58 protein-coding genes are annotated in these 51,444 nt (G+C 74.2%); 42 read left to right on the forward strand and 16 right to left on the reverse strand.

Features of this window, described 5'->3' with window-relative positions:
- Positions 1 to 100: 100 nt before the first annotated feature.
- The gene (gene mshD / locus VGP36_24940) at positions 101 to 976 is read right to left on the reverse strand and encodes a mycothiol synthase (GenBank protein HEV7657960.1); all 876 of its coding nucleotides are present in this window, start codon (positions 974 to 976) and stop codon (positions 101 to 103) included.
- Between the two features lie 13 nt (positions 977 to 989).
- Positions 990 to 1,700: a response regulator transcription factor gene (locus VGP36_24945; GenBank protein HEV7657961.1), complete on the reverse strand. Its 711-nt coding sequence runs from the start codon at positions 1,698 to 1,700 to the stop codon at positions 990 to 992.
- 70 nt (positions 1,701 to 1,770) lie between these two features.
- On the opposite strand from VGP36_24945, the gene VGP36_24950 reads away from it, so the two are divergent.
- From VGP36_24950 to VGP36_24975, 6 genes are all read left to right on the forward strand, one after another.
- The gene (locus tag VGP36_24950; GenBank protein HEV7657962.1) at positions 1,771 to 2,574 is read left to right on the forward strand and encodes an alpha/beta fold hydrolase; all 804 of its coding nucleotides are present in this window, start codon (positions 1,771 to 1,773) and stop codon (positions 2,572 to 2,574) included.
- A gap of 197 nt (positions 2,575 to 2,771) precedes the next feature.
- Complete coding sequence (locus VGP36_24955; GenBank protein ID HEV7657963.1) at positions 2,772 to 3,599, forward strand: hypothetical protein; 828 nt, start codon at positions 2,772 to 2,774, stop codon at positions 3,597 to 3,599.
- A gap of 6 nt (positions 3,600 to 3,605) precedes the next feature.
- A complete protein-coding gene (locus tag VGP36_24960) occupies positions 3,606 to 4,316 on the forward strand; it encodes a DUF2993 domain-containing protein (GenBank protein HEV7657964.1) in 711 nt (236 codons plus the stop codon).
- A 219-nt stretch (positions 4,317 to 4,535) separates the two neighbouring features.
- Positions 4,536 to 5,369: a sulfurtransferase gene (locus tag VGP36_24965; protein ID HEV7657965.1), complete on the forward strand. Its 834-nt coding sequence runs from the start codon at positions 4,536 to 4,538 to the stop codon at positions 5,367 to 5,369.
- Between the two features lies 1 nt (position 5,370).
- Entirely contained in the window at positions 5,371 to 5,679 is a 309-nt protein-coding gene (locus VGP36_24970; GenBank protein ID HEV7657966.1) for a DUF1416 domain-containing protein, read from the forward strand.
- Between the two features lie 104 nt (positions 5,680 to 5,783).
- The gene (locus VGP36_24975; GenBank protein ID HEV7657967.1) at positions 5,784 to 6,797 is read left to right on the forward strand and encodes a hypothetical protein; all 1,014 of its coding nucleotides are present in this window, start codon (positions 5,784 to 5,786) and stop codon (positions 6,795 to 6,797) included.
- On the opposite strand, the gene VGP36_24980 is transcribed toward VGP36_24975, so the two are convergent.
- Complete coding sequence (locus tag VGP36_24980) at positions 6,798 to 7,160, reverse strand: DsrE family protein (GenBank protein ID HEV7657968.1); 363 nt, start codon at positions 7,158 to 7,160, stop codon at positions 6,798 to 6,800.
- Positions 7,161 to 7,183: 23 nt separating this feature from the next.
- On the opposite strand from VGP36_24980, the gene VGP36_24985 reads away from it, so the two are divergent.
- Positions 7,184 to 7,735 (forward strand): FABP family protein, encoded by a 552-nt coding sequence (locus VGP36_24985; protein HEV7657969.1) that lies wholly within the window; start codon positions 7,184 to 7,186, stop codon positions 7,733 to 7,735.
- A gap of 92 nt (positions 7,736 to 7,827) precedes the next feature.
- Positions 7,828 to 8,457, forward strand: coding sequence for a hypothetical protein (locus VGP36_24990; protein ID HEV7657970.1), 630 nt, complete (start codon positions 7,828 to 7,830; stop codon positions 8,455 to 8,457).
- A 400-nt stretch (positions 8,458 to 8,857) separates the two neighbouring features.
- Here VGP36_24990 and VGP36_24995 read toward each other — a convergent pair whose 3' ends face one another.
- Entirely contained in the window at positions 8,858 to 9,718 is an 861-nt protein-coding gene (locus VGP36_24995) for an aminotransferase class IV (GenBank protein HEV7657971.1), read from the reverse strand.
- Positions 9,719 to 9,785: 67 nt separating this feature from the next.
- On the opposite strand from VGP36_24995, the gene VGP36_25000 reads away from it, so the two are divergent.
- From VGP36_25000 to VGP36_25025, 6 genes are all read left to right on the forward strand, one after another.
- Positions 9,786 to 10,823 carry a folate-binding protein gene (locus tag VGP36_25000; protein ID HEV7657972.1) on the forward strand — a complete coding sequence of 346 codons (1,038 nt, stop codon included), beginning with the start codon at positions 9,786 to 9,788 and terminating at the stop codon, positions 10,821 to 10,823.
- A gap of 45 nt (positions 10,824 to 10,868) precedes the next feature.
- Positions 10,869 to 12,038, forward strand: a complete 1,170-nt coding sequence (locus VGP36_25005; protein HEV7657973.1) for a Fic family protein — start codon at positions 10,869 to 10,871, stop codon at positions 12,036 to 12,038.
- A 14-nt stretch (positions 12,039 to 12,052) separates the two neighbouring features.
- Entirely contained in the window at positions 12,053 to 13,006 is a 954-nt protein-coding gene (locus VGP36_25010; protein ID HEV7657974.1) for a Gfo/Idh/MocA family oxidoreductase, read from the forward strand.
- A gap of 64 nt (positions 13,007 to 13,070) precedes the next feature.
- Positions 13,071 to 13,823, forward strand: a complete 753-nt coding sequence (locus VGP36_25015; protein HEV7657975.1) for a 3-keto-5-aminohexanoate cleavage protein — start codon at positions 13,071 to 13,073, stop codon at positions 13,821 to 13,823.
- Positions 13,820 to 14,770 carry an asparaginase gene (locus VGP36_25020; GenBank protein ID HEV7657976.1) on the forward strand — a complete coding sequence of 317 codons (951 nt, stop codon included), beginning with the start codon at positions 13,820 to 13,822 and terminating at the stop codon, positions 14,768 to 14,770. The genes VGP36_25015 and VGP36_25020 overlap by 4 nt, the downstream gene beginning before the upstream one ends.
- 108 nt (positions 14,771 to 14,878) lie before the next feature.
- Positions 14,879 to 15,985 carry a hypothetical protein gene (locus tag VGP36_25025; protein ID HEV7657977.1) on the forward strand — a complete coding sequence of 369 codons (1,107 nt, stop codon included), beginning with the start codon at positions 14,879 to 14,881 and terminating at the stop codon, positions 15,983 to 15,985.
- Between the two features lie 3 nt (positions 15,986 to 15,988).
- Here the strand turns inward: VGP36_25025 and VGP36_25030 are convergent, their stop codons facing one another.
- Together VGP36_25030 and VGP36_25035 are read right to left on the reverse strand one after the other, a co-directional pair.
- Entirely contained in the window at positions 15,989 to 16,936 is a 948-nt protein-coding gene (locus VGP36_25030) for a pirin family protein (GenBank protein HEV7657978.1), read from the reverse strand.
- A gap of 17 nt (positions 16,937 to 16,953) precedes the next feature.
- Positions 16,954 to 17,550 carry a nitroreductase family protein gene (locus VGP36_25035; GenBank protein ID HEV7657979.1) on the reverse strand — a complete coding sequence of 199 codons (597 nt, stop codon included), beginning with the start codon at positions 17,548 to 17,550 and terminating at the stop codon, positions 16,954 to 16,956.
- A 139-nt stretch (positions 17,551 to 17,689) separates the two neighbouring features.
- Here VGP36_25035 and VGP36_25040 point away from each other — a divergent pair, with 139 nt between their 5' ends.
- Positions 17,690 to 18,085 (forward strand): helix-turn-helix transcriptional regulator, encoded by a 396-nt coding sequence (locus VGP36_25040; protein ID HEV7657980.1) that lies wholly within the window; start codon positions 17,690 to 17,692, stop codon positions 18,083 to 18,085.
- Positions 18,072 to 18,614 carry a hypothetical protein gene (locus VGP36_25045; GenBank protein HEV7657981.1) on the forward strand — a complete coding sequence of 181 codons (543 nt, stop codon included), beginning with the start codon at positions 18,072 to 18,074 and terminating at the stop codon, positions 18,612 to 18,614. The genes VGP36_25040 and VGP36_25045 overlap by 14 nt, the downstream gene beginning before the upstream one ends.
- 133 nt (positions 18,615 to 18,747) lie before the next feature.
- On the opposite strand, the gene VGP36_25050 is transcribed toward VGP36_25045, so the two are convergent.
- Positions 18,748 to 19,593: an aldo/keto reductase gene (locus tag VGP36_25050; protein ID HEV7657982.1), complete on the reverse strand. Its 846-nt coding sequence runs from the start codon at positions 19,591 to 19,593 to the stop codon at positions 18,748 to 18,750.
- A 106-nt stretch (positions 19,594 to 19,699) separates the two neighbouring features.
- Between VGP36_25050 and VGP36_25055 the strand changes: the two genes are divergently transcribed.
- Positions 19,700 to 19,990 carry a DUF2516 family protein gene (locus VGP36_25055; protein ID HEV7657983.1) on the forward strand — a complete coding sequence of 97 codons (291 nt, stop codon included), beginning with the start codon at positions 19,700 to 19,702 and terminating at the stop codon, positions 19,988 to 19,990.
- A gap of 13 nt (positions 19,991 to 20,003) precedes the next feature.
- On the opposite strand, the gene VGP36_25060 is transcribed toward VGP36_25055, so the two are convergent.
- The 3 genes from VGP36_25060 to VGP36_25070 all read right to left on the reverse strand — a co-directional run bounded on the left by VGP36_25060 (position 20,004) and on the right by VGP36_25070 (position 22,330).
- A complete protein-coding gene (locus VGP36_25060) occupies positions 20,004 to 20,558 on the reverse strand; it encodes a GNAT family N-acetyltransferase (protein ID HEV7657984.1) in 555 nt (184 codons plus the stop codon).
- A 92-nt stretch (positions 20,559 to 20,650) separates the two neighbouring features.
- Complete coding sequence (locus VGP36_25065; GenBank protein HEV7657985.1) at positions 20,651 to 21,424, reverse strand: maleylpyruvate isomerase family mycothiol-dependent enzyme; 774 nt, start codon at positions 21,422 to 21,424, stop codon at positions 20,651 to 20,653.
- A gap of 96 nt (positions 21,425 to 21,520) precedes the next feature.
- Positions 21,521 to 22,330: a class I SAM-dependent methyltransferase gene (locus tag VGP36_25070; protein ID HEV7657986.1), complete on the reverse strand. Its 810-nt coding sequence runs from the start codon at positions 22,328 to 22,330 to the stop codon at positions 21,521 to 21,523.
- Positions 22,331 to 22,373: 43 nt separating this feature from the next.
- On the opposite strand from VGP36_25070, the gene VGP36_25075 reads away from it, so the two are divergent.
- Entirely contained in the window at positions 22,374 to 23,405 is a 1,032-nt protein-coding gene (locus tag VGP36_25075; protein HEV7657987.1) for a UDP-N-acetylmuramate dehydrogenase, read from the forward strand.
- Positions 23,406 to 23,438: 33 nt separating this feature from the next.
- Here VGP36_25075 and VGP36_25080 read toward each other — a convergent pair whose 3' ends face one another.
- Positions 23,439 to 24,323: an oxidoreductase gene (locus VGP36_25080; protein HEV7657988.1), complete on the reverse strand. Its 885-nt coding sequence runs from the start codon at positions 24,321 to 24,323 to the stop codon at positions 23,439 to 23,441.
- A 262-nt stretch (positions 24,324 to 24,585) separates the two neighbouring features.
- Between VGP36_25080 and mshA the strand changes: the two genes are divergently transcribed.
- Genes mshA through VGP36_25115 form a run of 7 tightly spaced genes read left to right on the forward strand, consistent with a single transcriptional unit; the run spans position 24,586 to position 31,106 of the window.
- Positions 24,586 to 25,884 (forward strand): D-inositol-3-phosphate glycosyltransferase, encoded by a 1,299-nt coding sequence (mshA, locus tag VGP36_25085; GenBank protein HEV7657989.1) that lies wholly within the window; start codon positions 24,586 to 24,588, stop codon positions 25,882 to 25,884.
- Positions 25,881 to 26,381 carry a YbjN domain-containing protein gene (locus tag VGP36_25090; protein ID HEV7657990.1) on the forward strand — a complete coding sequence of 167 codons (501 nt, stop codon included), beginning with the start codon at positions 25,881 to 25,883 and terminating at the stop codon, positions 26,379 to 26,381. The genes mshA and VGP36_25090 overlap by 4 nt, the downstream gene beginning before the upstream one ends.
- A 56-nt stretch (positions 26,382 to 26,437) precedes the next feature.
- On the forward strand, positions 26,438 to 28,054 hold the full coding sequence (locus VGP36_25095) for a DHA2 family efflux MFS transporter permease subunit (GenBank protein ID HEV7657991.1): 1,617 nt from the start codon (positions 26,438 to 26,440) through the stop codon (positions 28,052 to 28,054).
- Positions 28,051 to 28,629 carry a TetR/AcrR family transcriptional regulator gene (locus VGP36_25100; GenBank protein ID HEV7657992.1) on the forward strand — a complete coding sequence of 193 codons (579 nt, stop codon included), beginning with the start codon at positions 28,051 to 28,053 and terminating at the stop codon, positions 28,627 to 28,629. The genes VGP36_25095 and VGP36_25100 overlap by 4 nt, the downstream gene beginning before the upstream one ends.
- A 10-nt stretch (positions 28,630 to 28,639) precedes the next feature.
- Positions 28,640 to 29,176, forward strand: coding sequence for a DUF1697 domain-containing protein (locus VGP36_25105; GenBank protein ID HEV7657993.1), 537 nt, complete (start codon positions 28,640 to 28,642; stop codon positions 29,174 to 29,176).
- Between the two features lie 9 nt (positions 29,177 to 29,185).
- A complete protein-coding gene (locus tag VGP36_25110; GenBank protein HEV7657994.1) occupies positions 29,186 to 29,929 on the forward strand; it encodes a phosphoglyceromutase in 744 nt (247 codons plus the stop codon).
- A 7-nt stretch (positions 29,930 to 29,936) separates the two neighbouring features.
- A complete protein-coding gene (locus VGP36_25115) occupies positions 29,937 to 31,106 on the forward strand; it encodes an alpha-hydroxy-acid oxidizing protein (protein HEV7657995.1) in 1,170 nt (389 codons plus the stop codon).
- Here VGP36_25115 and phoU read toward each other — a convergent pair.
- Positions 31,103 to 31,795, reverse strand: coding sequence for a phosphate signaling complex protein PhoU (phoU, locus tag VGP36_25120; GenBank protein HEV7657996.1), 693 nt, complete (start codon positions 31,793 to 31,795; stop codon positions 31,103 to 31,105). The genes VGP36_25115 and phoU overlap by 4 nt on opposite strands.
- A gap of 178 nt (positions 31,796 to 31,973) precedes the next feature.
- Here phoU and VGP36_25125 point away from each other — a divergent pair, with 178 nt between their 5' ends.
- Positions 31,974 to 33,182 (forward strand): ATP-binding protein, encoded by a 1,209-nt coding sequence (locus VGP36_25125; protein ID HEV7657997.1) that lies wholly within the window; start codon positions 31,974 to 31,976, stop codon positions 33,180 to 33,182.
- Positions 33,179 to 33,865: a response regulator transcription factor gene (locus tag VGP36_25130; protein HEV7657998.1), complete on the forward strand. Its 687-nt coding sequence runs from the start codon at positions 33,179 to 33,181 to the stop codon at positions 33,863 to 33,865. The genes VGP36_25125 and VGP36_25130 overlap by 4 nt, the downstream gene beginning before the upstream one ends.
- A gap of 2 nt (positions 33,866 to 33,867) precedes the next feature.
- Here VGP36_25130 and VGP36_25135 read toward each other — a convergent pair whose 3' ends face one another.
- Complete coding sequence (locus VGP36_25135; GenBank protein HEV7657999.1) at positions 33,868 to 34,611, reverse strand: DUF899 domain-containing protein; 744 nt, start codon at positions 34,609 to 34,611, stop codon at positions 33,868 to 33,870.
- A gap of 86 nt (positions 34,612 to 34,697) precedes the next feature.
- On the opposite strand from VGP36_25135, the gene VGP36_25140 reads away from it, so the two are divergent.
- Positions 34,698 to 35,120, forward strand: a complete 423-nt coding sequence (locus VGP36_25140; protein HEV7658000.1) for a thioredoxin family protein — start codon at positions 34,698 to 34,700, stop codon at positions 35,118 to 35,120.
- Positions 35,117 to 35,524 carry a DUF4395 domain-containing protein gene (locus tag VGP36_25145; GenBank protein ID HEV7658001.1) on the forward strand — a complete coding sequence of 136 codons (408 nt, stop codon included), beginning with the start codon at positions 35,117 to 35,119 and terminating at the stop codon, positions 35,522 to 35,524. Before VGP36_25140 ends, VGP36_25145 begins: the two co-directional genes overlap by 4 nt.
- On the opposite strand, the gene VGP36_25150 is transcribed toward VGP36_25145, so the two are convergent.
- Positions 35,521 to 36,285, reverse strand: coding sequence for a hypothetical protein (locus VGP36_25150; protein ID HEV7658002.1), 765 nt, complete (start codon positions 36,283 to 36,285; stop codon positions 35,521 to 35,523). The genes VGP36_25145 and VGP36_25150 overlap by 4 nt on opposite strands.
- A 96-nt stretch (positions 36,286 to 36,381) precedes the next feature.
- Here VGP36_25150 and VGP36_25155 point away from each other — a divergent pair, with 96 nt between their 5' ends.
- The 12 genes from VGP36_25155 (at position 36,382) to VGP36_25210 (ending at position 47,689) form a co-directional block, all read left to right on the forward strand.
- On the forward strand, positions 36,382 to 38,109 hold the full coding sequence (locus VGP36_25155; GenBank protein ID HEV7658003.1) for a hypothetical protein: 1,728 nt from the start codon (positions 36,382 to 36,384) through the stop codon (positions 38,107 to 38,109).
- 45 nt (positions 38,110 to 38,154) lie between these two features.
- Complete coding sequence (locus tag VGP36_25160) at positions 38,155 to 38,955, forward strand: sugar phosphate isomerase/epimerase (protein ID HEV7658004.1); 801 nt, start codon at positions 38,155 to 38,157, stop codon at positions 38,953 to 38,955.
- Positions 38,956 to 38,960: 5 nt separating this feature from the next.
- The gene (locus tag VGP36_25165) at positions 38,961 to 39,887 is read left to right on the forward strand and encodes a proline dehydrogenase family protein (GenBank protein HEV7658005.1); all 927 of its coding nucleotides are present in this window, start codon (positions 38,961 to 38,963) and stop codon (positions 39,885 to 39,887) included.
- The gene (proC, locus tag VGP36_25170; GenBank protein ID HEV7658006.1) at positions 39,884 to 40,687 is read left to right on the forward strand and encodes a pyrroline-5-carboxylate reductase; all 804 of its coding nucleotides are present in this window, start codon (positions 39,884 to 39,886) and stop codon (positions 40,685 to 40,687) included. Before VGP36_25165 ends, proC begins: the two co-directional genes overlap by 4 nt.
- A 285-nt stretch (positions 40,688 to 40,972) precedes the next feature.
- A complete protein-coding gene (locus VGP36_25175; GenBank protein ID HEV7658007.1) occupies positions 40,973 to 42,331 on the forward strand; it encodes an efflux RND transporter periplasmic adaptor subunit in 1,359 nt (452 codons plus the stop codon).
- Between the two features lie 71 nt (positions 42,332 to 42,402).
- Entirely contained in the window at positions 42,403 to 43,044 is a 642-nt protein-coding gene (locus VGP36_25180) for an ABC transporter ATP-binding protein (GenBank protein ID HEV7658008.1), read from the forward strand.
- The gene (locus tag VGP36_25185) at positions 43,041 to 44,231 is read left to right on the forward strand and encodes an ABC transporter permease (protein HEV7658009.1); all 1,191 of its coding nucleotides are present in this window, start codon (positions 43,041 to 43,043) and stop codon (positions 44,229 to 44,231) included. The genes VGP36_25180 and VGP36_25185 overlap by 4 nt, the downstream gene beginning before the upstream one ends.
- Before the next feature lie 115 nt (positions 44,232 to 44,346).
- Positions 44,347 to 44,559 carry a helix-turn-helix domain-containing protein gene (locus VGP36_25190; GenBank protein HEV7658010.1) on the forward strand — a complete coding sequence of 71 codons (213 nt, stop codon included), beginning with the start codon at positions 44,347 to 44,349 and terminating at the stop codon, positions 44,557 to 44,559.
- A 33-nt stretch (positions 44,560 to 44,592) separates the two neighbouring features.
- Positions 44,593 to 44,691: an AURKAIP1/COX24 domain-containing protein gene (locus tag VGP36_25195; protein ID HEV7658011.1), complete on the forward strand. Its 99-nt coding sequence runs from the start codon at positions 44,593 to 44,595 to the stop codon at positions 44,689 to 44,691.
- A gap of 12 nt (positions 44,692 to 44,703) precedes the next feature.
- Entirely contained in the window at positions 44,704 to 45,609 is a 906-nt protein-coding gene (locus VGP36_25200; protein ID HEV7658012.1) for an SAM-dependent chlorinase/fluorinase, read from the forward strand.
- Between the two features lie 54 nt (positions 45,610 to 45,663).
- A complete protein-coding gene (locus VGP36_25205; GenBank protein ID HEV7658013.1) occupies positions 45,664 to 46,746 on the forward strand; it encodes an NAD-dependent epimerase/dehydratase family protein in 1,083 nt (360 codons plus the stop codon).
- Positions 46,739 to 47,689, forward strand: coding sequence for a lysophospholipid acyltransferase family protein (locus tag VGP36_25210; protein ID HEV7658014.1), 951 nt, complete (start codon positions 46,739 to 46,741; stop codon positions 47,687 to 47,689). Before VGP36_25205 ends, VGP36_25210 begins: the two co-directional genes overlap by 8 nt.
- Here VGP36_25210 and VGP36_25215 read toward each other — a convergent pair.
- Entirely contained in the window at positions 47,686 to 48,435 is a 750-nt protein-coding gene (locus VGP36_25215; GenBank protein HEV7658015.1) for a TetR/AcrR family transcriptional regulator, read from the reverse strand. The two genes, VGP36_25210 and VGP36_25215, sit on opposite strands and share 4 nt — an antisense overlap.
- 126 nt (positions 48,436 to 48,561) lie before the next feature.
- Here VGP36_25215 and VGP36_25220 point away from each other — a divergent pair, with 126 nt between their 5' ends.
- Positions 48,562 to 50,718 (forward strand): MMPL family transporter, encoded by a 2,157-nt coding sequence (locus VGP36_25220; GenBank protein HEV7658016.1) that lies wholly within the window; start codon positions 48,562 to 48,564, stop codon positions 50,716 to 50,718.
- Positions 50,719 to 50,757: 39 nt separating this feature from the next.
- Here the strand turns inward: VGP36_25220 and VGP36_25225 are convergent.
- The coding region (locus tag VGP36_25225) for an HAD-IB family hydrolase (GenBank protein ID HEV7658017.1) at positions 50,758 to 51,444 on the reverse strand (687 nt) is incomplete at its 5' end.

Genomic DNA, 51,444 nt, shown 5'->3' on the forward strand with positions numbered 1-51,444 from the left:
GAGGTTGCCGAGCGGACCAACCCGGATGAACGAGGCTTGAACAGGCTGGCAGCGGAGGCCGAACTGCGGGTGACGCCTGGGCGACCGGAAGGTGAACGCGCTACCCGGCGGTGGCGGGGCGCCGGAACTGCACGTCGGCGTCCCACTCGGTGAAGCCGAGCCGCTGGTAGAGCCGGACCGCGCCGGGGTTGTCGTCGTCCACGTAGAGCAGGACGTCGGCCGGCCCGCGGTCGCGAAGATAGCGCAGACCCGCGACAGTCAGGGCCGGGCCCAGGTGCAGGCCCCGGGCGTCCGGGTCGACGCCCAGCACGTACACCTCCCCGATGGGGGGCGGGCCGGGGTGGACCTTGGTCCAGTGGAAGCCGGCCAGGCTGCCGTCCGGCCGGACGGCGAGCAGGAAGCCGGCCGGGTCGAACCAGGGCTCGGCCTCGCGCAGCCGGACGTCCTGGGCGGTCCAGGCGCCCTGCTCCGGGTGGTGCAGGAAGGCGCGGGCGTTGACCGTGACCCAGGCGTCCTCGTCCTGGCCCGGGACGAACGGCCGCAGCGTGATCCCCTCGGGCAGCGGCCGGTCCGGGATCTCCTCGGCCAGCGACCGGCGCAGCTGCCAGAGGGTGCGCTCGGCGGTCCAGCCCCGGGCGGCGGCGAAGGCGAGCGCGGCCGGCCGACGCCCGTGCGCCCAGACCAGCTCGGTCCCGGCCTGCTCCAGCGCGTCCAGCAGCCGGCCGCCGATGCCCTGCCGGCGGGCGTCCGGGTGCACCACGAGCTCGCCACCCTCGTCGTCCAGGTGGGCGTAGCCGACCAGGGCGCCGTCGCGGCGGGCGAGAACGTGCCGGCCCTCGTTCTCGTGCAGGTCGATCAGGACCGGTTCGGACAGCGGCTCGACGCCGTCGGCCGCGGTGGCCGCGGCGGCCAGGTCCCGGACAGCGGACGGGTCCGGCTTCGTCTCCTCGACGACGACCGGACCCGGGCCACTCACGAACTGGACGGTACTACCCCACCGGGGCCGGAGCGTCCGCGGTCGCCTGCGTCGGAGGCTGCCGCACGAACTTGTAGCCGACGTTGCGTACGGTCCCGATCAGCTGCTCGTGCTCGGTGCCGAGCTTGGCCCGCAGCCGCCGGACGTGCACGTCGACCGTCCGGGTGCCGCCGTAGTAGTCGTAGCCCCAGACCTCCTGCAGCAGCTGGGCCCGGGAGAAGACCCGGCCCGGGTGCTGGGCCAGGAACTTCAGCAGCTCGAACTCCTTGTACGTCAGGTCGAGCGGCCGGCCGCGCAGCCGGCAGGTGTACGTCGTCTCGTCGATGGCGAGGTCGCCGGCCCGGATCACGCCGCCCTCGCCGGGCGCGCTGGCGGCCGCGCGACGGGTCACCGACAGCCGCAGCCGGGCCTCGACCTCGGCCGGTCCGGAGGTGTCCAGCAGCACGTCGTCGACGCCCCAGTCGGCCGCGACCGCGGCCAGGCCGCCCTCGGTGAGCACCGCGAGCACCGGCACCGGGACGCCGGTGGTCTGCAGCAGCCGGCACAGCCCGCGGGCCTCGGCCAGCGTGTGCCGGGCGTCGACCAGGACGATGTCGCCGGGCGGGGTGTCGATCAGCACGCTCACCTCGGGGCTCACCACCCGGACCGAGTGCGCGAGCAGCCCCAGCGCCGGCATCACCTCGGCGGTCGGCTGCGATGCTGCCGTCATCAGCAGGAGATCCACGAACGTCTCCACTCTTGTGGTGTGCACTGCGGGGAGAGGCGTCGTCGACTCGGTACGAAGGATAACCCGGATGGAATCGATCCAGGTAAGGACGGCCGACGGAGTACGGCTGTTCGGGATGCACGTCACAGTCGATCGCGGGATCGATGACGGGCGTGAAAAAGACCTGGCCATCGTGCTCGCGCACGGTTTCACGGTCTCGGTCGGGCGGCCGCACCTGCAGCGGGTGGCGCAACGGTTCGCCCGGGCCGGGGACGTGGTGATGGCGGACTTCCGCGGCCACGGCCGGTCGGCCGGCGGGACCAGCGCGGGCGACTTCGAGGTCCTCGACCTGGACGCGGTGGTGCGCTGGGCCCGCGACGCCGGCTACCGGCGGGTGGCCACGGTCGGCTTCTCGATGGGCGCCGGCGTGGTGATCCGGCACGCGGCGCTCGCGCCGACCTCGAGCGGGCTGCGGCCGGTGGAGCCGGTGGACGCCGCGGTCAGCGTGAGCGCGCCGTCGCGCTGGTACATCCGCGACACGGTCCCGATGCGCCGGGTGCACTGGCTGCTGGAGACCCCGAGCGGGCACTGGGTGGCGGAGAAAGCCTTGCGTACCAGGATCGCCGGGGTGTGGGGCGTGCCGCCGGACTGGCCGGTCGCGGTGGTCGGGCGGATCGCGCCGACGCCGCTGCTGCTCCTGCAGGGCGACCAGGACCCGTACTTCGGGGCCGAGCACGGGCGGGCGCTCGCGGCCGCCGCCGGGCCGTCGGCCGAGTACTGGGAGCTGGCCGGGTTCGGGCACGCGGAGGGCGCGCTGACGCCGGCCCTGGTGGACCGGATCGCCGGTTGGGTGGCGACGTCGGTCGGCCGGGCTGGCACGATGCGGCAGTGAGCCGACACGCCGCGCCGAGGGGTCGCCGCGGTCCTACGGTGGCGCCGCCCGCGGCCGCGCCACCGGCTCCGCGGACCCCGCACCCCGGGCTTCCGCCGGCCGCCCCGGACCGGACCGGACGCACCGGCGGACCGGAATCGTTCAACGGTCACTCCGATGCGCCCGGTGGAAGGCTTCCGGGTGGGGCGACGCGGTGGGTGGCGCCGGGGCACGAGCCGCCGCTGGTGGACCCGGGCGAGGCCCGCCGGGCGCAGCTGACCGCGGCCGGGCTCGCCGTTCTCGCCGGGCTGGTGCTCGGGCTCGGCGCGATCGCCGGCCGGACCGGCGTGGTCGCGACGGTCGCGCTGGCGCAGGCGGCGCTGGTGCCGGCCTGGGTCCTCGGCGCCCGGCGGCCGGGCCGCATCGGCGGCATGGTCCTCGGGGTGGCCGCCGCCGGCGCCGCGGACGCCGCGCTGCTGATCCGGGACCGCACGTCGCCGGCCGTGCTGCTGGGCGTGCTCGGCCTGGCCGTACCGGTCCTGCTGGCCCACCAGCTGACCCGCGGCGTGGTCCGGGTCCGGGTGACGGAGTCGCTGGCCGGGGTGGCCGTGCTGGTCGCGGCCGAGGTGGGGCTGTCGACGCTGGTCGCGCTGGACCGGGCCGACCTGGGCAACCGGCTGACCGGCGTGGTCGTGCTCGCCGCCGGGGCCGCGCTGGCGGTGGCCCGGCTGACCGACGCGGTCGCGCCGGTGCCGCGGATCGCCGACGGCCTCCCGTACGGGCTGCTCGCCGTCGTGCTCGCCGCGGTGGCCGGCGCCGCCGTGGGCGTGGTCACCGCGACCGGCCCGCTGAGCACCACCGAGGGCGCGGGCGTCGGCGCGCTGGTCGGCGCCGTCGCGGCGCTGGTCTCGGTCGGGACCGGGTTCGTCGCGGTGATGCTGCCGGAGCCGCGCCGCGCGCTCGCGCTGGCCGCCGTGTCCGTGCTGGTCCCGCTCGCCCTGGTCGCCCCCGTCGGCTACCTCACGGTGCTCTCTGTGGCAGGGTGACCCGCCATGCGCCGGCTGCTGGTCGTCCTGCTCGTCCTGGTGGCGCTGCTCGCGATCGCCGACCGGGTCGGCGTGCTGGTGGCGCAGTCCGTGCTGGCCGCCCAGGTGAAGAACCAGCTCGAGCTGGACCAGACCCCGGACGTGAGCATCCGCGGCATCCCGTTCCTCACCCAGGCCGTCCGCGGCAAGTACTCCGACGTCCGCGTGAAGCTGCCGGACGTCGACGCCGGCTCCGTGCAGAACATCGCGATCGACGCCCGGCTGCAGGGCGTGCACCTGCCGCTGTCCGCCGCGATCCACCGCGACGTCGACCGGGTCCCGGTGGACCGGATCAGCGGCACCCTCGACGTCCGGTACGCCGAGCTGGCCCGGGCCAGCGGCATCTCCGGCCTGAAGATCATCCGGGACGGGGACGCGCTGAGGCTGTCGGGCTCGGTCCGGGTGCTGGGCCAGCAGGTCGACGCCAGCGCGACCGGCCGGGTCGAGGTCAACGGCAACGACATCGCGATCAACGCCGAGCGGGCCGAGGTGGCCGGCGTCCCGGTGCCGCAGGTCGCGCTGGACGCGGCCGCCCGGCTGCTCTCGTTCCGGGTGTCGCCGACCAACCTGCCGCTCGCGTTGCGGATCACCTCGGTCGACGTGGGCGACACCGGGCTGCTGGTCAGCGCGGTGTCCGATGACGTCGTGCTGCGGCCTGACGACGTACAGGTGAACTGAGCCGGGGTTCCGGCTACTCTCGGGTCCATGGGCACCCTGCTCACGCAACGCCGCGCGGTCGACCTGTGCCGCGTGGGCAGCTGCCTGTGTCGCATGCGCTGACGACTCGCGCGCTCGTTCCCCGTACGACTCCCCGGCTCTCTGCCGCGCCTGAGGCGCGCGCCGCCGCGGGCATCCGCCCGACATCCGTACCCGAACCCACCCAAGGAGGTCCCCGGCATGAGCCGTGCGGACGTGCTCGTCACCGCCGACTGGGCCGAGCAGCATCTCGGTCAGTCCGGCACCGTCTTCGTCGAGGTCGACGAGGACACCAGCGCCTACGACAAGGGCCACATCGCGGGCGCCGTGAAGCTCGACTGGAAGACCGAGCTGCAGGACCCGGTCCGTCGCGACTTCGTCGACAAGCCCGGGTTCGAGAAGCTGCTGTCCGGCAAGGGCATCGCCAACGACGACACCGTCGTGCTCTACGGCGGCAACAACAACTGGTTCGCCGCGTACGCGTACTGGTACTTCAAGCTGTACGGGCACCAGGACGTGAAGCTGCTCGACGGCGGTCGCAAGAAGTGGGAGCTGGACTCCCGCGAGCTGACCGAGGAGGCCGTGCTGCGGCCGACCACCGAGTACAAGGCCAAGGACCAGGACTCCTCCATCCGCGCCTTCCGGGACGAGGTCGTCGCCGCGATCGGCCAGCAGAACCTGGTCGACGTGCGGTCGCCGGACGAGTTCGCCGGGCGGCTGTTCGCGCCGGCGCACCTGCCGCAGGAGGCGTCCCAGCGGGCCGGGCACATCCCGACCGCGCTGAACGTGCCCTGGTCCAAGGCCGCGAACGAGGACGGCACCTTCCGGTCCGACGACGAGCTGCGCGCCCTCTACACCGAGGCCGGGCTGGACACCTCGAAGGACACCATCGCGTACTGCCGGATCGGCGAGCGGTCCAGCCACACCTGGTTCGCTCTGCACGAGCTGCTCGGTGAGCCGAACGTGAAGAACTACGACGGCTCCTGGACCGAGTACGGCTCGCTGGTGGGCGTGCCGATCGAGAAGAGCAGCTGACATGTGCGGCGCACCCACGCAGGACGAGACGCTCGACCGGACGCTGCCGTCCAGTGTGGACCCGGCGACCGCGTCGATCATCCAGGGCCGGGTCGTCCGGGACGGCGATCCGGTCGCGGCCGCGTACGTCCGGCTGCTGGATGCGACCGGCGAGTTCACCGCCGAGGTCGTCTCCAGCGCGACCGGCGTGTTCCGGTTCTACGCGTCACCCGGCCGGTGGACGGTCCGGGCTCTCGCCCCCGGCGCGACCGGCTCGGCCGACCTCGAGGCCGGGTTCGGGTTCACCGAGACTCGCCTGGAGATCAGCTGATCCGCTGAGCCGTATCCGGTCCCGCCGGTGACACACTGGTCACCGGCGGGACGGATGCGCCCGGAGCGGTCGGCTTCGGGCCTCGGCGGGTGGAGCGGAACAGCGTGGCGAACACCGTGAGCAGCGGGCTGGGCAAGCTCGGCCGGTCCGCCGGGCTGATGTTGCTCGCCGCGATCCTCGCTGCCGGCGTCACCACGCTGGTGGCCCGGGCGGACACGCCGGCCGGCAAGGATTCCTTCTACGGCATGGTCGTCGGCCCGCAGGTCGACATCGACCGGGCCATCCCCAAGCTCACCGCGCTCGGCGTGAACACCGTCCGGCTGCGGATGTCGGTGAAGAACTGGGCCAGCCCGGCCGCGAACACCGGCGCGGACACGTACGACGGGGCGCTGGCGCAGGCGCCGAAGCTGGACGACAAGGGTTTCCGGGTCGTCCTGCAGGTCGACAGCGAGGGCGGCGCGATGCCGTCGTACGCGCGGGCCAAGGCGTTCTTCGAGTGGCTGATGGGCCGGCCCGGCGCGAAGTCGGTCGACGTGGTCGAGGTCTTCGGCCCGGTCACCGACACCGCCTCCAACGCCGACGCGTTCTCCACCACGCTGACCCGGGCCCAGCAGGCCGACCGGTACGTCGACGGCCCGCTCAAGGCCGCCTGGGACGTGGTCCACTCCGAGAAGCGCAAGAAGGTGCTCGGCGGCGCGTTCACGCCGTTCCAGCAGGCCGCGGACCTGCGTACGCCGGGGACGTTCAACCTGCAGACGACCCAGGCCTACGTCAGGGCCGGCTACCTGGACCGGGTCGACTACGCCGGGTTCCACCCGGACCAGGCCACCGTGGCCCAGCAGGAGGCGTGGGTGAAGCGGGCCACCGACCTGCTCGGCCGCAAGCCGGTCTGGGTGTCGGAGTGGCAGCTGAACCGGCAGGCGTTCCCGAACGACGGGGCGTACCTGAACGCGATGAGTCAGACCCTGACCGACCTGCGCGCGAAGCTGGGCACCGCCTGCTACTCGGGCTTCACCGAGCAGGAGGGCGTGGTGCCGGTGACGCAGGGCGGGCTCGGCGGGTACCGGGAGGACGACCCGGCCTACGCCGCGTACCGGAACTGGCCGAAGAAGAAGTAGTCAGTAGACGAGCGCCTGGGCGCCCTCGGCCAGCGCCTCCTCGACGAACGTGGCCGCGCCGGCGATCCGGATGCCGGGCAGCACGTCGTCCGGGCCGATGTCCCGCCGGGCCGCGCACTGCGTGCACAGCGTGACCCGGCCGACGGCGAGGACCGCGGCCAGCAGGTCCGGCAGCGGCGCGGCGTGCGGCAGGTCGAACTCCGCCGCCCGGCCCGGCAGCGCGAACCAGGCCGATTCGCCGGTCAGCCAGAGGCTCGTCGGGACCCCGGCGGCGACCGCGGTGGCAGCGACCGTGAAGGCCTGACCGCAGCGCTCGGGGGCGTCCGAGCCCGCGGTCACCTTGACGACGAGCGAAGTGGCCATGTCCGTGAGCCTAAGATCCTCCGGTGGCTGCGCCGACGTGGACCGACATCCCGATCCCGGACGAGACCGCCGACCTGCGCGAGGGGCCGGACCTGCATCCGACCCTGCTCCCGCTGCTGCCGCTGATCGGCACCTGGCGCGGGACCGGCCGCGGCGGCTACCCGACGATCGAGGACTTCGACTACGGGCAGCAGGTGACGTTCGCGCACGACGGCCGGGGCGTGCTGCGGTACGAGTCCCGGGCCTGGCTGCTGAACGAGGACGGCTCGGTGCTGCGGCCGGGCGCCCGGGAGACCGGGTGGTGGCGGCCGGGCGCGTCGCCGGACGAGCTCGAGCTGCTGCTGGCCCACCCCACCGGCATCGTCGAGATCTACGTCGGCCGCGCGACCGGGACCACCCGCTGGGAGCTGTCCACCGACCTGGTCGCCCGGACCGCGACGGCCAAGGACGTCACCGCCAACCACCGGCTCTACGGGATCGTCGACGGGGCGCTGCTGTACGCGGTCGACATGGCGGCGATGGGTCAGCCGCTCCAGCCGCACCTGTCGGCCCGGCTGGAACGGGTCGGCGGCTGAGTGTGGTGCCTGCTGTGCGGCCGGCGTGGCTGTGCTGCGACAGCCGGGCGCCCTGGCCGGGCCGCGCGGTCCGGCCTGGTAGACAGGCAGCCGTGAAAGCCGTGCTGGTCGCGTTCGTCGCGGTGTGCGCGGTCGGCGCGGCCGGGTGCACAGCGGTGGCCGGGCCGGCCACGCCGGTGGCCGCGGCGACCGAGCCGGTCGCGGCCGGCTCGTCCGGGCTGACGGCCGACCTGCTCTCGGTCTCCGACCTGCCGCTCGGTTTCCAGGCCCAGGACGGGACGGCGGCCGCGGCCGCGCTGGGCTGCGCCGGGATCGACGGGGTCTACCTGCCGGCCGGGGCGTCCGAGCACGCCGCGGTCTCCTTCGCGCACTCGCTGAGCTCCGCGTTCGTCAACGAGACGATCAGCCGGCGGCCGGGCGGGGCGGCCGTGGCGGCGCTGGCCGCGTTCGGGGCGGCGGCGAAGGACTGCGCGCGGTTCGCCGGGCCGGACGGGACGGCGTACACGGTCAGCGCGGTGACGCTGCCGCGGTACGGCGACGGGTCGGCCGCGGTCCGGGTGACCTCGGCCCTGGCCGAGGGCCGCGAGGTCGAGCTGGCGGCCGTGCGCGTCGGCGACATGCTGATCGCCGTGGCTGCGGCCGGCACCGGCGCCGGCGACGCCGACCTCACCAGGACCGTCCTCGACCGGGCCCTGGCCAAACTCACCCGCACCGGCCACTGATCCGGTCCGCGCCGCGGACCCGCCCCGACCGGTCCGCCGGTCTCCCGAACAGTTCGCGGGGTCCTTCTAAGAAATCGCGTCCGCGGCTGGGCCGGAGCGCGAATGAGGAAGGCCCCCGAGCGCTGCGGGTCTGCGTACAGATCTCCGCACCGACTGGACGGGTCGGCGGCTCGGGGGCCCGGTGGCTGTCGTGGATTCGCCGCCGCCCTCATCAGGCGAACAGGTGGCGAGCCACACAGTGTCCTCAACTGAGGGGCGGCTAGCTGACAGCCACCTCACGTGTCCGAGACATATGCAACTCTGGACCACCTCCCTCCTCGTGTACGAGAAGAGTACGTCGCCCCGGGGCCCCTCGCAAAGGTTTTCGCCGGTGGCAAAAACAGCCCTCTGAGCTGGGAGTTCACGAAGTGGGGAGATCGCCCCCGGCCGCCCGCAGGACCCGCGCGGTGATCTCCGGGTCGGTCGCCAGCGGCTTGCCGTCGAGGATGTTCACCGCGGCCGCGATGCGCACGCTGGACAGCAGCCAGACGCCGTCCGCACCGTGCAGATCCTCGACCGTGCCGCGCTGGATCTCGGTGCCGAAGCCGGCCGTGGCCGCCCCGGCGAACAGGTGCCGGACGGTGACGCCCTCGAGGATCCCGAGCGGCCCGGGCGGCGGCGTCCGCAGCACGCCGCCGGCCAGCCAGACCACGGTCGCGGTCGGCGCCTCCAGCAGCTGCCCGTCGGCGGAGACGAAGACGACGTCGTCGGCGCCGGACGCGCGGGCGTAGCGCAGCGCGGCCATGTTGATCGCGTACGAGGTCGCCTTGACGCCGCCGAGCAGCCAGGGCGCCTCGACGGTCGCGTCCGCGGTCAGGCCGCGGTCGAGGGTGATGACGCTGACGCCGTGCCGCCGCTCGTACAGCTGCCGGTCGGTGGTCGGGGACAGCAGCGCGAACGCGGTCGGCGCGCCGCCCTCGGTGCGGCCGCGGGTGACGATCAGCCGCAGGACCCCCTCGCGCGGGTCGTCCCAGGCCGCGAGCATCGTGCCGGCGAGCTCGCGCCAGCCGGCCGGGTCGATCGGCGGCAGGTCCAACGCGGTCATCGACCGGGCCAGCCGGTTCAGGTGCAGGTCCAGGTCGTCGAGGCCGCGGTCGGCCCGGACCCGGACCGACTCGAAACAGCCGTCGCCGCGGACGAGCCCGAGGTCGTCGGCCCGCATGTGCGGCGCGGTGGGGTCGACGAGGCCGACCCCCAGGATTCCCACCAACCCGTCCGTCATCCGACCGACCCTAGTCGTCGTGCCGGACGTCACGGTGGCCCGCGGCCGGGCGGCGGATACTGGACGGGTGACCTCCGCGCCGACGCTCGCCTCGCCCCTGCTCGAGCTGCCCGGGGCCGTGCCCGCCGGCGGCCCGGACGCCGGGGTGGCACTGCACTACGGGGACCCGATCCGGGAGGAGCGGGCGCTGGCCCGCGGCACCGGCTGGGTCGACCGGAGCAACCGCGGCGTGATCGCGGTGCCGGGCGCCGACCGGCTGTCCTGGCTGCACTCGATCACTTCTCAGCACCTGTCCGCGCTGGCCGACGGCACCGGCACCGAGGGCCTGGTGCTGTCCCCCCACGGGCACGTCGAGCAGCACTTCGTGGTGGCGGAGCTGGCCGGGACGACCTGGCTGGACACCGAGCCGGGGGCGGTCCCGGCGCTGCTGGCGTACCTGAATTCGATGCGGTTCCTGCTCCGGGTCGAGCCGCGGGACGCGACCGCCGAGCTGGCCGTGCTGACGGTGGCCGGGCCGGGCGCGGCGGCCGTGCTGGCCGGCGCGGACCTGCCCGCGCCGGCGGACGTCTGGACGGTGCTGCCGATCGAGGGCGGCGGGTTCGCGCGGCGGACCCGGACCGACGAGATCGACCTGCTGGTCCCGCGGGCGGTGCTGACGACGGTCGCGGAGAAGCTGACCGCGGCCGGGGCGAGCCCGGTCGGCAGCTGGGCGTACGAGGCGATGCGGGTCGAGGCCCGCCGCCCGCGGCTCGGCTTCGAGACCGACCACCGCACGATCCCGCACGAGGTCGGCTGGATCGGCACCGCGGTGCACCTGGACAAGGGCTGCTACCGGGGCCAGGAGACGGTGGCCCGGGTGCACAACCTGGGCCGGCCGCCGCGCCGGCTGGTGCTGCTGCACCTCTCCGGCGAGCGCGACGAGCTGCCCGCGCCCGGCACCCCGCTGCTGCTCGACGGCCGTACGGTCGGGTTCCTCGGCACGGCCGCCCACCACCACGAGCTCGGCCCGGTCGCCCTGGCCGTCGTCAAGCGCACCGTCGCCGACGGCACCGTCCTCGACGCCGCCGGCATTCCCGCCGCCGTCGACGGGGAGATTGACGGTTGATCCATCGAGGTTGACGAATCATTCGTCAACCTCGACGCTGATCGCATGCTGTTCCAGGTGCCCGCGCTGACTGACGAAGACCGTCACGTCCTGTCCGAGATCGATGACCTCCGGTCAGTGCTGGGCTTTCATCTGCGCGACGCGCGCCGCTGGAAGGGACAGCTGCGCCGCAACCTCCGGGCGCGCGCGATCCGCGGCTCCAACAGCATCGAGGGCTACGACGTCACGTTGGACGACGCGGTCGCACTGCTGGAGGACGAGGAGCCGCTGGACGCGGACAAGATGACCGTCCTCGAGATCGTCGGCTATCGGAACGCGCTCACGTACGTCCAGGAGCTGGCCGGCGACGAGCACATGGTCGTCGACGAGTCGCTGCTGCGCAGCCTGCACTTCATGATGATCGGCCACGACCTCACGAAGAGCCCGGGCCGCTATCGGCGCGCGCCGATCTACGTCTACGACGAAGAACACCAGCGGCAGGTCTACGAGGGCCCGAGCAGCGAGCGCGTGCCGGAGCTGATGGCGGCTCTGGTCGCCGATCTGCAGGCTCCGGACGATGCGTGCCCGATCTTCGTCCGCGCGGCGATGGCCCACCTGAACCTCGTGATGGTCCATCCGTTCGGGGACGGGAACGGGCGGATGGCGCGGGCTCTGCAGACCTTGATCTTGGCCCGGGAGCGGATCCTCACCCCGGAGTTCAGCAGCATCGAGGAGTGGCTGGGCCGGAACACTGCCGCCTACTACGAAGTCCTGGCCAGGACCGGCGGCGGGCGGTGGCAGCCGGATCGGTCCACCCGAGACTGGGTGAGGTTCAACCTCACCGCCCATCACATCCAGGCCCAGACCGTCCTGCGGCGCGTCGACGACAGCAGCCGGATGTACGTGACGCTCGAGTCGCTGGTGGACAGCCGGCGGCTCCCGGAACGGACGACGTTCGCCCTGTACCCGGCGGTGTTCGGCCTGCGGGTCCGGCGGTCGGTCTACCAGAAGGATGCGGAGATCGAGCCCGGCACTGCGGCCAGAGATCTCCGCATGCTGGTGGACGCCGGTTGGCTCGAGGCGCGGGGCGAGACGAAGGGCCGGTATTACAGTCCGACGCCGGAGCTGCTCCGGATCCGCCAGGACGCGCTCGGCGACCGGCAGCCGCTCCGGGACCCCTACGGGGTGGGGGAGCAGCTGGAGATCTCCGGGGTGCTTGGATCGGCTGGGTCGTGACGGAGGGAGCCGGTATGCGGTGGGGGATCCTGGGGCCGGGGCGGATCTCGCGCTCGTTCCTGACCGGGCTGGCCGGGTCGGCGACCGAGCATGCGGTCGCGGTCGGCAGCCGGGACCTGGCCCGGGCCGAGGCCGCGGCCCAGGAGTTCGGGGTCGACCGCGCGTACGGCTCGTACGAGGAACTGCTCGCCGACGACACGGTCGAGGCGGTCTACGTCGGCACCCCGAACTCGGTGCACGCGCCGTGGGCGATCGCGGCCGCCGCGGCCGGCAAGCACGTGCTCTGCGAGAAGCCGCTCGGGGTGTCGCCGGCCGAGGCCGAGTCGATGTTCACCGCGGCCCGGGAGCACGGCGTCCGGCTGATGGAGGCGTTCATGTACCGCTTCCACCCGCGCACGCTCCGGCTGGCCGAGCTGGTCGCGGCCGGCGACATCGGCACGCCGACGCTGGTGCGGGCGTCGTTCGGGTTCGCGGTCGCCGACACCGCGAACGTCCGGCTGTCCGCGGACCTGGCCGGCGGCGCGCTGATGGATGTCGGCTGCTACCCGGTGAACGCGGCCCGGATGCTGGCCGGCCCGGTCGCGCGCGCCTCCGCGAACGCCCGCTGGCAGGACGTCGACGTGACCCTGGCCGGCCTGCTCGACCACGAGGGCGGCGCGCTGAGCCTGGTCTCCTGCAGCCTGGTCAGCGGGCGGCACAACGTCCTGCAGGTGATCGGTGCCGACGGCGTGATCGACATGCCCGAGGCGTTCACCCCGCCCAAGGACCAGAGCTCCACGCTGCTGGTCGCCCGGGGTACGAAGACCGAGGAGCTGACCTTCCCGCCGGTGGACCAGTACACGGCCGAGGCCGAGGGGTTCGCCGCGCTGGTCGCGGCCGGGCACGACGCGGACCTGCCGCAGATGCCGCTGGTCGAGTCCCTGGACAACGCGCGCACGATCGAGGCGTTGCTGGCGAGCGCGCGCTAAGCCGGAGCTGGGTCCGGACCTCGTCGGGTGGGTCCTGGTTCCGTCGGTCTGACACGATCGCGGCATGCCCGCGACGACGATGATCACGGTGGCCCCCACCGGCGCGGAGAGTGCCCGGAGCGATGTCCCGGCGCTGCCGGTGACCCTCGACGAGCTGGTCCGGACGGCCCGGTCGTGCGCCGACATCGGCGCGAGCGTGCTGCACCTGCACGTCCGGGACGCCGAGGGCCGGCCGACCCTCGACCTCGCGTACCTCACGGAGGCCGTCGCCGCGCTGCGGGAGTCGACCGACCTGGTCGTGCAGCTGGCCGGCGGCCCGGTGCGGGCGTTGGACGCCGACCCCGATGCGGCCAGCTGCCCGGTGAGCCCGGAGCTGCACACCGTCCTGCGCGACCGCCGGATCGTCCCCGCGTACCGGATCGACGACCTGGACCAGCTGGCGACGCTGCGGCGACTGCTGGACGAATACGGCCCGCCGTACGGCGAACGCGTGCATTGCACCCTGGTCATGGGCCTCCCGGGCGGGATGCCGGGCACGGTGCCGGCGCTGGCCGCCGCACTGCAGGCACTGCCGCCGGAGGCGACGTTCACGGCCACCGGTGTCGGCGCGGCCACGATCCCGGTCATGCTGGCCGCGCTCGCGGCTGGCGGTCACCTGCGGGTCGGCCTGGAGGACACGCTGGCGTACGGGCCCGGGCAGCCGGTGCGGGACAACGCCCAGCTGGTCGCGCGCGCGGCCGGGCTGGCCCGGATCGCGCAGCGACCACCGGCCACGCCGGCCGAGGTCCGCACGCTGCTCGGGATCGGGGCGGCATGAGCCCCGTGGTCGTCGAGGTCGTCCGGTCCGGGTTCGTCGAGAGCGTCCATCACGGCAGCGCGGTCGTGCTGGGCCCGGACGGGTCGGTGGTCGCCGCGGTCGGCGACCCGGACGCGCCGATGCTGCCGCGCTCGGCCAACAAGCCGCTGCAGCTGGCCGGGATGCTCCGGGCCGGGCTGCGGCTCGACCCGCCCGCGCTGGCCCTCGGCGCCAGCTCGCACTCGGGCGAGCCGACGCACGTCGAGCGGGTCCGGGCCCTGCTGGCCGGCGCCGGGCTCGGCGAGGACGCGTTGGCCTGCCCGGCGTCGCTACCGCTGGACGAGCAGGCCGCGCACGAGGTGCTGCGCACCGGCGGCGGTCCGACCCGGGCGCAGATGAACTGCTCGGGCAAGCACACCGCGATGCTGCTCACCTGCGTGGCCAACGGCTGGCCCACGGCCGGGTACGCCGAGCGGGACCACCCGCTGCAGGTCGCGATCCGGGCCACGGTCGAGGAGCTGGCCGGCCAGCCGGTGACCGCGGTGGCGGTCGACGGCTGCGGCGCGCCGCTGCTCGGGCTGAGCCTGGCCGGGCTGGCCCGGGCCTTCGCCCGGCTGGTCACCGCGGCCGACGGCACGCCCGAGCGGGCGATCGCCGACGCGATGCGGGCGTACCCGGAGCTGGTCGGCGGGACCGGCCGGGACGTCACCCGGCTGATGGCGGGCGCGCCCGGGGTGCTGGCCAAGGACGGCGCCGAGGGTGTGTTCGCCGCCGCCACGCCCGGCGGCGCGGCCGCCGCGGTGAAGATCGCCGACGGCACGGCCCGGGCCCGTACGCCGCTGCTGGTCGACGCGTTACGCCGAACGGGCCTGCACGCTGCGGTGTTGGATGAGCTCGCTGCGCCGCCGGTTCTCGGCGGAGGTCACCCGGTCGGGTCAATTCGCTCGCGCGACGACGCCTGGGTGTAATCACCGGCGGCTCCAGATGCGGTACGTTCTCCCGCCGTGGGGGACTCCGGCACCGACAGCGAGCCTCCGTCAGGAGCGGTCCTCGCTGTCTCGCTCGGACGGGCCGAGGTGGCCGGTCTGCTCGCCGTCCACGACGCGTACGGACCAGATCTGATCGGCTACGCGGAGTTCCTGCTGGCCAGCCGTCCGGCCGATGCCGAGGTGCATCTCGGCGACGAGGCCGCCGAGGCCGTGCTGGACGCGCTGCTGGCCGCGACCGGCGTCGCCGCCGACCTCTCCGACCCCGCTCGGATGCGGGCCTGGCTGCTGGCGTTCGTCCGCAACGAGTGCCTGCGCCGCCGGGCCGGCACCGGCGGGTCGTCCGCGGCCGAGGCGGCCGAGCTGGGCCGCCGCGGGCTGGGCGCGACCGACGTGGCCGCGCTGCTCGGGTTCGCGCCGGCCGTGCTGCCGAGCCGGGTGCCCGCGGTGGAGACGCCGCCGGCCTGGCTGCGGGCCGAGCTGGCCACCGCCGCCGGTCCGGAGTGGGCCGCCCGGCGGGCCGAGCTGACCCGGCGGGCCCGGCCGTTCGAGTCGGACGGGTTCCCGGTGCCCCTGGACCGGCGCCGGCTGTCGGCCAAGGTGCTGGCCTGGTCGGCCGCGGCGGTCGTGCTGGTCGCGCTCGGCCTGCTGGTCGCGCTGCCCACGCACGGCAGCGCCGGCGCGGTCGCCGACGCGGCGCCGCTGCGGGCGACCGCGGAGGTCACCCAGGTCGCCCCGGTCGAGGCCGACGACGACCCGCTGCCGACGCTGGCCGAGGCGCCGTTCGGCGCGAGCACACCGGCGCCGCCGACGACGACGCCGGCCGCGCCGGCCACCACCCGGCCGGCGACCCCGGACCCGACGCCGGTCGCCACCAGCGCGCCGGCGGCCCGGCCGGCCACGCAGGCCGACCGGCACGCCCGGGGCACCGGGGCGCTGGCGCTGTCCTGGGGCCCGGCCCCCGGGCTGGTCTGCGGGACCGACTGGACCGCGCAGCTGCACGTCACCACCGGCGGCGTCCAGGTGACCCGGGTCGTCGCGGTCGCCGGCCGCGGTCGCGCGGCCGAGCTGCACCCGGACGGCGACGGCTGGTCCGGCGACCTGGGCGGGCTGCCGACGGACCGGTCGACCACGGTCGCGGTCTTCGCCGACGGCGGGACCCGCGGGGTCTCGACCCGCCTCGCCTCGAACTGCTGAGCCTCAGCGCCTGGTCCAGGGCGGCGGCGGGGCCGGGATCCGGTCCAGCGGCGAGTGCACCTCGCCGAACCGGCCGTCCTCGGCCTTCCACTGCTCGTACGCGCCGGTGATCTCGTCCTGGGACCGGGCCACGAAGTTCCACCACATGAGCACCCGCTCGCCGAACGGCGTCCCGCCCAGCAGCAGCACCCGGGCCTCCTCGACCGCGTCCAGCACCAGCTCGTCCCGGGCGAGGCCGAGGTAGGCGAACCGGTCCGCGCGCACCGGCCGGCCGTCGACGGCGACCTCGCCGGACAGCACGACCAGGCCGTGCTCGAAGTCCGGGCGCAGCGGCCAGACCGAGACACCCGGCCGGACCACCGCGTCCAGCCCGAGCAGCGGGCTGTCCTGCCGGGCCGGCGAGGTCTGGTCCCCGTACGACCCGGCGAGCACGGTGAGCGTGGAGGAGTCCAGCTCCAGCCGCGGCAGCACGGCGTGGTGGGCGAAGGCGGGCGCGCCGAACCGGGTCTCCTGCGGCTGCGCCACCCAGAGCTGGACGCCGTGCAGCGTGCCGCGCCAGCCGCTCGCCGCCTCCTCGGAGTGCGACACCCCGCTCCCGGCCGTCATGAGGTTGAGCTGGCCCGGCCGGATGAGTTGCTCGGTGCCGAGGCTGTCGCGGTGCAGCACGTCCCCGGAGATCAACCAGGTGACCGTGTGCAGGCCGGTGTGCGGGTGCGGGCCGATGTCCAGGCCGTGGTCCTCGGTGACCCGGACCGGGCCCATGTGGTCGGCGAAGCACCACGGCCCGACCGTACGGCGGTGCCGGCGGGGCAGCGCCCGCCGGACCGGAACGGCGCCGACCTGGGACTCCCGGCTGTCGCCGATCTCCACGACGGGTCCGCCGGAGCTGCCGGCGGAGTCCCCGGCGTAATCGCCCACCGGCGCATCGGTCGTGTCCACCGGTCCGCCCATGTCCGCAGTATGGGGGTTCAGGCGGTCTGCGCCAGCTCGATGTGCGGCCCGGTCAGCACCAGCTCCGTCAGCGGCAGCCGCTGCCGCGGCGCGGCCTCGCGGGCGGCCAGGTCCTCGGGCAGCCCGTGCTCGTCCTGGCGCAGCCCGACCGCGACGACCACGACCGGCGTGAACCGCGGGTCGACGCCGAACGTGGCGGCCGCGGCGGCCTTGTCGAAGCCGCCCATCTGGTGCGTGGCCAGGCCCTCGGCCTGGGCCTGGGTGACGAGGTGGGCGACGGCCTGGCCGGTGTCGTACAGCCCGTACGAGCGGGGCCTGCCCTCGGGGTCGGTGGTCTCGGCCAGGACGAGCAGCAGCGTGCTGGCACGGCCGGCCCAGCGCCGGTTGTTGCCCGAGAGCGTCGCGGCCAGGCGCTCGAACGCGGCCTCGCCGCGGTGCGCGACCACGAACCGCCAGGGCTGCGTGTTGCTCGCCGACGGCGACCAGCGGGCGGCCTCCAGCAGCGCGGCGAGCTGGGACTCCTCCAGCCGGTGGTCCGTGTCGAAGCCGCGCGGGCTCCACCGCTCGGAGAGCAACGGGTGCAGCGGAGCGCTGGTCTGAGCGCCTCGGGTCATGTCGGGGTCCGTCCTCGTGCAGGTGTTTGACGCTTCAACAACTGTAGGGAGCACTCGGATTCCGGGGGTGACCGAGCCCACCGCCCGAGTGCTAGCTGAGTGCTTGCAATAGCTAGCACTGGCACGTACGGTCGGAGACATGGTGCTGCGGGACGTCGGGAACTACATCCGGGAGCAGCGCCATGCCGCCCAGGTCTCGATGCGCGAGCTGGCGCGGGCCGCGGGTGTGTCGAACCCGTACCTGTCCCAGATCGAGCGCGGGCTGCGCAAGCCGTCCGCCGAGATCCTGCAGCAGATCGCGAAGGCGCTGCGGATCTCCGCCGAGCAGCTGTACGTGCAGGCGGGGATCCTCGACGAGCGCCTCGGTGACGACACCGTCACCGCCGCGATGCTCGGCGACACCGGCCTGACCGAGCGGCAGAAGCAGGTCCTACTCGAGATCTACGAGTCCTTCCGCCGGGAGAACGCTGCGCGCGACGCGGCCGACGCGGAACCGCACCCCCATTCGGAGGAGAACAGCAATGCCCATCACTGACGACGTGCGCAAGTACGGCGAGACCGTCCTGGAGCAGGGCAAGGTCGCCCTCGACGAGGCCCGCAAGCCCTGGTACGCGGCGGTCGGCGCCGGCGAGCTGGCCGTCGGCCAGCTCCAGCAGCAGCTGACCCAGCTGCCGGCCGAGGTCCAGGCCCGCGTCCGCAAGCTGCAGACCAACGGCAAGCAGATCGACCCGGCCGCGGTGCGGTCCGCGGTCGAGACCGCGGCCGGCCAGGCCGCCGGTGCCTACGAGACGTACGCGGCCCAGGCCAAGGAGACCTACGAGTCGCTGGCCCACCGCGGCGAGCTGGTCGTGCGGCGGCTGCGCCGCAGCCCCGAGGTCAAGGACACCTTCGCCAAGGCCGAGGAGATCGTCTCCGACGCCGGCAAGACCGTCGCCACCGCCGAGGAGAAGGTGACCAAGCCGGGCCGCACCACGACCCGGACCCCGGCCGCCACCCGCAAGGCCCCGGCCGCGACGAAGACCACGGCCCGCAAGGCCCCGGCCAAGCGGACCCCGAAGGCCTGACCCGACCCACGACGCCGCCCGGCCCCTGACGGGACCGGGCGGCGATCTGTGTGGACGGCGCCGCCGGCCCTGTGAGGAGCGGGCGGACACGACGCCGCCCGGCCCCCCGGGGACCGGGCGGCGTTCTGTTGTCCTACCTGACCGAGGCGAGGTCGTCCTCGGAGAGGTGCAGGTCGGCGGCGGCGATGTTCTCCTCCAGGTGCGTCACCGAGGACGTGCCGGGGATCGGCAGCATCACCGGCGACCGGGCCAGCAGCCAGGCCAGCGCCACCTGCGAGGGCGACGCGTCGAGCTTCGTGCAGAGGTGGTCCAGCGGGCCGCCGGGCTCGGACAGCTGCCCGGTCGCGAGCGGGAACCAGGGGACGAAGCCGATACCCTCGGCCGCGCACACCTCCAGCAGTTCCTCGGCGTCGCGGTTGGCGACGTTGTAGTGGTTCTGCACGGTCGCGATCGACGCGGTCTTCTGCGCCTCCCGCAGCTGGTCGAGCGAGACCTCGGAGAGCCCGATGTGCTGGATCTTGCCCTCGTCCTGCAGGGCCTTGAGCTCGCCGACCTGGTCGGCCACCGGCACCTCGGGGTCGATCCGGTGCAGCTGGAACAGCGGGATCCGGTCCAGGCCGAGCAGGCGCAGGCTCATCTCGGCCTGCTGGCGCAGGTACGCCGGCCGCCCGACCGGCGTCCACACGTCCGGGCCCTGCCGGGTCAGGCCGGCCTTGGTCGCGATGACCAGCCCGGAGTCGTACGGGTGCAGGGCCTTGCGGATCAGCGGCTCGGCCACCGCCGGACCGTACGAGTCGGCGGTGTCGATGAGGTTCACGCCCAGCTCGACGGCCCGGCGCAGCACCCGCACGGCCTCGTCCGGGCTCTCCGGGTCGCCCCAGACTCCGGCTCCGGTCAGCTGCATGGTGCCGTAGCCGAGCCGGGTCACGGTGCTCGTACCGCCGAGGGTGAACGTGCCGGACGTCGTTGCTGTCGTCATGGTCGGTTCAACCACCCAGCGACGGCCGCGCCTTCCCGGGGCTCGGATTCGTCACGTTCGCAAAAGGGCGGCCCAGGTGGTCGCGGAGAGCAGCTACCCTGAAGGGGTGTTCGGGTTGAACAACGCGCTCCTGTCCATCATCTCGCTGGCGATCGTCGTGCTGCAGGGGTGGGCGCTCGTCGACTGCGTCATGCGCCCGTCCAAGGCGTTCGAGGTCGCCGGCAAGCTGACCAAGCCGGCCTGGCTCGCCATCACCGCGATCGCGCTGGTCGTCGGCCTGCTGTTCGGGCCGCTCGGCATCCTTGGCCTGGCCGGGATCGTCGCCTCGATCGTCTACATGGTCGACGTGCGGCCCGCGGTCCGCGAGGTCCAGGGCGGCGGCAGCAGCCGCTGGTAGAGCGGGCCCGGCGTCAGCGGGTCGCGAAGCGGCTCAGGTCGGCGGCCTCGATGAGGTCGGCCGGGCGGAGCCGGAACAGCTCCGCGTGCAGCCCCCAGTACTTGTCGGTCGTCCCGACGTAGGACATGCCGAGGCGGCGGGCGACCTGGCTGGAGCGCTCGTTGCCGGGCCGGACGATCGCGAAGACCTCGTCGATGCCCGTGCTGAACGCGCGCGCCGCGGCGGCCCGGCCGATCTCGGTCGCGTAGCCCCGGCCCCAGACCGCGGGGTGCAGATGCCAGCCGACCTCGACGTCCTCCTCGGCCGGTGGGAGCGGGCGGAGCAGCACGCTGCCGATCGGACGATCGGGCTGGGAAAGCTCCTCGACCGCCCACACCCCGTACGTCGGGTCGTCGGTGGGTTGGGACCAGCGCTCGATCCTGATCTTGATCTCGGCCGGCTCCATGGGCGCCCCGATCCACTGCGCAACCTCGGGTCGCGAGTAGATGTCGTAGGCAGCGGCCAGATCCGGCTCCTCCAGCGTCCACGGACGCGCGATGAGACGTTCGGTGACGAGAAGGGGGTCCACGAAGACGACCGTAGTCGTCGGAAGCCCCCTGCCGCACCTATCGCACCTGACGTTCACCTTCCCGTGCACTGTGCCGAACGGGTGCGGCCGGACTAGCCGGTCCGGACCAGCTCCGCGAGCGCCCGGTCGCCGGTCACCTCGACCTTCCGGCGGCGGGTGCGGCCGGGTTCGACCGGGTCCAGCGGCAGCCGTCCCCAGAGCACCAGATACAGGTCTGCGGCCGGTCCGGCGATGCGGGCGTCGACCCGGCGCGGCCGCTGCTCGGCCCGGGCGGCGGTGACCCGGCCCGGGGTGAGCGAGACCAGCCAGCGGTCGCCGGTGTCGGTGCATTCGACCAGCACGTCGCCCATGGCCGAGGCCAGCGGTTCGTCGCCGGCCCGCAGCTGCAGCATGCTCTCCACGACCTCGCCGACCCCGTCCGCGGCCAGCTCCGGGTCGAACCCGCCCGCCTTCGAGTACGCCGAGAGCTCCGCGTCGAAGCGGTGCACGGTCGTCTCGTGGGCCATCCGGCGGGGCCAGAAGTCGTCCAGGTGCGGCTCGGCGTCGGTGAAGACCTGCAGCAGCTTCTCCAGACCCTCCCCGTACCAGGCCAGGACCTTGGAGTCGTCCTCGGGCGGCCGCGAGGCCAGGGCGGGCGGCTCGACGGTGCCGTCGAGGACGCCGGTGGTCGCGCTGCGGTGCACCCGGGACAGGTGGGAGACCAGCCGGCGGACGTCCCAGCCCGGGCAGGTCGGGACGTCGTCGTCCGGGTCGGCCGCCTTCGCGGCGTCGGCGAACGTCGCGCCCTCCCGGCGCAGCGCCGCCACCCACCAGTCCCGCCGGGCGCGGCCGGCGCCGGCGGTGGAATCCTCCGTCGTGGCGCTCACCCCCTGCGTCTCCGCGACCACGCGCGGCATCGTTCCACTGTTATCGGGCACCGGTCACTCTCCTGGTGTATTCCTCCCCCGATCGTGTCGAAGTAATCACGGAGAAGACACCGACGCCCACCGCAGCGTCACTTCGCCCAAACGCCACCGGGACCGCCCGCCGACGACCGGCCAGCCCTCCTCGGCCAGCCGCTCGACCGCCGCGACCCAGCGTTGCCGCGGTCCGAAGGCCGCGTACGGGGCGCCGACGGCCCAGGTCCGGTCGAGCGCCTGGAGCAGGTCGTACACGGGCTGACCGGGGACGTTGTGGTGGATCAACGCCTTGGGCAGCCGCTCGGCCAGGTCGCTGGGCCGCTCCAGGTCGGCGACCCGGGCCGCCAGCGTGATCGTCAGCGGGCCGCTCGCGTCCAGCGCGACCCAGCAGGCGCGCCGGCCGACCTCGTCGCAGGTGCCCTCGACGAGCAGCCCGCCCGGGGCCAGCCGGCCGCACATCTCGGTCCAGGCCTGCGCGGCGGCCGCCTCCTCGTACTGGCGGAGCACGTTGAGGGCGCGGACCAGCACCGGCCGGCGGCCGGCCAGCTCGAACCCGCCGCGGGCGAACTCCAGCCGCGGCGGGTCGGCGCTCCCGGCCGCGGCGGCGACCCGGTCCGGGTCGATCTCCAGCCCGAGCACCCGGACGTCCTTGCGGACGTCGGCCAGCCGGCCGGCCAGCTCGACCGTGGTGACCGGGCTGGCGCCGTAACCGAGGTCGACGACCAGCGGGTCGACGGCGTCCCGCAGCCGGGCCGACTGGGTGCCGACGATCCAGCGGTCGATCCGGCGCAGCCGGTTGGGGGCGGTGGTGCCACGGGTGGGCAGGCCGAGCGCCCGGGCTCGCCCGGCCGCGAGCCGCGGCCCCTTCCTCACGGCGCCCGATCCTAGGCGACGGGCGCGTCCGTACTGTTGTGCCGTGCAGGTGCGGAGCGCGGTGGCGCTGGCCGGGTTGACGACGCTGCGGCTGGGTGGCCCGGCCGCCACGCTGGTCGAGGCCTCGTCGGCCGACGAGCTGGTCGAGGCGGTCCGCGCCGCCGACACCGCAGGCGAGCCGATGCTGCTGGTCGGCGGCGGGTCGAACCTCGTGGTCGCCGACGCCGGCTGGCCCGGCCGGGTCGTGCTGATCCGGTCCCGCGGCGTCGCGGTCGAGTCCGACGGCGACACCCGCACGCTCACCGTCGAGGCCGGCGAGCCCTGGGACACGCTGGTCGCCCGGACCGTGGCCGAGGGCTGGGCCGGGATCGAGGCGTTGTCCGGTGTCCCCGGCCTGGTCGGCGCGTCCCCGGTCCAGAACGTCGGCGCGTACGGCCAGGAGGTCGCGGACACGATCACCCGCGTCGACGCGTACGACCGCGAGACCGGCGAGACGCTGCGGCTGGCTCCGGCCGACTGCCGCTTCGGCTACCGCGACTCGCTGTTCAAGCACACCGACCGGTACGTCGTGCTCCGCGTCGCCTTCGCCCTGCGCGCCGGCGGCAAGTCCGCCCCGCGGTACGCCGAGCTGGCCCGGGCCGTCGGCGACATCGCCCCGCCGGCCGACGTCCGCGCGGCCGTGCTCCGGCTGCGCGGCGGCAAGGGCATGGTCCTCGACGACGCCGACCCGGACACCTGGAGCGCGGGCTCGTTCTTCACCAACCCGATCCTGTCCGCCGCCGAGGTGGCCGGCTTCGAGGCCCGGCTGGACCCGGGTACGGCGTACCCGTCCTGGCCGGCGGGGGACGGGCGGAAGCTGTCCGCGGCCTGGCTGATCGAGCACGCCGGGTTCGCCAAGGGCTACGGCACCGGTCCGGTCGGCATCTCGACCAAGCACACGCTGGCCCTGACCAACCGGGGCGGCGGCAGCGCGGCCGACCTGGTCGCGCTGGCCCGCGAGGTCCGGGCCGGGGTGCAGGCCCGCTTCGGTGTCACCCTGCGCCCGGAACCCCGCCTGGTCGGCCTCAGCCTGTAATCGCGCCTCAGCCTGTGGTCGCGCCCGCCGGGATCAGCCGGCGGTGCCCTCCAGCGCGGCCAGGTCGTCGAGGTCCAGCCGGAGCGCGGCCGCGGCCACGTTGTCCTCGACGTGGGCCGGGTCGCCCGAGCCCGGGATGACCAGGATCGCGGGCGAGCGGTGCAGCAGCCAGGCCAGCGCGACCTGGTGCACCGACACCCCGTGCTTGGCCGCCACCCCGTCCAGCCGCTCGGTCGAGCCCATCGGCTGGAACGCGCTGCCCAGCGGGAAGTACGGCACGTACGCGATCATCTGCTCGTTGCACCGGTCCACCAGCGCGTCGTCGTTGCGGGACCAGACGTTGAACATGTTCTGCACGCAGGCGACCGGCGCGATCGCGAGCGCCTCGTCCAGCTGGGCCGCGGTCACGTTGCTCACCCCGAGGTGCCGGATCAGGCCCTCCTCGCGCAGCCCGGCCAGCGCCTCGAACCCGGCCGCGATCGAGCCTTGGGCCGCCCCGTCGGTCTCGCCGACCCGCAGGTTGACCACGTCCATCCGGTCCAGCCCGAGGTGCTCGAGGTTCTCCTCGACAGCCTGGCGCAGCCCGGCCGGGTCCAGCCAGTGCAGCCAGTTGCCCTGCTCGTCCCGGCGGGCGCCGACCTTGGTCACGAACACCAGCTCGTCCCCGTACGGGCTGAGGGTGTCGCGCAGGATCTCGTTGGTCACGTACGGGCCGTAGAAGTCGCTGGTGTCGATGTGGGTGACGCCGAGCTCGACCGCCTTGCGCAGCGCCGCCCGGGCCCGGTCCGGGTCCTCGGGCGGCCCGAACACGCCCTTGCCCGCGAGCTGCATCGCGCCGTATCCCATCCGGGTCACGGGCAGGTCCCCGCCGAGCAGCCAGGTACCGGCGGCCGCGGCCGGCGTCGTCGCCATCGTCATGCCTGCGCTCCTTCCCCGTTCGTGACCCGCGCTACCGCCCGGCGACCGCGCGCCGGCCGAGAACCTCCGGGCCACCGACGGCACCCGGCCGGGCCCGCCAACCCGCTGCTGATCTGGCCGTAGGGCACCCCGGCCGGGTGACTCGACTCTCGTTCGGAGCGGGTCGGGCAGATTTCGGGCGGCCGCGCTGTTGGCCTCTTCCGGGCGTACTGCGCCCGTTGAGAGTGGACAGGCGGAGGTGGCTGTGCCGGTGGGCCGTGCGGTGGTTCCGTTCTCGCGTTCTCGTCCCCGGCGGGTCGCCACGCTGTCGGTGCACACCTCGCCGCTGGACCAGCCCGGCACCGGCGACGCCGGCGGCATGAACGTCTACGTGCTCGAGGTCTCCCGGCGCCTGGCCGAGATGGGCGTGGCCGTGGACGTGTTCACCCGGGCCACCTCCAGCACGCTGCCGCCGGTGGTCGAGGTCGCGCCGGGCGTCCTGGTCCGGCACGTCGTCGCCGGCCCGTACGAGGGGCTGGACAAGGTCGACCTGCCGGCCCAGCTCTGCACGTTCACCTCCGAGGTGCTGCGGGTCGAGGCCCGCCACGACCCCGGCTTCTACGACCTGGTGCACTCCCACTACTGGCTGTCCGGCCAGGTCGGACGGGTGGCCGGGTCCCGCTGGGCGGTGCCCCTGGTGCACTCCGCGCACACCCTGGGCAAGGTCAAGAACGCCTCGCTGGCCGACGGCGACGCGCCCGAGCCGCTGGCCCGGCTGATCGGCGAGGACCGGGTGGTGGCCGAGGCCGACCGGCTGGTCGCCTCCACCGCCGACGAGGCCCACCAGCTGCAGTCGCTCTACGGCGCCCGCGACGACCAGGTCGTCACGGTGCCGCCCGGGGTCGACCTGGAGCTGTTCCGGATGGCCGACGCGTCCGCCGCGCGGACCCGCCTGGGCGTGCCCCCGGACGCGGTGCTGCTGCTGTTCGTCGGGCGCATCCAGCCGCTCAAGGCGCCCGACCTGCTGCTCCGGGCCGTCCCGGAGCTGCTCGAGCGGCAGCCGGAGCTGCGGCACCGGCTGCAGGTGGCGGTGGTCGGCGGGCCGAGCGGGTCCGGGCTCGACCGCCCCGAGGCCCTGCACAAGCTGGCCGCGCGGCTCGGCATCACCGACCTGGTCCGGTTCGAGCCGCCGGCCGGCGCGGAGCAGCTGGCGGACTGGTACCGGGCCGCCGACGTGACCGTCGTTCCCAGCCACAGCGAGTCCTTCGGCCTGGTCGCGCTGGAGTCCCAGGCCTGCGGCACCCCGGTCGTCGCGAGCGCGGTCGGCGGCCTGCCGACCGCGGTCCGGGACGGGGTCTCGGGCCTGCTGGTCGACTCCCGCCGGCCGGCCGACTTCGCCGCCGCGATCGACCGGCTGGTCGCCGCCCCGGGCCTGCGGGTCGCGATGGCCGGCGCCGCCCGTATGCACGCGGAGCGGTTCTCCTGGCAGCGCACGGCCGAGGGCCTGCTGGTCGCCTATCGTGGCGCCCTCGCGGACCGTGGCGCCGCCTACCGGCTCGCCACCGCGGTGGGGGGACCATGACGCGCGCCGAGCTCGACCAGGTCATCGCCGACACGCTCACCGACCGGGAGCTGGAGTTCCAGCGGACCGGCGAGGGGTCGTACCTGGTCACGCTGCCCGGCACGCACCGGCTGGCCACGCCCTGCTGGCTCATCGCCGGCGACCACGCGCTGCTGGTCGAGGCGTTCGTGATGCGCCACGCCGACGAGAACCAGGCCGAGCTGTACGACTTTCTGCTCCAACGCAACAGCCGGATGTACGGCGTGGCCTTCTCCCTGGACCGCGACGGCGACGTCTACCTGGTCGGCCGGCTGCCGCTGGCCGCGGTGACGCCGGACGAGCTCGACCGGCTGCTCGGCGCCGTGCTCACGTACGCGGACGAGAACTTCGACACGATGCTCAAGCTCGGCTTCGGCGACTCGATCAAGCGCGAGTGGGCCTGGCGGGTCAAGCGCGGCGAGTCGCTGGCCAACCTGCGGGCGTTCGCCCGGTTCGCCGACCCCGACAGTGGCGTCTGACACTTTCGATACGATCCGGTTGCGTATCGAAAAAACGGCTCGTACCGTCTGCCCACGTGGATAGAGAGACGGTGCAGGCAAGGCGCTGGTGGATCCTCGGCGTGCTGGTGATCAGCCTGCTGGTGGTGATCCTCGACAACACGATCCTCAACGTGGCGCTGAAGACCATCCAGGAGGACCTGCACGCGTCCCAGGCCGATGTCGAGTGGGCGGTGAACTCCTACGTCCTGGTGTTCGCCGGCCTGTTGTTCACCTGGGGGATCCTCGGTGACCGGCACGGGCGCAAGAAGGCCCTGCTGCTCGGACTCGGGATCTTCGGGCTGATGTCCGTGCTGGCCGCGTTCTCGCAGAACACCGGCCAGCTCATCGCGTTCCGGGCGCTGATGGGGATAGGCGGCGCCGCGGTGCTGCCGCAGACGCTCTCGATCATCACGAACGTCTTCGAGCCGCACGAGCGCGGCAAGGCCATCGGCATCTGGGCCGGCTTCAGCGGCGTCGCGATCGCGCTCGGCCCGATCACCGGCGGTTTCCTGCTGGAGCACTTCTGGTGGGGCTCGGTCTTCCTCATCAACGTGCCGGTGGTGATCGTCGGCATCGTGCTGGTGGCGCTGATCGTGCCGGACTCCAAGGACCCCAGCCCGAGCAGGATCGACCCGCCCGGCGTGCTGCTGTCGATCGCCGGGCTGGTCGCGCTGGTCTACGGCATCATCCGCGGCGGCCAGCAGAACGACTGGGGCAGCGCGCTGGTGCTCGGTCCGATCGTCGCCGGCCTGGCCCTGCTGACCGCCTTCGTCCTGCTGGAGCGGCGCAGCAGCCACCCGTCGCTGGACATCACGCTGTTCCGCAACCCGCAGCTGTCCGCGGCCACCACCGCCATCGGCCTGGTGTTCTTCGCGCTGATGGGCGTGACGTTCTACTTCTCCTTCTACCTGCAGGCGGTCCGCGGCTACTCGCCGTTCGACGCCGGGCTCTGCCTGGTCGCGGTGGCGGCGGCGATCGTGTTCACCGCGCCGCAGAGCTCGAAGCTGGCCCGCCGGTTCGGCACCCGGGTGCTGGTCGGGACCGCGATGATCGTGGTCGCCATCGGCTTCGCGCTGCAGACGCAGATCACCGCCGACTCGCCGCTCTGGTTCGTCGAGCTGATCCTGGTGGTCCAGGGCCTGGGCATGGGCAACGTGATGGCGCCGGCGACCAACGCGGTGATGGGCGCGATCCCGCGCTCGAAGTCCGGCGCCGGCTCGGCCGTGAACAACACGATCCGGCAGGTCGGCGGCGCGCTCGGGGTCGCGATCCTGGGCTCGGTGCTGTCCACGGTCTACCGGGACGGGCTCGGCTCCGCGGTGAACGTGCTGCCGTCGGCGCTGCGCACGGACGCGGCCGAGTCGATCGGCGGCACGCTGGCCGCGCTCGGATCGGCCGGGCCGCGGGCCGGCGCGCTGCAGCAGGCCGCGAACGAGGCGTTCGTGCACGCCATGCACGTGACCGCGCTGTGCGCGGTGGCCGCGGTGCTGCTCGGCTCGGCGGTGGTCTGGCTGTTCCTGCCCGGCCGCCGGGCCAGCGGTGGGTCGGTCGAGACCGGTCAGAGCGAGCTGGCTGTCCCGGTCGGCTCCGGCGCCGGGTCGCGTGGCGAGGCCGGGTCGCCCGAGCCGGTCGAGGTGGCGGGCGCGCGATGACCGCGCCGGTCCGCGGCCGCCCGCGCAGCGCCGAGGCCGAGCAGGCGATCCGGGAGGCGGCCGCCGAGCTGCTGTCCGAGCGCGGCATCGGCGGGTTCAGCGTGGAGGCGGTCGCGGCCCGGGCCGGGGTGGCCAAGACGACCGTCTACCGGCGCTGGCCGACCCGGGAGGAGCTGCTCGTCGCGGTGGTGAGCGGGCTCAAGGCCCCGGCCGAGGCCGCGCCGGGGGACTCGGTGCGGGGCGACCTGCTGCACTTCCTGCGCTCCACCGCGTACGAGGACCGGTCCGGGCGGTGGACCCGGCTGATGAACCGGCTGCTCGTCGACGCCGACGAGTACCCGGAGCTGGTCGCGGACGTCTGGCGGCAGAGCGTGCGACCGCGCCGCGAGTACCTGGCCGGGATCCTGCGGCGCGCGGTCGCGGAGGGGCTGGTCCGGCCCGGCGCCGATCTGGACCTGCTGGTGGATCTGCTCATCTCGCCGGTGACCTCGCGGATCCGGCTGCGACGCGGCCGGCTGTCCGACGACCAGCTGGCCGAGCTGGTCGACACCGTGCTGCGCGGGGCCGCGCCGTAGTCTGCCGCCCATGCCGACCTGGGTGGCGTTGCTGCGCGCGGTGAACCTCGGGGCCCACAACAAGGTCTCGATGCCGAAGCTCCGGACGGTGCTGACCGACGCCGGCTTCACCGGCGTGAAGACGTACGTGAACAGCGGCAACGTGGTGCTCGACTCGACGATGCGCTCCCCGGCCAAGGTCGGACAGGCCGTGCACGACCTGATCGGCGAGCACTTCGAGGTCGACACCCCGGTGATGATGCGGACCGGGCGGCAGCTGGCCGCGGTGCTGGACTGGAACCCGTTCCCGGACGCGGCGGCCGACCACCCGAAGCTGGTCGCGGTCCTGCACCTGTCCGGGGCGCCCGAGGCCGAGCTGGTCGAGACGTTCCTGGCCGGCGACTACGCCCCGATCCGGGTCGCGCACCGGGGCGAGGAGGTGGTCATCGACTGGCACGACGCGACCGGCCGGCCGAACGTCGACCGGGCGCTGAAGAAGCTGGGCGTGCACGCGACCGCCCGCAACTGGCGCACCCTCACTGCTCTCACCGAGCTGACCCGCGAATAGGCTGGCACCGTGACGGCGACCCTGGTGCTGCTGCGGCACGGCGAGAGCGAGTGGAACGCGAAGAACCTGTTCACCGGCTGGGTCGACGTGGGCCTGTCGGACAAGGGGATGGCCGAGGCCCGGCACGCCGGCGAGCTCGTCCGCGACGCCGGCCTGGCGCCCGCGGTGGTGCACACCTCCTTGCTGCGCCGGGCGATCCGGACCGCGGAGCTGGCCCTGGACGCGGCCGACCGGTCCTGGATCCCGGTCAGGCGGCACTGGCGGCTCAACGAGCGGCACTACGGCGCGCTGCAGGGCCTGGACAAGGCCGCGACCCGGGAGAAGTACGGCGACGAGCAGTTCATGCGCTGGCGCCGCTCGTACGACGAGCCCCCGCCGCCGTTGGACGACGACAACGAGTGGTCCCAGGCCGGCGACCCGCGCTACGCCGACCTGCTGGAGACCATGCCGCGCACCGAGTGCCTGGCCGACGTCGTCACCCGGATGCTGCCGTACTGGTACGACGCGCTGGTGCCGGACCTGCGGCTGGGCCGGCCGGTCGTGGTGGCCGCGCACGGCAACTCGCTGCGGGCGCTGGTCAAGCACCTCGACGGCCTGTCGGACGAGGCCGTGGTCGGGCTCAACATCCCCACCGGCATCCCGCTGCTGTACGAGCTGGACGACGCGATGAAGCCGGTCACCACCGGCGGCACCTACCTCGACCCGGACGCGGCGGCCGAGTCGATCGAGGCCGTGAAGAACCAGGGCCGGTAGCCCGCCGGTGCCCAACTACGGCGACTGGCAGCTGGAGACGTACTTCGCCGGGCTGGCCGGGATCCGGCCGGAGCTGCCGATGTCCTGGCCCGAGCTGGCCCGGCGGGCGGAGGCGGCGCTGTCGCCGGAGCTCTGGTCGTACGTGGCCGGCGGGGCCGGGGACGAGCGGACCCAGGACGTCAACGTCGAGGCGTTCGACTGGTGGGGGCTGATGCCCCGGATGCTGGTCGGCGCGGCCGAGCGGGACCTGTCGGTGGAGCTGTTCGGGCACCGGCTGCCGACGCCGTTGCTGCTGGCCCCGGTCGGGGTGATCGGGCTCTGCGACCCGGACGGGCACGGCGACCTGGCCACCGCCCGGGCCGCCGCGGCCACCGGGGTGCCGATGGTGGCCTCGACCCTCATGCAGGACCCGCTGGAGGACGTGGCCGCCGCGCTCGGCGACACCCCCGGCTTCTTCCAGCTCTACCCGCCCGACGACCGGGAGCTGACCGAGAGCTTCGTACACCGGTCCGAGGCCGCCGGGTACGCCGGGATCGTCGTCACGCTGGACACGCTCACCCTGGGCTGGCGGCCGCGGGACCTGACCCTGGCCAGCTTCCCGCAGCTGCGCGGGCTCTGCCTGGCCAACTACTTCACCGACCCGGTCTTCCGGTCCCGGCTGGCGGCCGCGCCCGAGGACGACCCGCAGGCGGCGACCCAGCTCTGGGCCGCGATCTTCGGCACCCCGCAGCTGTCCTGGGCCGACCTGCCCTGGCTGCGCTCCCTGACCGCGCTGCCGCTGCTGCTCAAGGGCATCTGCCACCCGGACGACGCCCGGCGGGCCGTCGACGCCGGGGTGGACGGCATCTACTGCTCCAACCACGGCGGCCGGCAGGCCAACGGCGGGCTGCCGGCGCTGGAGTGCCTGCCCGGCGTGGTCGAGGCGGCGGGCGGCGTCCCGGTCTGGTTCGACTCCGGCGTGCGCGGCGGCGCGCACGTGGTCAAGGCGCTGGCGCTGGGCGCGAGCGCGGTCGGCGTCGGCCGGCCCTACGCGTACGGGCTGGCGGCGGGCGGGCAGGCCGGGATCGAGCATGTGCTGCGCAGCCTGCTGGCCGAGACCGACCTGACCATGGCCGTGGACGGCTACCCGCGGATCGCCGACCTGACCCCGGACGCGCTGCGCCGGGTGGGTCGCTAGGCCCCGAGCGCCGTCTCCGTCGCGCCCGAGGTGATCGAGCTCGGCAGCGGCGCCGGCTCGCCGGTGACCAGGAAGATCACCTGGCGGGCGACGGAGACGGCGTGGTCGGCGTACCGCTCGTAGTAGCGGCCGATCAGCGTGATGTCGATGGCCGGCTCCATGCCGTGCGCCCAGTCGTCCTCGAGCAGCGCGGTGAACAGCCGTCGGTGCAGCGCGTCCATCGCGTCGTCCTCGCGCTCCAGCTGCTCGGCCAGCTCGATGTCCTGGCCCTCCAGCACCTGGGTCGTCTTGTCCACGATCGACAGCGCGATGTCGCCCATCTCCCGGATGGTGCCGCGGACGTCGTCCGGCACGGCCGCGGCCGGGTAGCGCATCCGCGCGACCTTGGCCACGTGCAGGGCCAGGTCGCCCATCCGCTCCAGGTCGGCGACCGCCTTGAGGCTGGTGATCACGGTGCGCAGGTCGATCGCGACCGGCTGCTGCCGGGCCAGCAGGTCGAACGCCCGGGCCTCCAGGTCGTCCCGCAGCTTGTCGACGTGCGCGTCCTCGGAGATGACCTTCTCGGCCGTCGTGAGGTCGGCGTCGAGCAACGCGGTGGTGGCGTCGCGCATCGCGACCGCCACCGCCTGGCTCATCTCGACCAGGGTCCGGCCGATCTGGTCGAGCTCTCCGTGGAACGTCTCCCGCATGCGTGACACCTCCTGCTCTGGTGGGCGTGCTGTGCGGCCGAGGGTAGTCGGGACCGGGCTACCCGGCCGGGTGCGCGGTGAACCGCGCTCGTACGCTCGGTGAACTCCTCCGCCGACCAGGCCGTACGGGCCTCTCGCAGGGCGGGAACGACTCCCGGACGACCGTACGATCGTCGGTGTGGAGGTCGTGGCGGTCGCTGCTGCCCTGCTGGTCGGGGCGGCTGTCGGCGTTCTCGTCGCGCTGAGCCTGACCAGCCGGCGCTCCACAGCCACGGGCCCGACCCCGCCGGTCCGGCCGGCCGACCCGGTGCCGCCGACGCTGGCCCGCCGGGTGCTGGAGGTCATGGGCACGGCCGCGGTCGTGCTCGACCCGGCCGACGAGGTGGTGCTGGCCAATCCCGCCGCGCGGCAGATGGGCGTGGTCCGCGGCGGTCGGGTGGTGGTCGAGGACCTGCGCCGGCTGGCCCGGGCCGCCCGCCGCGACGGCGAGGCCCGGTACGGCGTGGTCGACACCCGCGGCCGGCTCGGGCGGGAGCCGATCGCGGTCAGCGCCCGGGTCGCCCCGCTGGTCGAGAGCGGGTACGTGGCGCTCCTGCTGGACGACGTCACCGAGACCCGGCGGCTGGAGGCGGTCCGGCGCGACTTCGTCGCCAATGTCTCGCACGAGCTGAAGACCCCGGTCGGCGCGCTGACCCTGCTGGCCGAGGCGGTCCAGGACGCGGCCGACGACCCGGAGGCGATCCGCCGGTTCGCCGGCCGGATGCAGCACGAGGGCACCCGGCTCGGCCGGCTGGTGGCCGAGCTGATCGAGCTGTCCCGGCTGCAGGGGGCCGAGCCGCTGCCGTCCCCGGCCGTGGTCGAGGTGGACGAGGTCGTCTCCGAGGCGCTGGACCGGACCCGGCTCGCGGCCGAGTCCGGCGGCATCGTCGTCGTGTCCGGCGGGCAGGGCCGGCTGACCGTCTGCGGCAACGAGTCCCAGCTGGTCACCGCGCTGGTGAACCTGGTCGACAACGCGATCGCGTACAGCCCGGCGGGGACGCGGATCGCGGTCGGCACCCGGCGCCGGGACGGCCACGTCGAGATCTCCGTCAGCGACCAGGGCATCGGCATCGCCGAGCGCGACCTGGAGCGGGTCTTCGAGCGGTTCTACCGCTCCGACCCGGCCCGCTCCCGGGCCACCGGCGGCACCGGGCTGGGGCTGGCCATCGTCAAGCACATCGCGACCAACCACGGCGGCGGGGTGAGCGTGTGGAGCGTCGAGGGCTCCGGCTCCACGTTCACGATGCGCCTGCCGGTCGCCGGCTCCCGGGCGGAGCCGGCCACTGAGGACGAGGAGCCGCCGGTGTCCGTACCGGCCGGCGGTCCCGACGAGAGAGGAAACCTGTGACGCGCGTGCTCGTGGTGGAGGACGAGGAGTCGTTCTCCGACGCCTTGTCGTACATGCTGCGCCGGGAGGGCTTCGAGGTGGCGGTGGCGGGCACCGGTCCGGACGCGCTCAGCGAGTTCGACCGGTCCGGCGCCGACCTGGTGCTGCTCGACCTCATGCTGCCGGGGCTGTCCGGCACCGAGGTCTGTCGCACCCTGCGACAGCGCTCGAACGTCCCGGTGATCATGCTGACCGCGCGGGACTCCGAGATCGACAAGGTCGTCGGGCTGGAGCTCGGCGCGGACGACTACGTGACCAAGCCGTTCTCGTCCCGGGAGCTGGTGGCCCGGATCCGCGCGGTGCTGCGCCGCCGCGGCGGCGAGGCCGAGCCGGAGTCGGCGGCCGCGGCGCTCGAGGCCGGCCCGGTCCGGATGGACGTCGAGCGGCACGTGGTCACCGTCGACGGCGGGACCGTGCCGCTGCCGCTGAAGGAGTTCGACCTGCTCGAGCTGCTGCTGCGCAACGCCGGCCGGGTGCTGACCCGGGGCCAGCTCATCGACCGGGTCTGGGGCTCTGACTACGTCGGCGACACCAAGACGCTCGACGTCCACGTCAAGCGGCTGCGGGCGAAGATCGAGCCGGACCCGTCCAACCCGCGGCACCTGGTGACGGTGCGCGGGCTGGGCTACAAGTTCGAGACCTGAGGTCAGTACTGGTCGTGCCGGTGCAGCCAGCCCATGATCTCCGGGCTGTCGGACCGCCCCGGCGGCTGCTCCCAGCCCTCCTGCCGTCCCAGCGCGGTCAGGTCCAGCCAGTTGTACGTGCCGATCATCAGGTCGCCGCCGCGGGCGTAGGACGAGTACGTGTGGAAGACCTGGTCGCCCTCGCGCAGGAACGCGCTGGTCCCCGGTGACTCGCCGGTCCAGCCCTGCCAGTCCGGGGCGTCGGCCCGGTCCCGGTAGTTGTACTCGGTCGACCCCTTGGCCGGGTCGTACGTGACCCGGAAGTCGTAGTTGAAGTCGCTGCCGGCCGACGAATACCACGGGACGACCCAGCCCATCCGCTCCTGGTACGCGGCCAGCTTCGGGTAGGGCGCGCGGGACACCAGAGCCAGCGTCGTGTCGCGGGCGTGCAGGTGGGACAGGTGCCCGATGTTGTCGGCCAGGAACGAGCAGGACGGGCAGCCCTCGTCCCAGTCCGGGTCGAACATGAAGTGGTAGATCAGCAGCTGGCGCCGGCCCTCGAACAGGTCCGGCAGCCGTACCTCGCCGGCCGGGCCGGTGAACGCGTAGTCCGCGGTCACCTCCTCCATCGGCAGCCGGCGCCGCTCCGCCGCGAGTGCGTCCCTGGCCTTGGTGAACTCCTTCTCCTTCGCCAGCAACTCGATGCGCGCGGCACGCCACTGCGCCGGCGCCACCACCTCCGGCAGTGCGGTCTCGGTACGAGTCATGCCAGCACTCCTTCCCCGTCCGGCTCCACCGGTATCCCGACCGGATCGGTCGGGAATGCGGCGGGCGAAGGGGTTGTCTCAGTGGCGTGGACTTGGTGTGGCGGGTCGTGGTGCTGGCGCTGGCGGTCGGGGCGGCGGGGGCGGTCGGGGTGTGGCGGCGGCGTACGGACGGGCGGCTGCGGAGCACCGCGCCGGGTGAGGTGCTGGACGAGGGGGCGCTGCGGGCGCCGCTCGGGTCCCGGGCGACGCTGGTCCAGTTCTCCACCGACTTCTGCCAGCCCTGCCGGGCCGCGCACCGGCTGCTGGCCGCCTCGGCCGCCGGCATTCCGGGCGTCGAGCACGTCGAGGTCGACGCGGCCGTCCGGGACGACCTGGTCCGCCGGTTCGGGGTTCGCCGGACACCGACGCTGCTGGTGCTCGACCCGGCCGGCCGGGTGGTGCGCCGGGCCGCGGGCGTGCCGGCCGCCGCCGACATCGAGGCCGCGCTGGCCGAGGCTGGCGTCCGATGATCGACCCGCGCGGACCCCGGTTCGCCGCCGCGATCACCGCGGTGGTGCTCGCGGTCGCCCTGCTCACCGGCAGCATCTGGGTGCTGGCGGTGCAGGTCGTCGTGTTCGCGACCGGCGCGCTCCGGGGCGTCGGCGCCGCGCCGTACGGGTGGGTCTACCGGACGCTGGTCCGGCCCCGGCTCGGTCCGCCGGGCGAGCGGGAGGACGCGCGGCCGCCGCGGTTCGCGCAGACTGTCGGGCTCGTCGTCACCGGGCTCGGCCTCGCGCTGGCGCTGGCCGGGGTGCCGTGGGCGGTCGAGATCTCCGCGGGCCTCGGGCTGATCGCGGCGTTCCTCAACTCCGTGTTCGGGCTGTGCCTCGGGTGTGAGCTCTACCTCTGGGCGAAGCGGGCGCGGGTCGCCTAGCGGCTCGGGCCGGCGGGGTGGGGGGCGATGAGGCCGGTGGAGACGCGGGCTTCGCAGAGGCGGGCGAGCTCGGCGTAGGCCTCCTCGCCCAGGAGCGCGGTCAGCTCCGGGCCGTAGGAGACGTAGAGGTGATCGCCGCCGATGTGCGCGTCCGGTGACGACGTGCACCACCAGTGCAGGTCGTGGCCGCCCTCGCCCCAGGACCGGCGGTCGAACTCGGTCACCGTCGAGACCAGCACCTTGGTGCCGTCCGGGCGCTCGACCCAGTCCTGCTCGCGCCGGATCGGCAGCTGCCAGCAGACGTCCGGCTTGGTCTCCAGCGGGTGCCGGCCGGTCCGCAGCGCCAGCGCGTGCAGCGCGCAGCCCTCGCCGCCGGCGAACCCGGGCCGGTTGAGGAACAGGCAGGCGCCGTCGACCGTACGGGTCCGGCGGCGCTGGTCGTCGTCGCCGACGCTGTCCTTGACCGTGATGCCCTTCTTGGTGCCGATCTTGTGGAACTGCCAGTCGGCCGCGGTCAGCTCCTTCGACGCCCGGTTGACCCGCTTCTCGTCGGCGGTGTCGGAGTAGAAGGCGCCGTGCGAGCAGCAGCCGTCCTCCGGGCGGTCGGCGTCGATGCCGCGGCAGCCGCGGCCGAAGATGCAGGTCCAGCGCGAGCACAACCAGGTCAGGTCGGCCCGGATCCGGTGCTCCTCGTCGGCCGGGTCGGCGAATTCGACCCACTCCCGGACGAAGTCCAGGCCCACCTCACGCGATACCGCCACGGTCACGGCGGTCACGCTACGCCACCTGATTTGCTCTCCGGGCCTGGTAGGGAGTGTCATTCACTTTCCGTCGGCCGAACGGGGATGGGGAGCGGCATGGGACGTCACTCGCGGGGTTCCGCTGACGGCACCCCGCCGGCACCGCCGGCACCGCCCGATCCGCCGACCTCGCATCCGTACACGCCTCGCTCGGTCGAGGACACCGGGGTCTGGGACCACTCGACGTACCGGGTGGTGGACGTCGGGCTGCCGCCCGAGGCGCCGGCTTCCGCGCCGCCGGCCGCGTTCCCGCTCGGCGGGGCTGGGTCACGGACGCCGCTGCGCTCGGTCCCGGAGACCGGTGCACCGCCGAGCCGCTACGGACCGGCCGACAGCCGCGAGCCGCTCCGGTACGCCGAGCCGCGCGGGTCCGGCGCGACCCGCGCCGACCTGGCCGACCCGTCCCGCTACCGCACCGACTCCGCCGAGGCGTCGCGCGGCTCCGAGCCCTCGCGCTACGGCGCAGGCCGCGCCGATCTCGCCGCCCCGCGTTCCGACGCCGCCGCGTCCCGGCCCGATCCCGCCGCCTCCCGGTCCGGCCCGGCTGCTCCCCGGCCTGACCTGGCTGCGGCCCGGGGAGACCTGGCCGCCCGGTCCCGTCCGGGTGCGCCCAGGGCAGGCCTGGACGGCCCCGGGTCCGACCGGGCCGAGCCGCGGGCCGCGCGGACCGCCGGCTCGAGCGCGCGGTCGGACCGGGCGGAGCCGCAGGATGTCCGCCCCGACCTCGCAACGTCGCAGGGTGCGCGGTCGGATCTCACTGGGTCCCGGTCGGATCTGAACGGGTCGCGGTATCGGAGTGGGCCGGCCGAGACCCGGGCCGGGTCGGAGCCGCCGCAGTACGGGGCGACCCGCGCGGACCTCGCCGAACCGTCCGGCTACCGGTCCGACCCGGGCGACACCACGCTGTTCAGTCGCCTCGAGCAGAGCCGCGACGACCGCGAGACCCGCGAGGACCGCGAGACCCGCGAGGACCGCGGAGAGGCGCCGCGGTACGGCGCGGCCCGCGAGGACCGGGCGGAGGCGCCGCGGTACGGAGCGGCCCGGGAGGACCGCGCTAAGGCGCCGCGGTACGGCGCAGCCCAGGAGGACCGCGCGGAGGCGCCGCGGTACGGCGCGGCCCAGGAGGACCGCGGAGACGCGCCGCGACACGGCGGCGCGGCGCGGGAGGAGCGGGCGGAGGCGCCGCGGTACGGCGCGGCCCGGGAGGACCGCGGAGAGGCGCCGCGGTACGGCGCGACCCGCGCCGACCTGGCCGAGTCCGTCGGCGCGACCGCGCTGGCCCCGCGCCCGGCCCCGGACCCGGACGAGGTCACCGACACCGGCGCCCGCCGCGCCCGCAGCGCCTTCCGGCTGGCCCCGGAAACCCGGCTGTCTCCGGAGACCCGGCTGGCCCAGGAGAGTCGGCTGACCCAGGAGAGTCGGCTGGACCCGGAGACCCGACCGGCCCCGGAGATCGAGGCCGAGGACCACGAGGACCACACCCACGACGAGCACTTCGACGAACCGTCGTTGCTCCTGCAGTGGGGCATCTTCCTGGCCCAGACGCTCACCGGCGCGGTAGCCGGCCTCGGAATCTGGCTCGGCTTCTACCGGCTCTGGTCGACGTACCCCTTCTACGCGGTGCCCGCGGTCGGCGTCGTGAGCATCCTCATGCTCGTCCTCGCCCGTACGCTCCGGCGTCGTCATGGGCACGATCTGGACCTGATGACCGCGATCGTCACGATCGGGGTCGCGACCGTGCTGACGGTCCTCCCAGCCGCCTTCACCCTGCAGCATCTTGCGTAGCAAGCCCGCGCTTACGCTGGGACGGTGAGCACTCGCCCGGTCACCGTGCCGCGGGCGACGGTCGGCCTGTCGACGGCGTCGGTCTACCCGGAGTCCACCGCGTCCGCGTTCGAGATCGCCGCCCGCCTCGGCTACGACGGCGTGGAGGTCATGGTCTGGACCGACCCGGTCAGCCAGGACCCGGACGCGCTGCTGAAGCTGTCGGACCACTACGCGGTGCCGATCCTGGCCGTGCACGCGCCCTGCCTGCTCATCACCCAGCGGGTCTGGGGCACCGAGCCCTGGGTCAAGCTGGAGCGGGCCCGGGCCGCCGCCGACAAGCTGGGCGCGAAGACCGTCGTGGTGCACCCGCCGTTCCGCTGGCAGCGCGACTACGCCCGCGGCTTCCGGCAGGGCATCGAGCGGATGGCCGACGAGACCGACGTCCGGTTCGCGGTGGAGAACATGTTCCCGCTGCGGGTCCGCGGCCGGGAGGTCTCGGCGTACGCGCCGGACTGGGACCCGACGATCGACGCCCACCGCGCGTACACGCTGGACCTGAGCCACACCGCGGTCAGCCACAGCGAGCCGCTGGAGCTGGCCGCCGTGATGGGCACCCGGCTCGCGCACGTGCACATCGCCGACGGCACCGGCCTGGCCAAGGACGAGCACCTGGTGCCCGGCCGCGGCAGCCAGCCCTGCGGCGAGCTGCTGGAGCACCTCGCCGGCCAGGGCTTCGCCGGCTCGGTGGTGGTCGAGGTGAACACCCGGCGAGCCGCGGACCGGGAGGAGCGGGAGGCCGACCTGGCCGAGGCGCTCGCGTTCACCCGGCTGCATCTGGTGTCGAGCACCGCGCCCGTAGGCTGACCCGCATGCGCTCGCTGATCCTCGCGGCATCCCGGAATTCCCGGGTGGAGCACCTGGTCGAGACCGCGCCGCTGACCCGCAACGTGGTGCACCGGTTCGTGCCCGGCCCGGCCGAGGACGACGCGATCGCCGCCACCCGGACGCTGGTCGCCGACGGCCTGACCGTGAGCCTCGACCATCTCGGCGAGGACACCGCCGACCCGGAGCAGGCGGCCGCGGCGGCCAAGGCGTACCTGTCCGTGCTGGACCGGCTGGCGGCCGACGGGCTGACCCCGGAGGCCGAGGTCAGCGTCAAGCTGTCGGCGGTCGGCCAGGCGCTGCCCGGGGACGGCGAGCGGATCGCGCTGGAGCACGCGCACCTGATCTGCGCGGCGGCCGAGCGGGCCGGGACCACGGTCACGCTCGACATGGAGGACCACACCACCACCGACTCGACGCTGCGGATCCTGGCCGAGGTCCGCAAGGACTTCCCGTCCACCGGCGCGGTCCTGCAGGCCCACCTCAAGCGGACCGAGGGCGACTGCCGGGACCTGGCCACGGCCGGCTCCCGGGTCCGCCTCTGCAAGGGCGCGTACGAGGAGCCCGCGAGCGTGGCCCTCCGGGACCGCGCCGAGGTGGACAAGTCGTACGTGCGCTGCCTGTCGGTGCTGATGGCCGGGCCCGGGCGGCCGATGGTCGCCACCCACGACCCCCGGCTGATCGCGATCGCGCAGGACCGGGCGGCCGCGAACGACCGGACCCTCGACTCGTACGAGTTCCAGATGCTGTTCGGGATCCGGCCGCAGGAGCAGCTCCGGCTGGCCGCGGCCGGGCACCCCGTCCGCGTCTACACCCCGTACGGCGTGGACTGGTACGGCTACTTCATGCGCCGGCTGGCCGAGCGACCGGCCAACGTGGCCTTCTTCCTGCGCGCGCTGGCGACGCGGTCGTGACCAGGCTGGCCGTCCTGGGGGCGGGCAAGCTGGGCGAGGCCCTGCTGTCCGGGCTGCTGCGGGCCGGGCGCGCGCCCGAGGACGTCGTGGTCGTGGTCCGGCGGGCCGAGCGGGCCAAGGAGCTGGAGGAGCGGCACGGCGTGCGGGCGGTGCCGGCGGCCGAGGCGGCCGGCGCGGACGTGCTCATGGTGACGGTGAAGCCGCAGGACATCGACGCGCTGGTCGGGGAGGTCGCGCCGCACGTCTCCCGGGAGTCGCTGGTGATCTCGCTGGCCGCCGGCATTCCGACTTCCTTCTACGCCAAGCGGCTGGCGCCGGGCGTGCCGGTGGTCCGGGTCATGACCAACACCCCGGTGCTGGTCGACGAGGCGATGAGCGCGATCTCGGCCGGCGAGCACGCGAGCGAGAAGCACCTCGCGCTGACCGAGGAGCTGCTGCGCCCGGTCGGCAAGGTGGTCCGGGTGCCGGAGACGCAGCAGGACGCGGTGACCGCGCTGTCCGGCAGCGGCCCGGCGTACTTCTACTACCTGGTCGAGGCGATGATCGACGCCGGCATCCTGCTCGGCATCCCGCGGGCGGTGGCCGCGGACCTGCTGGTGCAGACCGCGCTCGGCTCCGCCGTGATGCTCCGGGACGCCGGCGAGCACCCGGTCAAACTGCGCGAGGCCGTGACCTCGCCCGCCGGTACGACGATCAACGCGATCCGCGAGCTGGAGAAGCACGGCGTCCGGGCGGCGCTGCTGGACGCGATCGAGGCTGCCCGGGACCGCTCGGCCGAGCTGGGCCGCCTGCACGAGTGAGCCTGGCTCAGCGGGCCGTCAGGTGGGCCGCGACGAGGACGAGCGGCGCGACGGCCCGGAACAGCGTGCCGGCCGAGACGACGGCGGTGCGCCGGGAGGTCGCCCCGGAGCCGCCTCCGCCGACCCGTCCGCCGGCCGGTTGGTATCCGGACCCACACTCTGCGAGCCATTGGCGTTGGTGGGACGGCTCGGTGTGGACGGCTCACCAGGCGCCCAGGTGACACGGCTGTGGGTGGGCTGAGGGGACGGCGGGCGGGGGGAGAATCCGGCAATTAGGATGAGCCGGTGAGGCTGCCGCGCAAGGGCGCCACCGCGGCGGTCGCCGGGTGCGCCGTGCTGTTGACCGGGTGCACCGGGAGCTCGTCGGACATCCAGATCGCCGCCGTCGGCCGGTCCACGGTGAGCGAGGTGGTCGAGGCGCCGGCGACCGTGCAGGCCGCGGCGACGACCACGCTGACCTCCCCGGCCGCCGGCAGCGTGGAGCAGGTCTTCGTCAAGGACGGCCAGCGGGTCGGCGCCGGGGCGCTGATCGCGCACATCTCCTCGCCGCAGACCGACTCCCGGCTGACTCAGGCCCGGTCCGCGCTCGCCCAGGTCGACTCTGCGGGGCCGACGAGCCCCGCGCTGCTGTCCGGCGGCGCCCAGTCCCAGGCCGACACCAGCGCGCAGGGCGCCTTCGACGCAGCCAGGCGGGCCGCGGCGGCGATCCCGGACCCGCGGCTGAGGGCGACCGCGCTGACCCAGATCGCCACCGCCGAGCACCAGTACCAGCTGGCCGCCGCCCAGGCCCGGGCCGCGATCAGCGCGATCAACTCCGGCATCGGCAACCTGAACTCGGCCATCGCCTCGCTCACCTCGGCCCAGCGGCTGCAGGCCCGGACCGCGGTCCAGGTCGCGCAGAACGCGGTCGACGCGCTCGACGTGATCGCGCCGATCGCCGGGACCGTGCAGCTCGGCGGCACCACAGCAGCCGCCAGCAGCAGCACGGACCTCTCCGGCGTGCTGTCCCAGCTGCCCGCGGACCAGCAGCAGCAGGCCGCGTCGGCGCTGGGTGGAGGCTCGGTGCCGACCGGCGGCGACGGCGTCCAGACCACGGGCCCGCTCACCCCCGGCACCCCGGTCACCGCCGGCACGACGCTGGCCACCGTCGTCGACGTGTCCACCCTGTCGCTGGAGGCCGACGTCGACGAGACCGACGTCTTCCTGGTCAAGCCCGGGGTCAGGGCCGAGGCCGAGCTGGACGCGGTCCCGGGCGCGCGGTACCGGGCGACGGTCGCCTCGGTCGGGCTGTCCCCGACCCAGTCCGCCCGCGGCGGCGTCAGCTACCGGGCCCGACTGACCCTCTCCGGCGGCACCATGCCCGACGGCACCGTCGCCCCGACCCCGCGGCCGGGGATGAGCGCCGTCGCCGACCTCCAGGTCCGTACGGCGAGGGACGCGGTCTCGGTGCCCGCCGCCGCCATCGTGCGGGACGGCAACCGGGACGCGGTCTGGGTGGTCGAGGGCAGGGCGGCCCGGCGCCGGAACGTCACGGTCGGCACCCAGGGCGAGGACGCGGTCGCGGTGACGGCCGGTCTGCGGGTCGGCGAGCAGGTTGTCGTCCGCGGCGCGGACCAGGTCCGGGAGGGGCAGGAGCTGTCCTGACCGGGACCGAGCCGCAGGCCGCGCTCGAGGCGGTCGACGTCACCCGGACGTACGAGCTGGGCGACAGCTCCGTGCAGGCTCTCCGGGGGGTCTCGCTCCGGGTGGAACCGGGCGGCTACGTCGCCGTGGTGGGCCCGTCCGGCTCGGGCAAGTCGACGCTGATGCACCTGCTCGGCGCGCTCGACCGGCCGTCCGCCGGGACCCTGCGGGTCGGCGGCCGGGACGTGGCCACGCTGAGCCAGGACGAGCTGGCGCACGCCCGGAACGAGACGATCGGCTTCGTCTTCCAGGCCTTCCAGCTGCTGCCGCGCACGTCCGCGGTCGACAACGTGGCCATGCCGCTGGTCTACCGGGGTGTGCGGCGGGGCGAGCGGCGGCGCCGGGCCGAGACGGCGCTGGCCGCGGTCGGCATGCAGCACCGCCTGGACCACACCCCCAACCAGCTCTCCGGCGGCGAGCAGCAGCGGGTCGCGATCGCCCGGGCCCTGGTCGGCGACCCGCAGGTGATCCTGGCCGACGAGCCGACCGGCAACCTCGACAGCGTCCGCGGCGCCGAGGTGATGGACCTGCTGGAGGCGCTCAACCGGGATCGCGGGGTCGCGCTGGTCGTGGTCACCCACGACCTGGAGATCGCCGCCCGGGCCCGTCGTCAGCTGCGGATGCGGGACGGCCAGGCCGAGCTGTGGGAGCGCGATGAGGCCGGGTCTCCATGAGACTGGGTGAGGCCTGGCGGGTCGCGGTCACGGCGCTGCGGGCGAACCGGCTGCGCAGCCTGCTCACCATGCTCGGCGTGATCATCGGCGTGGCCGCGGTGGTGATGCTGGTGGCCATCGGCACCGGCGCCAAGCAGTACGTCGAGGGCCAGGTCGAGGGCCTGGGCTCCAACCTGCTGCTGGTCGTCCCGGGCGAGATCTCCTTCGGCAGCTCGCCGACCTCGTCCCGGCTGACGCTGGCCGACGTCGACGACATCGGCCGGCTGGCCGGCGGCCCGCAGCGGGTGGCCGCGACCGTGACCAGCGGCGAGACGTTGCGGGCGGGCGACGCGGAGATCTTCGCGACCGTGCAGGGGGTGACCGAGACGGTGCCGGAGGTGTTCGTCCGGCCGCTCGCCCGGGGCGACTTCCTCAGCCGCTCCGACGTGGACACCCGGCGGCGGGTGGTGGTGCTGGGCTCGTCCGCCGCCGATCAGCTGTTCCCGGGCCAGGACGCGGTCGGCCGGCAGCTCACGGTGGCCGGCGTCCGGTTCCGGGTGATCGGGGTGACCGCGAAGACCGGGGCGGGCGCGCTGGCCGGGGCCGATCCGGACCTCACCGTCTACATCCCGATCACCGCGGCCCAGCGGCTGCTCGGCACCGACCGGGTGGACGGCATCGCGGTCAAGGCGCCGGACCGGGACACGATCAACGATCTCGGCAACTCGATCGTGGCCGAGCTGGAGAAGCGCTACCCGGGGGAGAAGTTCTCCGCGGTCACCCAGGAGCAGATCCTCGGCGTGGTCGGCCGGATCCTCAGCCTGCTCACGCTGGTGCTGGCCGCGATCGCCGGGATCAGCCTGCTCGTCGGCGGCGTCGGGATCACCAACATCATGCTGGTCAGCGTGCGGGAACGGACCCGCGAGATCGGCCTGCGCAAGGCCGTCGGGGCCCGGCAGCGGGACGTGCTGACGCAGTTCCTGCTGGAGGCCGTGCTGCTGACCACCCTCGGCGGCGTCATCGGGATCGTCATCGGGGTGGGCGTGGCGCTGATCGTCGGTCAGCTCACGCCGCTGCCGACGGCGGTGGCCTGGTGGTCGGTCGCGCTCGCGTTCGGCGTGTCGGCGGCCGTCGGCGTGTTCTTCGGCGTGGCGCCCGCGCGACGCGCGGGACGGCTCGATCCGGTCGTCGCGCTCCGCAGCGAATAGACCCCGGGAATCGCACCCGTCACAGGAGTACCGCTACGCTCCACTCAGCACGTGCGTGTCCGTCGTCGCCGGAGGGGAAGCCGGCGCCGCGACACGTGCCGAGGTCTGGTGAACCATGTCGTCTACGCAACCGCCCGACGCATCGCTGTCACAGGTCAGGTTCCTGACCGTGGCCGAGGTGGCCGCGCTCATGCGTGTGTCGAAGATGACCGTCTATCGCCTGGTGCACTCCGGCGAGCTGGCTGCCGTTCAGGTCGGCCGGTCGTACCGGGTGCCGGAGAAGGCCGTCCACGACTACCTGCGGGATGCCTACATCGAGGCCGGCTGAGGCCTGGGCCCCGCTGTCCCGTAGGCTGCGGGTATGGGTTCGGTCATCAAGAAGCGCCGCAAGCGCATGGCGAAGAAGAAGCACCGCAAGCTGCTGAAGCGCACGCGGGTCCAGCGCCGCAACAAGAAGTAGGCGGGCTGGCACATGACCGACCCGACAACGCCGTCGGTTCGCTCTGACTGGGTCACGTTCCTGTCCGATTACGGTCTCGACGACCACCTGGTCGGGGTGTGCAAGGGCGTCATCGCGCGGATCGCTCCGCATGTGCGGATCATCGACGTCTGCCACCAGGTGCCGGCGCAGGACGTCCCGCTCGGCGGCGAGATGCTCGCCGAGGCTTGGACGTACCTGCCGGTGGGGGTGCATCTCGCGCTGGTCGACCCGTTCACGGCGACCCACTCGCGCGGGGTCGCCGTGCGCTGCCAGGACGGCAACGTGGTGGTCGCCCCGGACAACGGGCTGGCCTCCCGGGCCTGGGACGTCGCCGGCGGCATCGCCGAGGCGTACGAGCTGGCCGAGCCGGCGCTCTGGAGCAGGACCCCGTCGCACAGCTTCCGCGGCCGGGACATCTTCGCCCCGGTGGCGGCGCACCTGGCCGCCGGTGTCGCGCTGACCGATGTCGGGCCCCGGCTCGACCCGGACGCGCTCGTCCGCGGCCGCAAGGCCGACCCCCGGGTGCACGGCGACCACGTCCACGGCGAGATCCGGATGGTCGACCACTTCGGCAACCTCGCGCTCAACCTGCGTCGCAGCGACCTGGAGGCGGCCGGCATCCAGCTCGGCGACCTGGTCGAGCTGCGCTGCGGCGGGCGCACCTTCGAGGTGCCGTTCGCGCTGAGCTTCGGTGACGTGCCGAGCGGCCGGACCGTGGTCTGCGAGGACTCGTTCCGGGCCATCACGATCGCGGTCAACTGCGGGCGCGCGGACCGGACCATGCGGACGCACTCGGGCGACGCGGTCGTGCTCGGCCGGGTGCACCGGCACGCGGGCGCCGCCGCGGCCAAGGTCCCGGTGGTCGACGGGCGGCCCAGCACTTTCAAGCCCATCTGAGCCGGCGGCCCCGGCGGTAGGATCGCCTTTCCGAAGGGGAGGGGGATCCGCGCTGTGCCACCGGCCGTGGTCCTCGTCACCGGCGTCAGCCGCCACCTCGGCGGTCGGCTCGCGGCGTTGCTGGCCGCCGACCCCGCCATCGAGCGGGTCATCGGCGTGGACACCGTGCCGCCGCCGCGCGACCTCGGCCTGGGCCGGACCGAGTTCGTCCGGGCCGACATCCGCAACCCGCTGATCGCCAAGGTGATCGCCACCGCCAGGGTGGACACCGTCGTCCATCTCAACATCACCGCGCTGCCCCGGTCCGCCGGCGGCCGCGCGTCGATGAAGGAGATGAACGTCATCGGCACGATGCAGCTGCTGGCCGCGTGCCAGAAGTCGGCGTCGGTGGAGCGGCTGGTGGTGAAGTCCTCGACCGCCGTCTACGGCTCCTCCTCCCGCGACCCGGCGCTGTTCACCGAGGAGACCGAGCCCAAGTCGCTGCCCCGCGCCGGGTACGCCAAGGACGCCGTCGAGGTCGAGGGGTACGTCCGCGGCTTCGCCCGGCGCCGCCCCGACGTCTCCGTCGGCGTGCTCCGGTTCACCGACGTGATCGGCCCGGGCGCGGACAGCCTGCTGCTGCGCTACCTGCGGCTGCCGGTGGTGCCGACCGTGCTCGGCTTCGACCCCCGGGTGCAGCTGCTGCACGCCGACGACGCGCTGGAGGTGCTGCGCCGGGCCACGCTGGCCGGCCGGCCCGGCACCGTGAACGTCGGCGGCGAGGGCGTGCTGCTGCTGTCCCAGATGGTCCGCCGGGCCGGCCGGGTGCCGGTCCCGGTGCCGTCCTCCGCCGTGCAGGTCGCCGGCCGGGCCGTCCGCCGGGCCGGGCTGCTGGACTTCTCCCGCGAGCAGCTGGAGTTCCTCGAGTTCGGCCGGGTCGTGGACATCACCCGGCTGCGGACCGAGTTCGGCTACCGGCCCCGGTACGACACGGTCCGGGCGTTCGACGACGTGATCAAGCACCGCGGGCTGACCATGCGCGTTCAGCCGGCCGTGGTCCGCCGGGCCGAGAGCCGGATCCTGGGCGCGGTCCGGGCCGCGGCGGCGGTGCGCTCGGCCGCGGCCGGCGCCGCGGCGGCCGGGAGCCGGGATGGGTGACGCCCGGGTGATCCCGCTGCACGGCGACGGCGAGCAGCCGCGCCGGCCCCGGGCCGTATCGGGGCCGCCGCTCGAGCCAGAGACGGCGACGGAGCCGGAGCGGACGGACTGGGAGCGCCGGATCGCCGGCGGGCTGGCCTTCCTGCGCCGCCGCATCACCGGCGACTACGAGGTCGACGACTTCGGCTTCGACGAGGACCTCACCGACCACGTGCTGGCCCCGCCGTTCCGCCCGCTGTACGAGAAGTGGTTCCGGGTCGAGGCCACCGGCGTGCAGCACGTGCCGGAGACCGGCGGCGCGCTGGTGGTGGCGAACCACTCCGGCACGATCCCGCTGGACGCGGTGATGACCTCGCTGGCGCTGCTGGACCACCACCCGGCCCACCGGCACCTGCGGATGCTCGGCGCCGACCTGGTCTTCCGTACGCCCGGGCTCGGTCCGCTGGCCCGCAAGTCCGGGCAGACGCTGGCCTGCAACCCGGACGCGGAGCGGCTGCTCGGCGCGGGTGAGCTGGTCGGGGTCTGGCCGGAGGGCTTCAAGGGCATCGGCAAGCCGTACGGGGACCGGTACAAGCTGCAGCGCTTCGGCCGCGGCGGCTTCGTCGGGGCGGCGTTGCGGGCCCGGGTGCCGATCATCCCGTGCTCGATCGTCGGGGCCGAGGAGACGTACCCGATGATCGCCAGCTCCCGGACGCTGGCCCGGGTGCTGGGGCTGCCCTACTTCCCGGTCACGCCGACCTGGCCGCTGCTCGGCCCGCTGGGCGCGGTGCCGCTGCCGTCGAAGTGGTACATCGAGTTCGGCGAGCCGATCGACACCGGCTCGCTCGACCCGGACGGGGCCGACGACCCGATGCTGGTGTTCAACCTGACCGACCAGGTCCGGGAGACGATCCAGCAGACCCTCTACCGGCTGCTGCTGCAGCGGCGGTCCGTGTTCCGCTAGGGGGCCGGGGTCAGCGGCGGCCAGCCGTCGGCCGGCTCCGGCAGCCCCATCAGCCCGGTCAGCAGCCGGACCAGCCCGAGGAACATGGCCTCGCGGACGTCGTCGCCGTGCCAGTTGAGGTTGCCGTTGACCTCGAGCGTGATGAAGCCGTGCAGCGAGGCCCAGCAGTGGGTCATGGCCAGCTCGGTGGCCGGGTCGGCGCCGTGCAGGGTCTTGTCGCCGAACGCCGCCAGCAGGACGGGTGGCAACTGGGTCAGCGGTAGCGCTCGCCGGGTGCCGCAGTCGTCCGCGTCCCGGGACAGGCTGCGCAGGGCCTCCATCGCCCGGAGCGCCGCGGCCTTGTCCGGCCCGGCGTCCACGACGGTCGCGTCGACCTGGTGGCCCTTCTCGAACCCGGCCAGCGACGGCCCGAAGACCAGCGTGAAGCTCTCCCGGTCGGCCAGCGCCCACTCCCGGTACGCCCGGCAGACCGCGAGGAACCGGCCGCCCGGGTCGGTCGCCGGCACCGTGTCCCGGGCCTTCTCGACCTGCTCGGCCAGGCCGGTCAGGGCGTCCACGATCAGCGCGGTGAGTAGGCCCTCCCGGCCGTCGAAGTAGCGGTAGAGGCCGGGCGCGGACATGCGCATGTCCCGGGCCACGTCCGAGAGCCGGACGTCGACCGTGCCCTGCGCGCGCATCCGGGCCAGCGTCGTGTCCTTGATCTCCTGGATCGTCGCCGCCCGGGTGGTCTCCCGCCTCGTCCGCACCTGCACCTCCGTACCGGTCCTACCCAGGACTCTCAGCGTTCCATCAGCGAAGCCTCTTGACAATGTTACCTCTCTTCCCTTCTGCTATGACCCATCGCAACGCGAAGACTCGTAACGGAGGCGAAGATGGTTCCCGATCCGCAGGTGGGAGCGCTCGGCCGGCTGGCCGGGGCGGCGCACCGCCACCGCGTCCTGGTCGTGGTGCTCTGGCTGGTCGCCGTGGCCGGTGCCGTGGGCCTCTCCCAGGTCGCCTCGGGCGACTTCAAGGCGGACTACACCGCCCGCGGGTCGGACTCCCGGACCGCCCAGGACCTGCTCGCGTCCCGCTTCCCCGCGGCGGCCGGGGAGCAGGTCAGCGTCGTGGTCAAGGCCGACGGCCCGGTGACCGCGCCGGCCGTCCGGTCCGCCGTGGAGGGCCTGCTGGGCCAGATCCGGACCGTGCCGCACGTCGTCGCCGCCCCCAGCCCGTACGGGCAGCGGGGCGCGATCTCGGCCGACGACCGGATCCTGCAGGCGACGATCCAGCTGGACGCGCCCAACCCGGACGCGATGCCGGTGCAGGACACCCAGCGGATCATCGACCTGGCCCAGGCCGCGGACAGGTCCGGGCTGCAGGTCGCGGTCGGCGGGCAGGTCGTCGAGACCGCCACCCAGGGCTCGATCGGCTCGGAGGGCATCGGGCTGGCCGCCGCCGCGATCATCCTGCTGCTGGTGTTCGGCTCGGTGGTCGCGGCCGGCCTGCCGATCCTGGTCGCGGTCGTCGGGCTCGGGGTGAGCGCGTCGCTGGTCGGCGTCGTCGCCGCGATCGTGGACGTGCCGGACTGGTCGACCTCGCTGGCCGCGATGATGGGTATCGGCGTCGGCGTGGACTACGTGCTGCTGCTGGTCACCCGCTACCGGGAGTACCTCGGGCGCGGCCTGACCCCGCGCGGCGCGACGATGGCGACCGCGGACACCGCCGGCCGGGCCGTGCTGGTGGCCGGCTCGACCGTGGTGGTCAGCCTGCTGGGCCTGTTCGGGATGGGCCTGTCGGCGATGCGCGGCGCGGCCGTGGTGACGATCCTCGCGGTGCTGGTCGTCATGCTCGCGGCGGTGACGCTGCTGCCGGCCCTGTTCGGGTTCGTCGGGTACCGGATCGACCGGCTGCGGCTGCCGGTCCCGCGCTCCTCCCGCCGCCCGCTCGGGGCCCGCTGGGCCGTCGGCGTCCAGCGCCGCCCCTGGGTCGCGCTCGGCTCCGGGCTGGTGCTGCTCGGGCTGCTGGCCGCGCCGTTCCTCGGCGTCCGGTACGGGTTCCCCGATGCCGGCAACGACCGCGCCGGCACCACCACCCGGCAGGCGTACGACCTGCTGGCCGAGGGCTTCGGCCCCGGCGCCAACGGCCCGCTGGTGCTGGTCTCCACCGACGACGGCACCGCCCTGACGGCGCTGCAGCAGCGGATCGCGGCGACCCCGGGGGTGGCGGCCGTGACCCCGCCGGTGGCCGCGCCCTCCGGCGACGCCGCGATGATGACCGTGGTGCCGACGACCAGCCCGCAGTCGGCCGACACCGAGACGCTGGTCGCCACCCTGCGCGCGACCGTGGCCGGCACCGGCGTGCACGTCGGCGGCGTGACCGCCGCCGCGGTCGACACCAACGAGGACATGGCCTCCCGGCTGCCACTGCTCATCGGCGGCGTCGTCGGGCTGTCGTTCCTGCTGCTGCTGACGGTGTTTCGCAGTCTGGTCGTGGCGGTCAAGGCGGCGCTGCTCAACCTGCTCTCGCTGGCCGCCGCGTACGGGGTGGTGGCGCTGGTCCTGCAGGGCGGCTGGGCCGGGCGGCTGATCGGGATCGACACGCCCACGCCGCTGCCGGCGTTCGTCCCGGTGCTGATGTTCGCGGTGCTGTTCGGACTGTCGATGGACTACGAGGTCTTCCTGCTCACCCGGATCCGCGAGCGCTGGCTGAAGACCGGCGACAACACCACCAGCGTGACCGAGGGCCTGACCCGGACGGCCCGGGTGGTCACGGCGGCGGCGGCGATCATGATCGCCGTGTTCGCGGCCTTCGTACCGAGCCCGGTGATCTTCCTCAAGGTCATCGGGATCGGGATGGCCGCGGCGATCTTCATCGACGCGACCGTGGTCCGGATGCTGCTGGTGCCGGCGATCATGCAGCTGCTGGGCCGGGCCAACTGGTGGCTGCCGGGCTGGCTGGAGCGGGTGCTGCCGCGGATCCAGGTCGAGGGCGCCGACGACCACGACGCTGTCGGTGAGCCGCCGGCCCGGGAGCTGCAGCCGGCCTGAGGCGTGGGGAGGGGCCGTCTGTCGGGGCGGCCCCTTTCCTCATGAGCCGCGCTTGCGCAGCAGCCTCACGCCGGCGGCGACCCCGCCGCCGACCGCGCCGGCCCCGATCGCCGCGGGCACGCCGACCCTCGCCGCCTTGCGACCGGTCCGGAAGTCGCGGATCTCCCAGCCCCGGGCGCGGGCCTCCATCCGCAGCGCCGAGTCCGGGTTCACGGCCACGGCCCGGCCGACCGTGCTGAGCATGGGCAGGTCGTTGATCGAGTCGCTGTACGCGGCGCACCGGTCGAGGTCCAGCCGTTCCCGATCCGCCAGCGCGAGCACCGCCGCGGCCTTGGCCGGCCCGTGCAGCGGCTCGCCGACCAGCCGTCCCGTGTACTCGCCGTCGACGACCTCGGCCACCGTGCCGAGCGCGCCGGTCAGCCCGAGCCGGCGGGCGATGATCGAGGCCAGCTCGACCGGGGTCGCGGTGACCAGCCAGACCCGCTGGCCGGCGTCCTGGTGCATCCGGGCCAGGGCCAGCGTGCCGGGCCAGATCTTGTCGGCCAGCAGTTCGTCGAAGACCTCCTCGCCGACCGACCGCATCTCGGCCACCGAGCGACCGGCGATGAAGGCCAGGGCCCGGGTCTGGGTCTCGGCCACCAGGTTCTGGTGCTCCCCGACGGCGATGAACCGGGCTTGTGCGACGGCGAACCGCACGATGTCGCGCATGGTCAGGAAGTCGCGCCG

The sequence above is a fragment of the Mycobacteriales bacterium genome (genome assembly GCA_035995165.1).
GTDB lineage: Bacteria > Actinomycetota > Actinomycetes > Mycobacteriales > CADCTP01 > CADCTP01.

Coding starts and splice junctions, on each gene's coding strand:
- VGP36_24950 (HEV7657962.1), top strand. CDS start 1,771: ATGGAATCGATCCAGGTAAGGACGGCCGACGGAGTACGGCTGTTCGGG.
- VGP36_24960 (HEV7657964.1), top strand. CDS start 3,606: ATGCGCCGGCTGCTGGTCGTCCTGCTCGTCCTGGTGGCGCTGCTCGCG.
- VGP36_24965 (HEV7657965.1), top strand. CDS start 4,536: ATGAGCCGTGCGGACGTGCTCGTCACCGCCGACTGGGCCGAGCAGCAT.
- VGP36_24970 (HEV7657966.1), top strand. CDS start 5,371: ATGTGCGGCGCACCCACGCAGGACGAGACGCTCGACCGGACGCTGCCG.
- VGP36_24980 (HEV7657968.1), bottom strand. CDS start 7,160: ATGGCCACTTCGCTCGTCGTCAAGGTGACCGCGGGCTCGGACGCCCCC.
- VGP36_24995 (HEV7657971.1), bottom strand. CDS start 9,718: ATGACGGACGGGTTGGTGGGAATCCTGGGGGTCGGCCTCGTCGACCCC.
- VGP36_25005 (HEV7657973.1), top strand. CDS start 10,869: ATGCTGTTCCAGGTGCCCGCGCTGACTGACGAAGACCGTCACGTCCTG.
- VGP36_25010 (HEV7657974.1), top strand. CDS start 12,053: ATGCGGTGGGGGATCCTGGGGCCGGGGCGGATCTCGCGCTCGTTCCTG.
- VGP36_25015 (HEV7657975.1), top strand. CDS start 13,071: ATGCCCGCGACGACGATGATCACGGTGGCCCCCACCGGCGCGGAGAGT.
- VGP36_25020 (HEV7657976.1), top strand. CDS start 13,820: ATGAGCCCCGTGGTCGTCGAGGTCGTCCGGTCCGGGTTCGTCGAGAGC.
- VGP36_25030 (HEV7657978.1), bottom strand. CDS start 16,936: ATGGGCGGACCGGTGGACACGACCGATGCGCCGGTGGGCGATTACGCC.
- VGP36_25035 (HEV7657979.1), bottom strand. CDS start 17,550: ATGACCCGAGGCGCTCAGACCAGCGCTCCGCTGCACCCGTTGCTCTCC.
- VGP36_25040 (HEV7657980.1), top strand. CDS start 17,690: ATGGTGCTGCGGGACGTCGGGAACTACATCCGGGAGCAGCGCCATGCC.
- VGP36_25045 (HEV7657981.1), top strand. CDS start 18,072: ATGCCCATCACTGACGACGTGCGCAAGTACGGCGAGACCGTCCTGGAG.
- VGP36_25050 (HEV7657982.1), bottom strand. CDS start 19,593: ATGACGACAGCAACGACGTCCGGCACGTTCACCCTCGGCGGTACGAGC.
- VGP36_25080 (HEV7657988.1), bottom strand. CDS start 24,323: ATGACGATGGCGACGACGCCGGCCGCGGCCGCCGGTACCTGGCTGCTC.
- VGP36_25090 (HEV7657990.1), top strand. CDS start 25,881: ATGACGCGCGCCGAGCTCGACCAGGTCATCGCCGACACGCTCACCGAC.
- VGP36_25100 (HEV7657992.1), top strand. CDS start 28,051: ATGACCGCGCCGGTCCGCGGCCGCCCGCGCAGCGCCGAGGCCGAGCAG.
- VGP36_25105 (HEV7657993.1), top strand. CDS start 28,640: ATGCCGACCTGGGTGGCGTTGCTGCGCGCGGTGAACCTCGGGGCCCAC.
- phoU (HEV7657996.1), bottom strand. CDS start 31,795: ATGCGGGAGACGTTCCACGGAGAGCTCGACCAGATCGGCCGGACCCTG.
- VGP36_25135 (HEV7657999.1), bottom strand. CDS start 34,611: ATGACTCGTACCGAGACCGCACTGCCGGAGGTGGTGGCGCCGGCGCAG.
- VGP36_25145 (HEV7658001.1), top strand. CDS start 35,117: ATGATCGACCCGCGCGGACCCCGGTTCGCCGCCGCGATCACCGCGGTG.
- VGP36_25155 (HEV7658003.1), top strand. CDS start 36,382: ATGGGACGTCACTCGCGGGGTTCCGCTGACGGCACCCCGCCGGCACCG.
- VGP36_25165 (HEV7658005.1), top strand. CDS start 38,961: ATGCGCTCGCTGATCCTCGCGGCATCCCGGAATTCCCGGGTGGAGCAC.
- VGP36_25185 (HEV7658009.1), top strand. CDS start 43,041: ATGAGACTGGGTGAGGCCTGGCGGGTCGCGGTCACGGCGCTGCGGGCG.
- VGP36_25190 (HEV7658010.1), top strand. CDS start 44,347: ATGTCGTCTACGCAACCGCCCGACGCATCGCTGTCACAGGTCAGGTTC.
- VGP36_25195 (HEV7658011.1), top strand. CDS start 44,593: ATGGGTTCGGTCATCAAGAAGCGCCGCAAGCGCATGGCGAAGAAGAAG.
- VGP36_25200 (HEV7658012.1), top strand. CDS start 44,704: ATGACCGACCCGACAACGCCGTCGGTTCGCTCTGACTGGGTCACGTTC.
- VGP36_25210 (HEV7658014.1), top strand. CDS start 46,739: ATGGGTGACGCCCGGGTGATCCCGCTGCACGGCGACGGCGAGCAGCCG.
- VGP36_25220 (HEV7658016.1), top strand. CDS start 48,562: ATGGTTCCCGATCCGCAGGTGGGAGCGCTCGGCCGGCTGGCCGGGGCG.